This is a genomic window from Xanthomonas bromi, from assembly GCF_900092025.1.
GTDB classification, from domain to species: Bacteria; Pseudomonadota; Gammaproteobacteria; order Xanthomonadales; family Xanthomonadaceae; genus Xanthomonas; species Xanthomonas bromi.
The window spans coordinates 1-46,136 of the sequence record NZ_FLTX01000062.1; the positions used below are offsets into that span (position 1 = coordinate 1).

The 46,136-nt window shown below is 64.3% G+C and carries 38 protein-coding genes, 1 tRNA gene, 1 other RNA gene and 6 pseudogenes; 20 read left to right on the top strand and 26 right to left on the bottom strand.

Translation table 11 applies throughout. From position 1 onward, the window contains the following. Positions 1-204: 204 nt before the first annotated feature. Positions 205-1,092, bottom strand: a complete 888-nt coding sequence (locus XBLMG947_RS17610) for a helix-turn-helix domain-containing protein (protein ID WP_065469898.1) — start codon at positions 1,090-1,092, stop codon at positions 205-207. Between the two features lie 96 nt (positions 1,093-1,188). Here XBLMG947_RS17610 and pobA point away from each other — a divergent pair, with 96 nt between their 5' ends. Further along, on the top strand, positions 1,189-2,373 hold the full coding sequence (pobA, locus tag XBLMG947_RS17615; protein ID WP_065469899.1) for a 4-hydroxybenzoate 3-monooxygenase: 1,185 nt from the start codon (positions 1,189-1,191) through the stop codon (positions 2,371-2,373). A gap of 454 nt (positions 2,374-2,827) precedes the next feature. Beyond that, entirely contained in the window at positions 2,828-3,340 is a 513-nt protein-coding gene (locus tag XBLMG947_RS17620; RefSeq protein WP_065469900.1) for a nuclear transport factor 2 family protein, read from the top strand. Positions 3,341-3,450: 110 nt separating this feature from the next. On the opposite strand, the gene glpK is transcribed toward XBLMG947_RS17620, so the two are convergent. From glpK to XBLMG947_RS17650, 6 genes are all read right to left on the bottom strand, one after another. Beyond that, positions 3,451-4,950 (bottom strand): glycerol kinase GlpK, encoded by a 1,500-nt coding sequence (gene glpK, locus XBLMG947_RS17625; protein ID WP_065469901.1) that lies wholly within the window; start codon positions 4,948-4,950, stop codon positions 3,451-3,453. Positions 4,951-5,088: 138 nt separating this feature from the next. Then, entirely contained in the window at positions 5,089-5,910 is an 822-nt protein-coding gene (locus tag XBLMG947_RS17630) for an MIP/aquaporin family protein (RefSeq protein WP_065469902.1), read from the bottom strand. Positions 5,911-6,084: 174 nt separating this feature from the next. Then, complete coding sequence (glpD, locus tag XBLMG947_RS17635; RefSeq protein WP_065469903.1) at positions 6,085-7,599, bottom strand: glycerol-3-phosphate dehydrogenase; 1,515 nt, start codon at positions 7,597-7,599, stop codon at positions 6,085-6,087. A gap of 224 nt (positions 7,600-7,823) precedes the next feature. Further along, positions 7,824-8,651: a DeoR/GlpR family DNA-binding transcription regulator gene (locus XBLMG947_RS17640; protein WP_065469904.1), complete on the bottom strand. Its 828-nt coding sequence runs from the start codon at positions 8,649-8,651 to the stop codon at positions 7,824-7,826. A gap of 342 nt (positions 8,652-8,993) precedes the next feature. After that, positions 8,994-9,977: a PDR/VanB family oxidoreductase gene (locus XBLMG947_RS17645; protein WP_065469905.1), complete on the bottom strand. Its 984-nt coding sequence runs from the start codon at positions 9,975-9,977 to the stop codon at positions 8,994-8,996. Between the two features lie 100 nt (positions 9,978-10,077). Further along, positions 10,078-11,154, bottom strand: coding sequence for an aromatic ring-hydroxylating dioxygenase subunit alpha (locus XBLMG947_RS17650; protein ID WP_065469906.1), 1,077 nt, complete (start codon positions 11,152-11,154; stop codon positions 10,078-10,080). 252 nt (positions 11,155-11,406) lie between these two features. Here XBLMG947_RS17650 and XBLMG947_RS17655 point away from each other — a divergent pair, with 252 nt between their 5' ends. The 8 genes from XBLMG947_RS17655 (at position 11,407) to pcaC (ending at position 18,590) form a co-directional block, all read left to right on the top strand. Then, complete coding sequence (locus XBLMG947_RS17655; protein ID WP_065469907.1) at positions 11,407-12,270, top strand: CoA transferase subunit A; 864 nt, start codon at positions 11,407-11,409, stop codon at positions 12,268-12,270. Continuing rightward, complete coding sequence (locus XBLMG947_RS17660) at positions 12,267-13,055, top strand: CoA-transferase subunit beta (protein WP_065469908.1); 789 nt, start codon at positions 12,267-12,269, stop codon at positions 13,053-13,055. Before XBLMG947_RS17655 ends, XBLMG947_RS17660 begins: the two co-directional genes overlap by 4 nt. Further along, the gene (gene pcaF, locus XBLMG947_RS17665) at positions 13,052-14,260 is read left to right on the top strand and encodes a 3-oxoadipyl-CoA thiolase (RefSeq protein ID WP_065469909.1); all 1,209 of its coding nucleotides are present in this window, start codon (positions 13,052-13,054) and stop codon (positions 14,258-14,260) included. The genes XBLMG947_RS17660 and pcaF overlap by 4 nt, the downstream gene beginning before the upstream one ends. An 84-nt stretch (positions 14,261-14,344) precedes the next feature. Beyond that, positions 14,345-15,082 (top strand): protocatechuate 3,4-dioxygenase subunit beta, encoded by a 738-nt coding sequence (gene pcaH / locus XBLMG947_RS17670; RefSeq protein WP_065469910.1) that lies wholly within the window; start codon positions 14,345-14,347, stop codon positions 15,080-15,082. Between the two features lie 4 nt (positions 15,083-15,086). Continuing rightward, positions 15,087-15,650 (top strand): protocatechuate 3,4-dioxygenase subunit alpha, encoded by a 564-nt coding sequence (pcaG, locus tag XBLMG947_RS17675; protein WP_065469911.1) that lies wholly within the window; start codon positions 15,087-15,089, stop codon positions 15,648-15,650. Positions 15,651-16,004: 354 nt separating this feature from the next. Beyond that, a complete protein-coding gene (locus tag XBLMG947_RS17680; protein WP_065469912.1) occupies positions 16,005-17,357 on the top strand; it encodes a 3-carboxy-cis,cis-muconate cycloisomerase in 1,353 nt (450 codons plus the stop codon). Positions 17,358-17,367: 10 nt separating this feature from the next. Continuing rightward, on the top strand, positions 17,368-18,150 hold the full coding sequence (gene pcaD / locus XBLMG947_RS17685) for a 3-oxoadipate enol-lactonase (protein WP_065469913.1): 783 nt from the start codon (positions 17,368-17,370) through the stop codon (positions 18,148-18,150). 26 nt (positions 18,151-18,176) lie between these two features. Then, on the top strand, positions 18,177-18,590 hold the full coding sequence (gene pcaC, locus XBLMG947_RS17690; RefSeq protein ID WP_065469914.1) for a 4-carboxymuconolactone decarboxylase: 414 nt from the start codon (positions 18,177-18,179) through the stop codon (positions 18,588-18,590). A 364-nt stretch (positions 18,591-18,954) separates the two neighbouring features. Here the strand turns inward: pcaC and XBLMG947_RS17695 are convergent, their stop codons facing one another. Continuing rightward, complete coding sequence (locus XBLMG947_RS17695) at positions 18,955-19,815, bottom strand: IclR family transcriptional regulator domain-containing protein (RefSeq protein WP_065469915.1); 861 nt, start codon at positions 19,813-19,815, stop codon at positions 18,955-18,957. A gap of 147 nt (positions 19,816-19,962) precedes the next feature. On the opposite strand from XBLMG947_RS17695, the gene XBLMG947_RS17700 reads away from it, so the two are divergent. Continuing rightward, positions 19,963-20,823 carry a PA4780 family RIO1-like protein kinase gene (locus XBLMG947_RS17700; RefSeq protein WP_065469916.1) on the top strand — a complete coding sequence of 287 codons (861 nt, stop codon included), beginning with the start codon at positions 19,963-19,965 and terminating at the stop codon, positions 20,821-20,823. A gap of 4 nt (positions 20,824-20,827) precedes the next feature. Here XBLMG947_RS17700 and XBLMG947_RS17705 read toward each other — a convergent pair. Then, a non-coding RNA gene (locus XBLMG947_RS17705) (sX9 sRNA) lies at positions 20,828-20,903 on the bottom strand. 337 nt (positions 20,904-21,240) lie between these two features. On the opposite strand from XBLMG947_RS17705, the gene XBLMG947_RS17710 reads away from it, so the two are divergent. Next, positions 21,241-22,209, top strand: a complete 969-nt coding sequence (locus XBLMG947_RS17710; RefSeq protein ID WP_065469917.1) for an alpha/beta hydrolase — start codon at positions 21,241-21,243, stop codon at positions 22,207-22,209. A gap of 301 nt (positions 22,210-22,510) precedes the next feature. On the opposite strand, the gene XBLMG947_RS17715 is transcribed toward XBLMG947_RS17710, so the two are convergent. The 4 genes and pseudogenes from XBLMG947_RS17715 to XBLMG947_RS17725 all read right to left on the bottom strand — a co-directional run bounded on the left by XBLMG947_RS17715 (position 22,511) and on the right by XBLMG947_RS17725 (position 26,730). Beyond that, a complete protein-coding gene (locus XBLMG947_RS17715) occupies positions 22,511-23,221 on the bottom strand; it encodes a DUF2490 domain-containing protein (protein WP_065469918.1) in 711 nt (236 codons plus the stop codon). A gap of 395 nt (positions 23,222-23,616) precedes the next feature. Then, a pseudogene (locus XBLMG947_RS23805) lies at positions 23,617-23,724 on the bottom strand (nucleotidyltransferase domain-containing protein); the annotation flags it as partial. A gap of 70 nt (positions 23,725-23,794) precedes the next feature. Beyond that, on the bottom strand, positions 23,795-25,699 hold the full coding sequence (gene mnmG, locus XBLMG947_RS17720; protein WP_065469919.1) for a tRNA uridine-5-carboxymethylaminomethyl(34) synthesis enzyme MnmG: 1,905 nt from the start codon (positions 25,697-25,699) through the stop codon (positions 23,795-23,797). Between the two features lie 569 nt (positions 25,700-26,268). Continuing rightward, positions 26,269-26,730, bottom strand: a complete 462-nt coding sequence (locus tag XBLMG947_RS17725; protein ID WP_065469920.1) for a hypothetical protein — start codon at positions 26,728-26,730, stop codon at positions 26,269-26,271. 157 nt (positions 26,731-26,887) lie between these two features. Between XBLMG947_RS17725 and XBLMG947_RS17730 the strand changes: the two genes are divergently transcribed. The 3 genes from XBLMG947_RS17730 to XBLMG947_RS17740 are packed head-to-tail and all read left to right on the top strand — an operon-like array spanning position 26,888 to position 28,911. After that, positions 26,888-27,847, top strand: coding sequence for a pyridoxal-phosphate dependent enzyme (locus XBLMG947_RS17730; protein WP_065469921.1), 960 nt, complete (start codon positions 26,888-26,890; stop codon positions 27,845-27,847). Next, a complete protein-coding gene (locus XBLMG947_RS17735; RefSeq protein ID WP_065469922.1) occupies positions 27,832-28,449 on the top strand; it encodes a YdcF family protein in 618 nt (205 codons plus the stop codon). The genes XBLMG947_RS17730 and XBLMG947_RS17735 overlap by 16 nt, the downstream gene beginning before the upstream one ends. A 42-nt stretch (positions 28,450-28,491) precedes the next feature. Beyond that, on the top strand, positions 28,492-28,911 hold the full coding sequence (locus XBLMG947_RS17740) for a nuclear transport factor 2 family protein (RefSeq protein ID WP_065469923.1): 420 nt from the start codon (positions 28,492-28,494) through the stop codon (positions 28,909-28,911). Positions 28,912-29,086: 175 nt separating this feature from the next. Here XBLMG947_RS17740 and lpxO read toward each other — a convergent pair whose 3' ends face one another. The 7 genes and pseudogenes from lpxO to bioB form a co-directional block, all read right to left on the bottom strand. After that, on the bottom strand, positions 29,087-29,992 hold the full coding sequence (gene lpxO / locus XBLMG947_RS17745) for a lipid A hydroxylase LpxO (RefSeq protein WP_065469924.1): 906 nt from the start codon (positions 29,990-29,992) through the stop codon (positions 29,087-29,089). Positions 29,993-30,237: 245 nt separating this feature from the next. Beyond that, positions 30,238-31,122: a malonyl-ACP O-methyltransferase BioC gene (bioC, locus tag XBLMG947_RS17750; RefSeq protein ID WP_065469925.1), complete on the bottom strand. Its 885-nt coding sequence runs from the start codon at positions 31,120-31,122 to the stop codon at positions 30,238-30,240. A 63-nt stretch (positions 31,123-31,185) separates the two neighbouring features. After that, positions 31,186-31,967 (bottom strand): annotated as a pseudogene (locus XBLMG947_RS17755) (SDR family oxidoreductase). A gap of 44 nt (positions 31,968-32,011) precedes the next feature. Then, the gene (gene bioH, locus XBLMG947_RS17760; RefSeq protein ID WP_065469926.1) at positions 32,012-32,773 is read right to left on the bottom strand and encodes a pimeloyl-ACP methyl ester esterase BioH; all 762 of its coding nucleotides are present in this window, start codon (positions 32,771-32,773) and stop codon (positions 32,012-32,014) included. A gap of 160 nt (positions 32,774-32,933) precedes the next feature. Continuing rightward, positions 32,934-33,307 (bottom strand): annotated as a pseudogene (locus XBLMG947_RS17765) (DUF7079 family protein). 191 nt (positions 33,308-33,498) lie between these two features. After that, positions 33,499-34,704 carry an 8-amino-7-oxononanoate synthase gene (gene bioF, locus XBLMG947_RS17770; RefSeq protein ID WP_065469927.1) on the bottom strand — a complete coding sequence of 402 codons (1,206 nt, stop codon included), beginning with the start codon at positions 34,702-34,704 and terminating at the stop codon, positions 33,499-33,501. A gap of 223 nt (positions 34,705-34,927) precedes the next feature. After that, entirely contained in the window at positions 34,928-35,962 is a 1,035-nt protein-coding gene (gene bioB / locus XBLMG947_RS17775; RefSeq protein WP_065469928.1) for a biotin synthase BioB, read from the bottom strand. Positions 35,963-36,011: 49 nt separating this feature from the next. On the opposite strand from bioB, the gene XBLMG947_RS17780 reads away from it, so the two are divergent. Continuing rightward, on the top strand, positions 36,012-36,737 hold the full coding sequence (locus XBLMG947_RS17780; protein WP_065469929.1) for a ComF family protein: 726 nt from the start codon (positions 36,012-36,014) through the stop codon (positions 36,735-36,737). Positions 36,738-36,852: 115 nt separating this feature from the next. Here the strand turns inward: XBLMG947_RS17780 and ubiA are convergent, their stop codons facing one another. Next, positions 36,853-37,758 carry a 4-hydroxybenzoate octaprenyltransferase gene (ubiA, locus tag XBLMG947_RS17785; protein WP_065469930.1) on the bottom strand — a complete coding sequence of 302 codons (906 nt, stop codon included), beginning with the start codon at positions 37,756-37,758 and terminating at the stop codon, positions 36,853-36,855. A 253-nt stretch (positions 37,759-38,011) separates the two neighbouring features. Between ubiA and XBLMG947_RS17790 the strand changes: the two genes are divergently transcribed. Together XBLMG947_RS17790 and XBLMG947_RS17795 are read left to right on the top strand one after the other, a co-directional pair. Then, positions 38,012-38,088 (top strand) — tRNA-Arg (locus XBLMG947_RS17790). Positions 38,089-38,240: 152 nt separating this feature from the next. After that, positions 38,241-39,440: pseudogene (locus tag XBLMG947_RS17795) on the top strand (tyrosine-type recombinase/integrase). Positions 39,441-39,524: 84 nt separating this feature from the next. Here XBLMG947_RS17795 and XBLMG947_RS17800 read toward each other — a convergent pair. Both XBLMG947_RS17800 and XBLMG947_RS17805 read right to left on the bottom strand, forming a co-directional pair. Then, entirely contained in the window at positions 39,525-39,911 is a 387-nt protein-coding gene (locus tag XBLMG947_RS17800; RefSeq protein WP_258077782.1) for a DUF3471 domain-containing protein, read from the bottom strand. Positions 39,912-40,384: 473 nt separating this feature from the next. Continuing rightward, positions 40,385-41,479 carry a hypothetical protein gene (locus tag XBLMG947_RS17805; protein WP_065469932.1) on the bottom strand — a complete coding sequence of 365 codons (1,095 nt, stop codon included), beginning with the start codon at positions 41,477-41,479 and terminating at the stop codon, positions 40,385-40,387. Between the two features lie 161 nt (positions 41,480-41,640). Here XBLMG947_RS17805 and XBLMG947_RS17810 point away from each other — a divergent pair, with 161 nt between their 5' ends. After that, positions 41,641-44,274: a methyl-accepting chemotaxis protein gene (locus tag XBLMG947_RS17810; protein ID WP_065469933.1), complete on the top strand. Its 2,634-nt coding sequence runs from the start codon at positions 41,641-41,643 to the stop codon at positions 44,272-44,274. Between the two features lie 481 nt (positions 44,275-44,755). Here the strand turns inward: XBLMG947_RS17810 and XBLMG947_RS23810 are convergent. The 3 genes and pseudogenes from XBLMG947_RS23810 to XBLMG947_RS23980 all read right to left on the bottom strand — a co-directional run. Beyond that, positions 44,756-45,514: pseudogene (locus tag XBLMG947_RS23810) on the bottom strand (SDR family NAD(P)-dependent oxidoreductase). Between the two features lie 74 nt (positions 45,515-45,588). Beyond that, positions 45,589-45,753 (bottom strand): oxidoreductase, encoded by a 165-nt coding sequence (locus XBLMG947_RS23975; RefSeq protein WP_258077780.1) that lies wholly within the window; start codon positions 45,751-45,753, stop codon positions 45,589-45,591. Continuing rightward, a pseudogene (locus XBLMG947_RS23980) lies at positions 45,710-45,889 on the bottom strand (hypothetical protein); the annotation flags it as partial. The gene XBLMG947_RS23975 and the pseudogene XBLMG947_RS23980, both read right to left, overlap by 44 nt. A gap of 98 nt (positions 45,890-45,987) precedes the next feature. Between XBLMG947_RS23980 and XBLMG947_RS23395 the strand changes: the two are divergent. Next, positions 45,988-46,136 (top strand): transposase (locus XBLMG947_RS23395; protein ID WP_139074423.1); only part of this gene is annotated, 149 nt, incomplete at its 3' end.

Genomic DNA, 46,136 nt, shown 5'->3' on the forward strand with positions numbered 1-46,136 from the left:
AGATGTATGCGGAAGCCTGTTTAGTCGATGGTCCGGTTGCCTTGACCGTTTGCGGGACACGCCGTGAACCCTTCCACGGGTGCTCGGGCGGCATCCATGCCGCCAAGGGTCCTGCGACGGTGAGCGGGCCCCTGCAGCAAGTCTGCAGATCACCCTACCTACGACGCGCACAGCGAGTGAATGAAGTCGTTCTGTCGGTCGCTCCTACGAACCGGCGCGAAAACGCGTCGGCGAGCAGCCGGCGTGCCGCGCGAAGTACCGACTGAAATAGGCGGCGTCGAAAAATCCAAGGCTTGCGGCAATCTGTTGCACGCTCTGGCTGGTGTAACGCAGTGTGCGGCGTGCTTCCAGCATGATGCGGCGGTGCAGCAGCTGCAGTGCGGAGGCGCCAGCAAGGCGCTGGCACACCGCGTTGAGGTGACCGGGCGTTAATCCCAGTTGATCGGCATAGCGGGAAATCGGCCAATGGGTGCGGTAGTGCTGATCGATCAAACCTTGATAGGCGCGCAGATGGCGCAATGCGGGGTCTGCCTGTGGGCTGATCGCTGCGGCGTCCTGTGCGCGTTCCAGCGCGGTGCGGGCCATCCAGATCACCAGTTGCACCGCTGCGGCCTGCGCCGCTATGTCATGGCCGATCCGTCGGCGGGCGTGGTCCTCTGCAATGCCGCCGAACATCACATCCAGCCATCGACGCGCATGCTGCACCTGCACAACTGCCGGCGTGGTCAATACTTGGTGTAGTAACGGCGCCGCGTTCAGCGCAGTCCTGATCAGCGGCATGCACATGGTGATGACGTGCCCGCGCACTGCCGGGTCGAACGCAAAGCCATGCACGCAAAGCGGTGGAAGCCATGCCACGCTCGCGCCGCGCAGTCGTTGCGTGCGCCCATCCAGCTGCAGTGTCGCCGGACCGCGTTGTACGTAGACAAGTTGGGCCAAATCTTCGTGTCGATGCGGGACGATCTGCCAGTCGTGCAGCCGGCTGCGCGCGGCAATCGATTCCCAATGCAGCAACTCTGCGGCATCGGCATGTTGCTCGCCATACAGGCCGAAGGCAGGGACTGCAGCAGTGTCGGGGGCGGGTGTGGCCATCGTCGAAAAGTCCAAGGACTGCGCGCAATCATCCCTTCAATGCGCGGGCTTGGCTACCGACACTGCAGGCATCGCCATCCAGGCCAGGAGCAGTGCATGCGAACCCAGGTTGCGATCATCGGCGCCGGCCCATCGGGTTTGTTGCTGGGTGAACTGTTGCTGCGCGCCGACATCGACTGCGTCGTCGTCGAGCGGCAAACACCGCAGCATGTGCTGGCGCGTATCCGCGCCGGCGTGCTGGAGCAGGGCAGTGTGGAACTGCTCCAGCGTGCCGGCGTTGGCGAACGGCTGCAGCGCGAGGGTTTGTTGCATCACGGCTTCGAATTGTCGCTCGATGGCCAGCGCGAACGCATCGATCTGCTGCGCGGCTGTGGACGCGGCGTTACTGTCTATGGGCAGACCGAGGTCACCGCCGATCTGATGCAAGCGCGCCAGCGCAGCGGGGTACCCACCCACTACAACGCGCAGGACGTGGTCCTGTGCGATGTGGAAGGCGACGCGCCCGCTGTGGAGTTCACGCAGGACGGTCAACGCAAACGCATCGACTGCGACTACATCGTCGGCTGCGATGGCTATCACGGCATCAGCCGCGCCAGCATCCCCGCCGATCGCCTGTGTCTGTTCGAGCGCGTGTATCCGTTCGGTTGGCTGGGCGTGCTGGCCGACACGCCGCCGGTGCACGAAGAGCTGATCTACGCACGCCACCGGCGCGGGTTTGCGCTGTGTTCGATGCGTTCGCCCACCCGTACCCGCTATTACATCCAGGTGCCTGCGAGCGCGCAGGTGGATGCCTGGAGCGATCAGGCGTTCTGGGACGAGTTGCGTGCACGGCTTCCACCTGCGTTGGCGGCGCAGCTGGTGACTGGCGCATCGATCGAGAAGAGCATTGCACCGTTGCGCAGTTTCGTTGCCGAGCCGATGCAGTATGGCCGTCTGTTCCTGGCCGGTGATGCCGCGCATATCGTGCCGCCCACCGGTGCCAAGGGACTGAATCTGGCGCTGGGCGACGTCGGTCTGTTGGCGCAGCTGTTCGAACGTTGGAAGACAAGCGGCGATGCCGATGTATTGCAGCAGTATTCGGCGCTGGCCTTGCAGCGGGTGTGGAAGGCTGAACGTTTCTCGTGGTGGATGACCACGCTCCTGCACCGCTTCGACGACGAAGATGCATTCACTGCGCGGCTCCACGCAGCGGAGTTGGACTATCTGCTCGGGAGCGAGGCGGGTCGCGCGATGCTTGCGGAAAATTATGCCGGCCTCCCATTGGCCGTGCTGTCCGATTGAAATGCTGCGGATGCTTGCGTGATGGCTGACGCCGCGGAGACAATCCCCTTGAGTGTGGGCGGGTGATCCTACAGATGCGATGTCGCCCTCGCGCGATGCATACGATGAGAATGCGCTGCAGTGCTCCCACAAGACCGCTTGATCGCACGCGTCAGTCGTGCATCCGTTGCCGCCACTGCGGTCATCACACGATCGACGGCAACAGCCGGGCAATCTTGCGCACGGTGCAGCAGGACACTGGCTGCCCGCACGCAGGTGATGTTTTCCTCACCATTTGTTCGGCAAGTGCCCAGGTGCGCCTCCAGGCGGCTAGCGGGCGAGGGAACGCTACCGGTAGGGTGGCGATGACGCGTTGATGCAGCTGTGTGCAAGGACGCGTCCTTCCCCGCTCAACGGAGCACCGTGCTGGCACTCCCGCTTGAGCGCAATGCCATCCTCCACCCAGGAGTACCCCATGAAGAAGTTGCTCACCCGTGCCTTGCTATTGGTCGTGCTGGTAGCGCCAGCGGCTGCGTTCGCGCAGACCGCGGTGACTGCAAATCCCGATCATCAGAAGATGCTGCTCGGCTCCACGTCGTCTGAAACTGCCAACAAGCGACTGGTCTACGATTTCTGGCGCACCGTGTTCGAAGCTGGGCAAGTGCAGGACGCGCCGATGTACATGGACAAGAACTACATCCAGCACAATCCGAACGTGGCCAATGGGCGCGATGCGTTTATTGCCTTCCTGAGCGCGTTCGTGAAGCCAACGCCGGTGCAGCCGCGGGTGCAGTTGCCATTGGTGGCGATCACGGCCGACGGCGACCTGGTGACCCTGGTGTCGGTGCGCACCTTGTCCAATCCCAATAAGCCGGGCACCACCTACACCACCACCTGGTTCGATATGTTCCGGATCGAAAAAGGCCTGATCAAGGAACACTGGGACCCGGACACCATCGCCGGCCGTGCCAGCACCGGCGGCCAGTAACCACGGCTGCAGGCAGGGCTGCAATGCGCAGCCCTATCCTGCTTGGTAATGCAGTTGGTTGACCGATCTCGGTGCCCCCATGGCGGGCGCTGTCGTTTTGGCGACAGCTGTCAGCTGATGCGGAAACCCATTGTCGCTTCCACTGCCTGCTGCCAACCGGCGTACAACGCTTCGCGCCTGTCGTCGGCCATATCCGGTTCGAAGCGTCGACCCACTGCCCATTGCTTGGCGATCTCTTCGCGGCTGCTCCAGAACCCGGTGGCAAGCCCTGCGAGATAGGCCGCACCGAGCGCAGTGGTTTCGGCGACTTCCGGGCGTAGCACCGGCACGTTGAGAATGTCGCTTTGAAACTGCGCCATGAAGTCGTTGGCGATGGCGCCGCCGTCGGCACGCAGCTCCTTCAGTTCGATGCCGGAATCGCTCTGCATTGCGGTGAGCACGTCGCGGGTCTGGTAGGCCATCGATTCGACCGCCGCGCGCACGAAGTGTTCCTTGGTGGTGCCACGCGTCAGCCCGAACACCGCGCCGCGGATGTCGCTGCGCCAGTACGGCGCGCCCAGGCCGACGAAGGCCGGCACGATGTACACGCCGTCATTGTCGCCGGCACGCTCGGCGTAAGCCTGCGAATCGCTAGCCTTGCCCAACATGCGCAAGCCGTCGCGTAGCCACTGCACCACCGAGCCGGCAACGAAGATGGCGCCTTCCAGCGCGTATTCGACCTTGCCGTCGATGCCCCAGGCAATCGTGGTCAACAAACCGGCCTTGGAGGCCACCGCCTTGTCGCCGGTATTCATCAGCATGAAGCAGCCGGTGCCGTAGGTATTTTTCGCCATGCCCGGCTCGAAACACGCCTGGCCGAACAGCGCGGCTTGCTGGTCGCCGGCGATGCCGGCAATGGGCACCTGTTCGCCGTAGAAATACTGGGTCTGGGTCATGCCATAGACCTCGCTGGAGGAGCGCACTTCCGGCAGCATCTGCGCGGGCACGTCCAGCATGGCCAGCAGTTCGGCATCCCATTCCAGTGTGTGGATGTTGAACATCATGGTGCGCGAGGCATTGGTGTAATCGGTGACGTGCACCTTGCCGCCGCTGAGGTTCCAGATCAGCCAGCTGTCGATGGTGCCGAAAGCCAGCTCGCCGTTTTGCGCGCGTTCGCGTGCGCCTTCGACATGGTCCAGGATCCACTTGACCTTGGTGCCGGAAAAATACGCATCGATCAGCAGGCCGGTCTTGTCGCGCACCATTTGCTCATGCCCGGCTTCTTTCAGCTGGCTGCAGATGTCCTTGGTCTGTCGCGATTGCCACACGATGGCGTTGTAGATCGGCTGACCGGTGGCCTTGTCCCACACCACCGCGGTTTCGCGTTGATTGGTGATGCCGATGCCGGCGATCGCGCGCGCATCGATCTGCGCGTTGTTGAGCAGCTCGGTGATGGTGGTATAGACGCTGGTCATGATCTCGCGCGGATTGTGTTCCACCCAACCCGGCTGCGGAAAGATCTGGCCGAATTCGCGCTGCGCGACACCGGCTACCTTGCCCTGGCGATCGAACAACATCGCGCGCGAGCTGGTGGTGCCTTGATCGATCGCAAGGACGTACTGCTTTTCCATCGGAGATTCCTCGAACAATGCCGGCGTCGTCGCACGGCGAGAAAGGTCGGTGCAGGCGTGTGGCGACGCGTGGCCAATCATGATTCGGTCACTTACCCTGCGCGTTGTCAGAGTGATGCCTGGCTTAGCGCAACACCATCACGTCGGATCGAGCGGTTTCGCGCTGCCCTGCAGATGCCGCACGCGCGCCGGCAGGAACGGCAGGATCAGCCACTGATAGGCCAGCGCGCCGAGCGGTCCACCGATCAGCGGTCCAACGATCGGGATCCACCAATAGTTGTCCTTGGCAGGCAAGGCGGCCTCGCCCCAACCGGCAAAATAGGCGAACAGACGCGGGCCGAAGTCGCGCGCCGGGTTCATCGCCCAGGCTTCCAGATAGCCCATCGACGCGCCCAGCGTGGCGACCAGCAAGCCGATCATCAACGCGCCGGAATTTGCGGTCGGTGCGGCTTCGTTGAATTGCTCGGTGATGGCGAAGACGCCGAAGATCAAAAACGCCGTAATGATGATCTGATCGACCAGCGCATGCATCGGTGTGACCGCCAGCCCCGGTGCGGTGAAGAACACCCCGGCCGCGCCACCGGCTTCGCGGGTGAGTTGATGCAACTGGTTGAAGTGATCGATCACAGGCCCGTACAGCTGATAGACCAGGGCCGCGCCCAGGAAAGCGCCGATCACCTGCGCCACCCAGTACGGCAGCACTTTCTTCCAGGAAAAGTCGCGGAACAACGCAAGCGCCAGCGTCACCGCCGGATTGGCATGGGTACCGGACACCGAGCCGGTGACGTAGATGGCCAGCGTCACCGCCAGGCCCCAGGCAATGCACACGCCCCAATAAGCGTTTTGATACGGGCTGGGGTCGTACAGGATGTACATCGCCGCCACCGAATCACCGAGCGCGATGATGATGAACATCGCGACCGCTTCGGAGATCAACTCACCTACGAGTTGCCGGCTCATGCGCGCAGGCCTGCAGTGTCAATAACGCAAACAACAGGATGCGGCGCGCTTGCTGGCGCGCTGCGGTGGTTGGTGATGCTCATTTGGGGTGCCCTCCACGTGACTCGGGTGATGCTGGCTGATGCGCCGGACTGCGTTGCCGGACGACCCGTCCTCGCCGGCAATGCAGGGTGTTCAAGCAGACAAGACGTCTAGGTTCTGGACCGACTGCGTCTGAAGATAGTCTTCCAGGCGCTGCCGCCCGGCCGCATCGATCCGCAGGCCGAGCTTGCTGCGCCGCCACAGGATATCGTCGGCAGCCACCGCCCATTCGTGTTGGCGCAGGTAATCCACTTCGGCCTGATACAGATCCGCGCCGAAGTGCGTGCCCAGATCGGCCAGGCTCTGCGCATCGCCAAGCAATTGGTCGGCGCAGGTGCCGTAGTTGCGCACCAGCCGCTGTGCGGTCGCCGCCGGTAGCCAGGGGCGGGCGATGCTGACGCGTTCCAGCAGGCTGGCGATATCGCGCTGTTCGCCGCCGGGCAATGCCGCCCCACGCGCGGTCCACGCCGGCTTGCGGGTGCCCAGCGCGTGGGTGAGCCGGTCCACCGCTTCTTCGGCCAACTTGCGGTAGGTGGTCAGCTTGCCGCCGAACACGTTGAGCAGTGGCGCCCCCTCGGTGACCACCTCCAGGTGGTAATCGCGTGTCACTTCGGCCGCGTTGTCTTCGGCGTCGTCCAGCAACGGCCGGACGCCGCTATAGCTCCACACCACATCGGCGGGGGAGATCTGCTGTTGGAAATACAGGTTCACCGCATCGCACAGGTACTGCACCTCGGCCGCATCGATCTTTGGTTTGGCGGGGTCTGCTTCGTAATCCACATCGGTGGTGCCGATCAAGGTGAAGTCGTGCTCGTAAGGGATGGCGAACACGATGCGCCGGTCCGGTTGCTGGAAGATGTACGCGTGGTCGTGGTCGAACAGTTTGGGCACCACGAGATGGCTGCCCTTGACCAGCCGAAGTGCGTGCGCGTGCGGCACTGCGGCGACCTTGTCCAGGAACGACACTGCCCACGGGCCGGCGGCATTGGCCAGCGCGCGTGCCTGCACAGTGCGGCGGCGGCCATCGCGGTCTTCGAGCTCGGCGTACCAGAAGCCCGCATCGCGCCAGGCGCCGACACAGCGCGTGCGCGTGTGGATCTTGGCGCCGCGCTTGGCGGCGTCCATCGCATTGAGCACCACCAGCCGGGCGTCCTGCACCCACGCATCCGAATACACGAAGCCGGTGCGCAGCGACTCCTGCAGCGGTGCGCCGACCGGATGCGTACGCAGCGACAGCCGGCGCGAGCGCGGCAGGCTGCGCTTGCTGCCGCCCAGATGGTCGTACAGGAAGAGCCCGGCGCGGATCATCCACGCCGGGCGCAGATGCGGTTGGTGGGGCAGCAGGAAACGCAACGGCCAGATGATGTGCGGAGCCAGGCGCAACAGCACTTCGCGCTCGGCCAGCGCCTTGCCGACCAGCGCGAACTCGTACTGTTCCAGATAGCGCAGGCCGCCGTGGATGAGCTTGGTGCTGGCGCTGCTGGTATGCGCGGCCAAGTCGTCCTGCTCGCACAGGCACACCGACAGACCGCGCCCGGCCGCATCGCGGGCAATGCCGACCCCGTTGATGCCGCCGCCTACCACCAGAAGATCGTACATCTCGCCCATCGGTGCCTCCGTCCGGGCGCGCTACGTGAGCGAACCCAAGTTGTCATGTTCGAACATATTCGAACATCAAACCTTGCGGAGACGTGAAGATCCCTGCAGCCAACGCTACCGGCAAAAGACAGGTAATTTTCCCATCGATAATCTGATTCAGATCTAATTTATCTATGATTGAGCGACCATCTCGGGCATCCGCCTCGTCAAACGCTCAAAAACGAACATCGGGCTCAGTCGGTTCCGCCGACGTCCGCCAGATGCACCCGGGTGCCGGCCTCGGCCAGCACACTGGCCAGTTCCTTCGGCGGCGGCCGGTCGGTGAACCAGTCGTGCACCTGGGCGATCGCGCCCAGCCGCACCATGGCGTTGCGGCCGAACTTGCTGTGATCGGCAGCCAGCAGCACCTGCCGCGAGTGCTCGATGATGGCCTGCGCCACCCGTACTTCCTGATAATCGAAATCCAGCAGGGTGCCGTCCAGATCGATGCCGGAAATGCCGATCACCCCGAAGTCCACCTTGAACTGGCGGATCAACTCCACCGTCGCTTCACCGGTCACGCCCTGGTCGCGCCCACGCACCACGCCCCCGGCCACGATCACCTCGAAGCTGGGGTTGGCGCTGAGCATCACCGCCACGTTGAGGTTGTTGGTGATCACCCGCAGCCCGCGGTGCTGCAGCAACGCACGCGCGACTTCTTCGTTGGTGGTGCCGAGGTTGATGAACAGCGAGGCATCGTCGGGAATGAAACGCGCGACACGCGCGGCGATGTGCTGCTTTTCGCGGGCCTGGAGCGCCTTGCGCGCGGTGTAGGCTAGATTCTCCACGCTGGAGGGCATGCTGACGCCGCCGTGATAGCGACGCAGCACGCCGGCATCGCAGAGCAGGGTCAGATCGCGCCGGATGGTCTGTGGCGTCACCTCGAAGCGCGTCGCCAAGCCTTCCACCTCGGCAAAGCCCTGCTGCCGCACCAGCGCCACCAATTGTTCCTGGCGCGGGTTCAAGGCCGGCGCCGGGACAGTCCTGTAGTGAGTCGACTCCATGCGCAGATGATCGCGCATACGTGTGAGGATGCAAACACGGTTGCGCGCAAGCAATGGCGATCACGGCCTGGACCAACGCGCGCGCGTCGAACACGCGCTTGGCGAAAATGCCAACGTCGCCGCGATGCAGTCTTCGAGTGACCTTGCTACCGCGTTCTGTTACCCAGCAAATCGGCAAGGTCCCGGCAGGGATCACTGACGTCTGGCTGCACGGCATTGAAACGCCGGCGGCCAGCGGCCAGCGACGCGCAGCGATACGTCATCCGCTGGCCGACGATGGCGGCCAGGAACTGCAGCGCGGGTCGTCTCTAACGTCAGCCGCGCCAGCCAGGCGGTAAGCGCAGCCGACCTACTGTCTGCTCAGCCCAGATCGCGGCGATAGCCGGTATCGATGCTGATGCTGCCGCCCACCGCACGCGACACGCAGGCACAGAGCTTGCGATTTTCGCGGCGCTGTTCGTCGCTGAAGAACACGTCGCGGTGATCGATGTCGGCCGAGCTGTCCAGCACTTCCACCGCACACAGGCCGCATTCGCCGCGGCGGCACTCGGCGATCAACTCCACTCCGGCAACGGCCAGCGCGTCCAGCATCGATTCGTTTTCAGCCACCGGCACTTCCAGACCCAGCCCCGGTAACTTCACCACGAATGCCTGCGCCGGTACCCGCCCGCTATTGCCGAAGGTTTCGAAGTGCAGGCGCGCACGCGGCCGGCCGGCGGCGTGCCAGTGCTGGCGTACCGCTTCGAGCATGCCCAGCGGCCCGCAGACATACACCTCGGCATTGGGCGAGAGCCGCGCCAGTTCGGCAGCCAGATCGGGCCGGCCTGCGCTGTCGTCGCATTGCAGTTGCAGGCGCTCGCCCAGCAGCGCTTCCAGCGTGTCGACGTAGGCCATCGCGCTGCGCGAGCGGCCGGCGTACAGCAGACGAAACGCCGGGTGGCGGCGCGCCAGCCGCTGGGCCATGCCGATGATCGGCGTGATGCCGATACCGCCGGCGATCAGCAGGATTTCCTCGCCGCTTTCATCCAACGGGAAGTTGTTGTTGGGCGGCGACATCTCCACCACATCGCCCGGCGCGAGCGTCCACATATGCAGCGAGCCGCCGCGGCTGTCCGGCATCTGCCGCACCGCAATCTGGAAGTACCCATCGGCGCGCGGTTCGCCGACCAACGAATACGAGCGCACATCGTCGCGACCATGCAACTGCAGGCGAAAATCCACATGACTACCGACCTCGAAGCTGCGCGCGGCGGTGCCGGGATCGAGCACGATTTCGCGCACGCCAGGGCAGGCATCGGTAGTGCTGACGACGCGGGCGCGGTGCCACTGGGTGTCTTTACGCATGAAGGGCTCCAGGCAATGAGGCATGCCGGCCTGTGCCGGCAGTCGTGGCGCTGCAATGAGTCGCTGTGATCGATGGCAGGGTTGTCCGCATCCGACGTGCTCAGCCGACCATGCGCAGCGACAGGTCCTGCGCGCGTTGCTCCTGCGCGATCAGGCGGTCGATCACGCGCCGCGCCCACATCCCGCCGGCATCGACGTTGAGGTTGTAGAAGGCGTGATCCGGATGCGCGTCGATCGCGCGCTGCTGCGCTTCCAGCACCGCTTCGTCTTCACCGAACACGCCCGTCACGCCTTCGCGCGTAAGCGTGGTCAGCGACTGGTCGTGCAGCGCGTAGTTGCGCATGAACGCCCAGAAGTAATGGCAGGTGGTGTCGGTTTCGGGGGTGATGGTGTTGAGCACGTACCCATTGACCCCCTGGCTGCGGTCCCCCTCCGGTGCGCCGGTGCCGGCAATGGCCACGCCCACGTCGATGGCGATGGTGCCGGGCGCCTCGAAATGGATGATCTGCCAGCGATCGACCTTGCCGCGATAGTCCAGATGGCGGGCGATCTGCCCGGCCCAGAACGGCGGTGCGTCGATATTGCGCATCCAGCGCGAGACGGTGACGCCGCGATCGCCGTGCACCACATCGAATGGCGCTTCGGCCACTTCGTCCTGGCCGATGCTGGAGCCGTGCACGAAGGTCTCGTGGGTCAGGTCCATCAGGTTGTCCAGCACCAGCCGGTAGTCGCACTTGGCGTAGATGGTGCGGCCGTCGCCGGCCCAGGCCGGGTCGTGCGACCAGTGCAGATCGGGAATCAGGCGGGTATCGGCCTTGGCCGGGTCGCCTGGCCAGATCCACACATAGCGGTGCTTTTCGGCAACCGGAAAGCTACGCACGCATGCCGACGGGTTGATGGTTTCCTGCGAGGGCATGTGCACGCAGCGCCCCTGCGTGTTGTAGACCAGCCCGTGATAGCCACACACCACGTCGTCGCCACGCAGCTTGCCCATCGATAAGGGCACCAGCCGGTGCCAGCACGCGTCTTCGAGCGCGACCAACGCACCGGCGGTAGTGCGGTAGACCACCACGTCGAGGTTGCAGATCTTGCGCGGGCTCAGCGCGTGCTTGATCTCATGGTCCCAGGCGACGGCATACCACGCGTTGAGAGGGAAGAGCGGCTTGGACTGCGACATGACCGTGACTCCTGGATGTGTAGGCAACCTGGATGCGACGCGGCATGCGCCGGTCGGCAGCGAGTTGACGCGCATGGCAACGCTGGCGTCTGCTTGCGAGCGAGGTTATGTATACACCGGAAACAATATGTGAAGAATTACTGCCCTGTCGAAATTGTGCGAATATCGATTTAATCAGCCGATTATCGGATTGACCGGCCCGTCGGCTGCGCCTACCGTGACCGCACGCTCGCTGTGCTGGAAGGTAACCCAATGGCCGAAATCGTCACTCTCGCGGACGCGGTGTCGCAGCTGGTCGCCGATGGCGATTGCGTGGCGATGGAAGGCTTCACCCACCTGATTCCGCATGCGGCCGGGCACGAGGTCATTCGCCAACGCAAGCGCGACCTGCGCCTGGTGCGCATGACCCCCGACCTGATCTACGACCAGTTGATCGGCGCCGGTTGCGCAGCGGCGTTGCGCTTTTCCTGGGGCGGCAATCCGGGGGTTGGGTCGTTGCACCGTCTGCGCGATGCGGTGGAACACGCCTGGCCGCAGCCGTTGCAGATTCGCGAACACAGCCATGCCGACATGGCCAATGCCTACGTGGCGGGTGCATCGGGTCTGCCGTTTGCGGTGCTGCGCGGGTATGTCGGTTCGGATCTGCCACGCGTCAACGACAGCATCAAGTTCCTGCAGTGCCCGTACACCGGCGAAACGCTGGCCACCTCGCCGGCAGTCAATCCCGATGTCACCGTGATCCACGCCCAGCGGGCCGACCGCCGCGGCAACGTGTTGCTGTGGGGCATTCTGGGCGTGCAGAAGGAAGCGGCGCTGGCAGCGCGCAAGGTGATCGTGACGGTCGAAGAGATCGTCGACACCCTCGACGCGCCGCCCAATGCCTGCATCCTGCCACGCTGGGTGGTCGATGCGGTCTGCCTTGTTCCCGGTGGCGCTGCGCCGTCTTACGCGCACGGCTACTACGCGCGAGACAACCGCTTCTATCTGGCCTGGGATGCGATCGCGCGCGATCGCGCGCGCTTTCAGGCATGGATCCAGACGCATATTCTCGATACCGACGATTTCGCCGGTTTTCAGCGTGTTTATGCACAGTCGCAGCAGCAGGTGGCCGCATGAGCGCCTACAGCACCAACGAGATGATGACGGTGGCCGCCGCACGCCGCCTGCCCGATGGCGCGGTGTGTTTCGTCGGCATCGGGTTGCCGTCCACTGCCGCGAATCTGGCCCGGCTCACGCATGCGCCCGATGTCACCTTGATCTATGAATCCGGCCCCATCGGTGCGCGCCCGCAGGTGCTGCCGTTATCGATCGGCGACGGCGAGCTGGCCGAGACCGCCGACACCGTGGTGTCGACGCCGGAGATCTTCCGCTACTGGCTGCAGGGCGGGCGCGTGGATGTGGGCTTTCTGGGCGCGGCGCAGATCGATCGCCACGCCAACCTCAACACCACCGTGATTGGCTCCTACGATGCGCCCAAGACACGCCTGCCGGGCGCCGGCGGCGCGCCGGAGATTGCGGCCAGCGCCAAACAGGTCTTCATCATCATTCGCCAATCCAAACGCAGTTTCGTTCCGACGCTCGACTTCATCACCACGGTCGGGCATCTGGACGGTGGCGATGCGCGCGCGCGCGCCGGCCTGCCCGGCGCCGGCCCCACCGTGGTCGTTACCGATTTGTGCGTGATGGAGCCTGACCCCGTGACCCGCGAACTCACCGTGACGTCGCTGCACCCCGGAACGACACGCGAGCAGGTCAGCGCGGCGACCAGTTGGCCGATCCGGTTCGCCGCCGACCTCGCGCAGACAACGCCGCCCAGCCCCAGCGAGCTGGACGCATTGCGCGCGCTGCAGGCACGCACCGATGCAGCGCATGGTGCCCAGGCAGCGGGAGCGGAGGCATGAGCGAGGTGTATCTGATCGATGGCATCCGCACGCCGATCGGCCGTTACGGTGGTGCCTTGTCCAGCGTGCGCGCCGATGACCTGGGTGCGGTGCCGATCGCCGCGCTGCTGGCGCGGCAGCCGCAGCTGGAGCCGGCCGCAATCGACGAGGTCTACCTGGGCTGCGCCAACCAGGCCGGTGAAGACAATCGCAATGTCGCGCGCATGAGTCTGTTGCTGGCCGGCTTACCCTCTTCGGTGCCGGGCAGTACGCTCAACCGTCTGTGCGGTTCGGGGCTGGACGCGATCGGCACGGTGGCGCGCGGCATCCGCGCCGACGAACTGGGTCTTGCGATTGCCGGTGGTGTCGAATCGATGTCGCGCGCGCCGTGGGTGATGGGCAAGGCCGACAGCGCTTTCGCCCGCACCCAGCAACTGGAAGACACCACCATGGGCTGGCGCTTCATCAATCCCCGCCTGCAGGCCGCCTATGGCACCGAATTGATGGGCGAGACCGCCGAAAATGTCGCGCAGCGATATGCCATCGCGCGCGAAGATCAGGATGCATTTGCACTGCGCAGCCAGCAGCGCGTGGCGGCAGCGCAAGCGTCCGGTTTTTTCGATGGAGAAATTACCTCGGTGGCAGTGGCCGCGCGCAAGGGCGGCGATGCCAGCACTGTCGAATACGATGAGGCGCCGCGGCCCAACACCACGGCCGAGATGTTGGCCAAGCTCAAACCGGTGTTTCGTCAACCCGGCACCGTGACGGCAGGCAATGCCTCCGGTCTCAACGATGGCGCCGCCGCCTTGCTGTTGGCCTCTGCGCAGGCCGTGCAGGCGCATCGCTTGACGCCGCGCGCGCGGGTGCTCGGGTTCGCATCGGCGGGTGTGGAGCCGGCGTTCATGGGCATCGGCCCGGTGCCGGCCATCCAGCGCCTGCTGACGCGCTTGAACGTGCGCATCGAGCAGTTCGATGCAATCGAGCTCAATGAGGCCTTTGCTGCGCAGGCGCTGGCCTGCACGCGCGCATTCGGGCTGGCCGACGATGCCGAACACGTCAATGCCAACGGTGGTGCCATCGCACTGGGGCATCCGCTCGGCATGAGCGGTGCGCGGCTGGTGCTGACCCTGCTGCGGCAGCTGGAAGCCGGCAACGGGCGGCTCGGGCTGGCCAGTATGTGCATCGGGGTGGGGCAGGGCGTGGCACTGGCGATCGAGCGCCTGTGAGCCAGCGAGTGCAACCAACCCTCTCACCGCAAAACACTCACGTCCTTCTCGCTGTAGTCGCCTTGCGGCCCACGGAGATTCAAAATGCGCGATCCCACCTCTGAAGAAACGGCCATCGCCGCCGATCCGCTGCTCGGCTACCGCCGCAGCCGGCCCGGTACGCAGCCGGCGTACCTGCATGCGGCATACGCCTCCACCACGCTGCGCGGGCCGACGCGTGCGCCGATCGACCTGCCGGTCACGTTGTCGGAGGTCACCGGCCCGCGACTGGATCGGCTCACGTTGGGCGAGCACGCGGCCGATCTCACTGCAGGTTTCCGCGGCGCGCCGCTGGGCGAGCGCATCATCGTGTCCGGCCGCGTGCTCGACGAAAACGGCAAGCCGGTACGCAACAGCGTGGTGGAAGTGTGGCAATGCAACGCGGCAGGTCGCTACCAGCATGCATGCGATCAGCACGACGCACCGCTGGACCCGAACTTCCGCGGTACCGGCCAGGTACTGACCGACGACCATGGCCGCTACAGGTTCAAGACCATCAAGCCGGGCGCCTATCCGTGGCGCAACCACTACAACGCCTGGCGGCCGGCGCACATCCATTTTTCGTTGCATGGCGATGGCATCGGGCAACGGCTGGTCACCCAGATGTATTTCCCCGGCGACCCGCTGCTGGCGCACGATCCCATCTACAACTGCGTCGACGATGCGCTGGCGCGCGAACGCATGGTGTCCAGTCCCGATTGGGAAAATGCGGTCAGCGAATACGCGCTGGCCTACCGCTTCGACATCGTCTTGCGCGGTCGCAAACAAACGGTCTGGGAGTGACTCGATGAGCCTGCATGCAACGCCGTCGCAAACCGTCGGCCCATATTACCGGCTTGGGTTGGAGCCGCTGTATCGCCAACAGATCGCACCCGCGCAGGCCGCAGGCACGCCCGTGCAGATCGGCGGCTGCATCTTCGATGGCGCCGGCGCGCCGGTGGCCGATGCGGTGCTGGAAGTGTGGCAAGCCGATGCGGCGGGCATCTATGCGCATGTGGCCGATGCCCGCTGCGAGGCGCACGACCCCAGCTTCGATGGTTGGGGCCGTGTGCCGACCGATGCGCACGGGCGTTTTTCCTTCAGCACCATCAAGCCGGGCAGGGTGGCTGGCCCGGACGGCACGCTGCAGGCTGCGCATCTGACCGTGCTGGTGTTCATGCGCGGCCTGTTGCGCGGCGCCTCGACGCGGCTGTATTTCGCCGACGACCCGCAGCTGGGCAGCGACCCGATCCTGGCGCTGGTGCCGGCCGAGCGGCGCGCCACGTTGTTGGCCCAGCCGCAGGCAGGTGGCGCCTACACCTGGGACATCCACATGCAGGGCGACGCGGAAACGGTGTTCTTCCGCTATTGATCCGTATGCCGATGCTGAAACAGCGTGCGCGTGCCGGGGCAGTGCGTCATCCTGCCTGTACGCTGTTGCGTAAACAGTGGCAGTCGCTCTCCTGCAGGCGCACCGGCTGTCGCAAAATCGGCTGGGGGTGTCCGCAGGCGCTGCACCATGGCGTCTCACGCACATGCACCGATGACAGTGGCTCCTCGTGGCAAATCTGCGGACTTACTCCATCGTGTGCATGCTGACCGAGCGCACTCGGCATCTGCCGCATTACCCCGGCAGCGGCAGGCCCGCACGACACCTCGCCCTTTCGTCTGGTTGGCACCTTGGCACATCGGTGCGATGCTGCAGACTCGCTTAGAGATGCAATGCATGAGTGCGACATCTTCGCTGTTGGGATCCTTGTTCGGCGAGCCTGCGTGCGACGCCTTGTTCGACGATGCCGCGCGCGTGCAGGCGATGCTGCAGTTCGAATCCGCGCTGGCACGTGCGCAGGCGCAGTGCGGGGTGATTCCGGCCGAGGCCGCACAAGCCATTGCCGCTGCCTGCGATGTGCGGCACTACGATCTGGCTGCCTTGGCGCAGGCCACGGCGCTGGCCGGTAATCCCGCCATTCCGCTGGTCAAGGCACTCACCGCCCATGTAGCCGCGCACGACAGCGCCGCCGCGCGCCGGGTGCACTGGGGCGCCACCAGCCAGGACGTCATCGATACCGGCACGGTGCTGCAGTTGCGTGCTGCGCTCGATCTGTTGCTGCCACGTCTGCACGCCCTGTGCGCCGAGTTGGCCGCGCTGGCCGAACGCGAACGCAACACCGGCCTGCCAGGACGCACCTTGTTGCAGCAGGCCGTGCCGGTCACCTTCGGGCTCAAGGTCGCCGGCTGGCTGGACGCACTGCAACGCGCGCAGCAGCGCCTACAGGGCTTGCAGCGCGATGCGTTGGTGCTGCAATTCGGCGGCGCGGCCGGCACCCTGGCTTCGTTACAAGCGCGCGGCCTGGAGGTGGCGCAGGCACTGGCACGTAACTTGGAGCTCCCGCTGCCCGCGTTGCCCTGGCACACCGCGCGCGACCGCATCGTCGAGGTTGGCTGCGCCTTCGGCCTGCTGGCCGGCACGCTGGGCAAGATTGGTGGCGATGTGGTGTTGCTGATGCAGTCGGAGGTGGGCGAAGCATTCGAGCCTGCCGCTGCCGGCAAGGGCGGCTCGTCGGCGATGCCGCACAAGCGCAATCCGGTGTCCAGCGTGGCCGCGGTCGCTGCGGCCACCCGCGTGCCGGGCCTGGTCGCCACGTTGTTCAGTGCCATGGCGCAGCCGCACGAGCGCGCGGCCGGGCAGTGGCATGCCGAATGGGACACCTTGCCGCAGATCGTCTGCCTCACCGCCGGCAGCCTGGCGCAGATGCAGCTGTGTCTGTCCGGCCTGGAACTGGATCGCGCGCGCATGCGTGCGCATCTGGACAGTCACGGCGGGCTGCTCTATGCCGAGGCGGCGGTGTTCGCGCTCGCGCCGCAACTGGGCAAGCCGCAGGCGCATGCCTTGGTGGAACAGGCAGCGCTACGCGCGCAGGCGCAGCAGCGGCATTTGCGCGAGGTGCTTGGCGAGGACCCGCAGGTCAGCGCCGTGCTTACGCACGCGCAACTGCAGGCAGTGTTCGATGGCGATAGTTGGCGCGGCATGTCCTCGGTCTGGATCGACCGCGTGCTGGCTGGATCTTCTTCCTGTTGACGGTGCTTCGATGGCTTATCTCCAGTTGCCCACCCATCGCCTGCATTACCGCCTGGACGGCACCGAAGGACGCCCCTGGCTGACCTTCTGCAATTCGCTCGGCACCGACCTGCACATGTGGGACGTGCAGATCGAAGCCTTCGCCCCGCACTACCGCATCCTGCGCTACGACCGCCGCGGCCACGGGTATTCGGAGACGCCGCCCGGTCCGTACAGCGTCGCCGACCTGGGCAAGGACGTGCTGGCGTTGTGGGACACGTTGGAGATTGCGCAAAGCGATTTCTGCGGCCTGTCGATTGGCGGACTCACCGGCCAGTGGTTGGGTCTGCATGCACCGCAGCGCCTGCGCCGGCTGGTGGTGTGCGCCACCGCTCAAAAAATCGGCAGCGCCGCCACCTGGGAAACCCGCATCGAACAGGTGCGTAGCGAAGGCCTGCCGGTGCTGATCGATGCCACGCTGCAACGCTGGTTTACGCCGGAATTCGCCATCAGCCACGCGCAGCGCCTGGACATGATCGCCGCCGCCTTCGTTTCCACCTCGCCGCCCGGCTATATCGCCTGCTGCCAGGCGGTGGCCGACGCGGATTTTCGCGGTGCACTGGACGGGCTGAGCCTGCCGCTGCTGGCGCTGGCCGGCGATGACGACCCGGTGTGCCCGCCATCTGATTTGCGCGAGATCGCCTATGCCGCGCCGGATGGTCATTTCGCTCAGGTGCCCGGCCGCCACATCTGTAACCTGGAATCGCCGGCCGCGTTCAACGACGCGGTGCTCGGCTTTCTTCGGGCCGCCTGAGCTTCCCCACCTTGCAAGGACACACCATGCACGAAGACGAACGTTATCAGGCCGGCATGCGTGAGCGCCGGCGCGTCCTTGGCGATGCGCATGTCGACCGTGCGCTGGCCGCGCGTAGCGAATTCACCGACGAATTTCAGGACCTGATCACCCGCTACGCCTGGGGCAGCATCTGGACCCGCGACGGCCTGCCGGCGCACACCCGTTCGCTGGTCACCCTGTCGATGATGGTGGCGCTGGGCCACGACGAAGAATTCAAACTGCACGTGCGTGCAGCGCGCAACAACGGCGTGACGCCCGCGCAGATCAAGGAAGTGCTGTTGCAAGCAGCGATCTACTGTGGCGTGCCGGCCGCCAACCATGCCTTTGCGCTGGCCAGGCCGATCCTGGAAGAGCAGGCCGCCGATGCCGGCACCGCATCAGCGACGCAACCCGGGTAAGGTCGTTCCTGGAGCGGCGAACAGAACGGGTGCGCCGCCGCCAAGCCCGCTCGGTCGTGCTCGGCATTGTCAGTCACGTCGGACACGCGGTTCCTGCGCGCCGTCCACGTCCACCTGCGCGTGCTCGCTACGTTTTTGTTGTCTGCTCCCAGCCGATATGCGCGTATCGACGAGTGACGATCAATTCGAACGTCTCGTGGGCAGCGCGTTGCGACGTGTCGCCCCAACGTGCGCGTGGCCCGCGGGGAATGCGCGGCTGCAATCCTTTCGACCTGTGCAACCCACCGCGCCGCAGCTGACGTAACGCGAACGCAGTAAGGTCACACGCTCTGCAAGCACCGCCTTTCCACCACAGGACGCCGCGTTAGCTCAGCAAGGTTCCCAGCCGCTGCGCCGCCTGCTTCAGCGGTTCCAGCAACTGCGTCTGCATGGTCTGCAAGTTCACCCGTCCGGCCTGGGCACCGATATTGAGCGCGGCGATCACCTCGCCGCGAAGGTTGCGCACTGGCACGGCGATCGAGCGTAGGCCGATTTCCAGTTCCTGGTCGGTGAGACACATGCCTTCGCGCCGCGTGCGCGCCAGCACCTCCAGCAGTGCCGAGGCCTGGGTCACCGTGCGATCGGTGCGCGGACGCAGCGTGGTGCGCTCCAGATACGCCTGCAAGGTGTCGCCGGGCAGGGCGGCCAGCAACACCCGGCCCATCGAGGTGCAATAGGCCGGCAGCCGGGTGCCGGGGCGCAGCCCGATCGACATGATGCGCACCGTTTCCGAACGCGCCACATACAGCAGATCGTCGCCATCCAGCACGCCCAGCGAGCACGATTCGTGCAACTGGTCGCGTAGCCCGTCCAGCACCGGCTGCGCCGCTGCGGTCATCGACGAAGACGCCGCATAGGCGCCGCCGATGCCCAGCACGCGCGGCAGCAACACATAGCCACGCCCTTGCTCGCCCACATAGCCCAGCTTGGCCAGCGTGTGCAGCACCCGCCGCACGGCTGCGCGCGAGATGCCGGTTTCCAGACTGATCTGCGACATCGTCACTTCGCGCGCGTGCTGGGCGAACACGCTCAGCACCACCAGCCCGCGTCCCAGCGAGGTCATGAAGTCCGGGTCGCCCTGGGCGGCGGCGATCTGCTGCATCAGCTCATGCGGCAGGCCGCGATCGCTACCGGCCGCAACCACGGCGGTGGGACGTTTACGACGGCTGGAGGCGGGCTCGGGCATAGGAGTGCGGTACGGACAGGTCCTCGCATGGTAAGCGCTCGCGCCACTGCATGCCCTCGCTCACAGTCCGCGCGCGGGCATGTAAGCGCTTCACCCTGCTTGCCGCATAATCGTTGCTGGTTTGTTCCGGATTGGTGCGCTTAGTCCATGAAAACCCCCAAGGGCTTGCAACCGCTGATCGACGACGGCGTCATCGACGAAGTGTTGCGACCACTGAAGAGCGGCAAGGAAGCATCCGTCTACGTGGTCAGCGCAGGCGCCGACGTCCTGTGCGCCAAGGTCTACAAGGACATGGCGCAACGCAGTTTCCAGGCGCGCGTGCAATACCAGGAAGGCCGCAAGGTGCGTGGCAGCCGTCAGGCCCGCGCGATGGGCAAGGCCACCAAGTTCGGCCGCAAGGAAGCCGAAACCGCCTGGAAAAACACTGAGGCCGACGCGCTCTACCAACTGGTGGATGCCGGCGTGCATGTGCCCAAACCGCGCGGTTACTTCCACGGCGTGCTGCTGATGGACCTGGTCACCGACGAAGCGGGCCACAGTGCGCCGCGCTTGGGTGAGGTGGAACTGGAACCGGAACAGGCGCGCGCATTCCACATCAGCCTGATCGGCGACGTGGTCAAGATGCTCTCGCTGGGCCTGGTGCATGGCGATCTGTCCGAATACAACGTGCTGGTCTCCCCTGACGGCCCGGTGGTGATCGACTTCCCGCAGGTGGTCAGCGCCGCCGGCAACAATGCCGCGCGCGACATGCTGCTGCGCGACGTGCATAACCTGCGCGACTGCCTCGGCCGCTTCGCACCGGAGCTGCTGGACACCCATTACGGCGAAGAGATGTGGGCACTGTTCGAAAAGGGCGAGCTGCGCCCAGACAGCGTGCTCACCGGGCGCTTCAGGTTCGACACCCGTCGCGCCGACGTACGCGCCATCCGCGCCTCGATCGAGGATGCGCGCCAGGAAAATCTCATTCGCCAGCAAGGCCGCGAAGCGGCTGCCGAAGACGAGGACTAAGAGCGGCTAACAAAACGTAGCGAGCAGTCGTCAGGCGGGTGTGGACGGCGCGCAGGAGCCGCAGTGTACAAGTGGTACATGAGGATTCCGAGCACCGGCCGCGCCCGCCTGGCGGCTGCGTAGTAGTTTTGTTAGCCGCTCTAAGCATGGCCACGCCGACTGCGCCTGGCGACAGGCGCGCAGTCGGCAGCGCATTCATCGCGGTGCAGCGCAGCAATATCCAGCCCGCGCGCCGTCGTGCATCCACTGTTGCTGACCGACCAATCCGCGTCGTCTTGGGCGCATTTGCCGGAAATTCGGGGTTTTGCAGTCATACGCAGCCATACACTCAAGTCCGGCGGCACTAGTGCACGATTTAAATAGTGATGGTTCATAACAGTCTGGCAAGCTCGACCATCGTTCTCCGGAGAGTTCGTCATGTCGTTTGATCCTGATGTCGTGCGCTTGTTCGCCCAGCTTCAAGAGGCGGCGCAACCGCCCATGGAAACCCTGCCGATCGAAGGCGCGCGCGCGATGATGCGTGCGGTGGGTGCGCAGTTCGGTTTCCCGTCCATAGAGATGGCCGAGGTACGCGATCTGCAGGCCGAGACCGCCGCCGGTGCAGTGCCGCTGCGCCTGTATCGCCCCACAGGGCTGGTGGCCGGCCCGGCGCCGACCTGCCTGTTCGTGCACGGCGGCGGCGGTCTGGTGGGCGATCTCGAGTCGCATGACGATGTGTGCCGGCAACTGGCGGCGCGTGCGGGCTGTCAGGTGCTGGCGATTCACTACCGTCTCGCCCCCGAGCACCCGGCGCCGGCCGGCGTGGAAGATGTCATCGCGACGTTGCATTGGCTGGTTGCCCACCCCGACACGGTCGGCGCAGATGTGCAGCGGCTTGCCATCATCGGCGACAGCATCGGCGGCGCCATGGCCGCGGTAGCCGCGATTGTCGCGCGCGATGCCGGAATCGCCCTGCGTTGCCAGCTGTTGGTCTATCCGCTGACCGATGCACGTGAGGACAGCGGCGTGTATCCCTCGCGCTCGCTCAACGCCGGTCTGCCGCCGCTGACTGCGGCGGCGGTGGAATTCTTCAACCGCCATCTGCTGCCGGACATGGCGGTTGCCAACGACTGGCGCGTCTCGCCGATGCTGGCGCCGGATGTCGCCGGCGTTGCGCCGGCGTTGGTCGTGGTCTGCGACCGCGACATGCTCTACGACGAAGGTTGCGCCTATGCCGATCGCCTGCGCGCTGCGGGTGTGGAAGTCACCCTGCATAGCTTCCCCGGCATGATCCACGGCTTCATCAACATGGGCAGCGTCTTGCGTGCTGCCGGCGAAACGCTGGACCTGGCGGCCTTGACGCTACGCCAACGCCTGCTGCCTGCGATCGAACGCAGGGCCGCCTGACGACCTGCGGCAGCCGTGCCGGGGCACGCGCTGCCGCAGCAGTGGCGGGTTGATCGCCTGTTCGGTGCGTTTGCCGCAGCGCGGACAGGCTTACTGGGCACTTGGATGCATCACGAGGGCGGCCGGTCTGTCGGCGCCGACCCCGGCGCTCTGCACCACGCCAGCTGTCACGGCTGTGTTGTCGGCTGCTGGTGGCCACTGCCGTCACTGCCGGCAGATCGGCCGGCCCCATGCGTTTCAGCCTTGAATGAACGCACTGCGTTCAACATGCCCGTACAACGCCACTCACGCGCACCAATGATCAGAAGTTGAAGCGGCATGTCGTCATCAAGACGTGGTTTTCCCGATCCACTGCACGCGTGTTGACGAACTGATTCATATAGCCGACATCGGCGTTGGCGACGGCATTGAACTTCCAGTTGATGCCGACAAAGACGCGATTCTGATCGAGCCCGCGTCTTGCGCCCCATCGGGTCTGATCCAGATTGACGAACACTTCGTTGAACGCCACCCACGACAGCTGCGGGCTCGAGCCGCTCGGGCGCACCGCGCGGATCATCTGCCGCACGCGGTAACCTTCATCGCTGAAGTCTTCGCGGTGGCGCTGTTCCAGGCGCGTGCGGCTGGTAATGGTGATATTGGCGATCGGATCGAATTGGTATTGAAATTGCCCCCACCAGCGATTTTCGCGATTGGAGGGCTGCCCGGCCGGGTGGCTGATGATGGTGTCGTAGCCCATCCAGACGCTGGCCTTGGGATTGAGCCGGTAGAACACCGCCGGGCGCAGGATCAGTTGATCGAACTGCTCACCTTCTTCGCGCCAGCGTGGATGCACATCCATGCTCCAGTAAAGGTTTTCGACCGGCAACTTGCCCTGTGCGTAGACACTCAACCAATAGCGGCCGTCCTCTTCGGTCGCGGCGTGTGCGGTGGACATGGTTGCCAGTGTCAAAAATAAAACCGGGCAGGCGATGCGAAGCGTTGTGCCCAATAACGTGCTCAGTGCGTTCATTTATTTTTTTGTGTCGTCGTTGACAAATCATAGCAACAGGATTTGTGCTCATTTCGACCGTTTAGTCGACGAATTCCGCCGTTTGTTGCATATCTTTTCGTAGTCCGGACATAAAATCGCTTCAGCGCCTTTGGCCGTGCCGTGCGCAGACATCAGGTCCGAAAAGTGCGGGTTTGCGTGTGCCTCCTGCCTGGCCAGGCAGGAGGCGATAGCGATCTGCATCCGCTGGTCGTCTCCCGGCAGACGGGCAGCCCAGCGCGCTGGGTCAGATCGATGCGGCGTCGGGCGCGAGCATCTGCCGAAACAGGGTATCCAGGGTGTCCGCGCGTCCGCTGCCGGCCGACAGGCGCGGCTGCGTCGTTCCCATGCGGTCTAGCTCTGGTTCGAGAAAATCGCTGATCTCCCGATTCGCATGCCCGCAGGATGCGCACGTCATGCTGCTGTTCGATATCGCGCAGGGCCGACAGCACCGCCTCGCGCTTGTCCGCTGCGAAGGGATGGATGTCTGTCCTTGCACATGACGTGCCCCATGATCACCAGCCCACGCAAAGGCGTCCGGGCGCATGGCGGCAGCTACGCCACCTGGCTGCGGCGCGCGCGCTCCAGATGCACCAGCAGCAGCGAGATGGCCGCAGGCGTCATGCCGGCAATGCGCTGGGCCTGGCCGATGTGTTGCGGACGCACGCGTTCGAGTTTTTGTTGCACTTCGATCGACAGGCCGCGCACGCTGGCGTAGTCGAAGCCTTCGGGGATCGGCGTGGTTTCGTGACGCTGCTGACGCGCGATATCGTCGCGCTGGCGATCCAGATAGCCGGCGTACTTGACGCTGATCTCGACCTGCTCGGCCACCTGCGCATCGTCCACGCCCGGGCCCAGCGTCGGTACCCGCATCAACGTAGCGTAGGTGAGTTCGGGGCGCTTGATCAGGTCCAGCACATTGGTTTCGCGGCTGACTGCCACGCCCAGCGCGTCGGCCACCTCGCGGCCCAGCGCATTGCCCGGTGTTGCCCATAGCGCGGACAGCCGCGCGGTTTCGCGCTGCACCGCCTCCTGCTTGGCCGAGAACCGCGCCCAGCGCGCGTCGTCGACCAGGCCCATCTCACGCCCGACGCCAGTCAGCCGTGCATCGGCATTGTCCTCGCGCAGCTGCAACCGGTATTCGGCGCGGCTGGTGAACATGCGATACGGCTCGGTGGTGCCGTGGGTGATCAGATCGTCGACCAGCACGCCCAGGTAGGCTTCGTCGCGGCGCGGCGACCACGCCGGCAGTCCCTGCACATGGCGCGCGGCGTTGAGACCGGCCAGTAGACCCTGTGCGGCGGCTTCCTCGTAACCGGTGGTGCCGTTGATCTGCCCGGCGAAGAACAGCCCGCCCACCGCCTTGGTTTCCAGCGAGGCCTTGAGCCCGCGCGGGTCGAAGAAGTCGTATTCGATCGCGTAGCCGGGGCGGGTGATGTGCGCCTGCGCAAAGCCATGAATCGAGCGCACCAGCGCCAGCTGCACATCGAATGGCAGCGAGGTGGAAATGCCGTTGGGATAGATCTCGGTCACCTCCAGGCCTTCGGGTTCGACGAAGATCTGGTGGCTGGTCTTGTCGGCGAAACGCACCACCTTGTCTTCGATCGACGGGCAGTAGCGCGGGCCGATGCCTTCGATCTGCCCCGAATACAGGGGCGAACGATGCAGCGCGCTGCGAATGATCTCGTGGGTCTGCTCGGTGGTTTGGGTGATCCAGCAGCTGACCTGGCGCGGATGATCGCTGCGCTGGCCCATGAACGACATCACCGGCAGCGGATCGTCGCCGGGTTGTTCGGCCATTACGCCGTAGTCGAGCGTGCGCCCATCGATGCGCGGCGGGGTGCCGGTCTTGAGCCGGTCGATCGCAAACGGGCGCTCGCGCAGGCGCGCGGCCAGGGTGGTGGCCGGCGGGTCGCCCATGCGCCCGGCTGCGTACTGGGTTTCGCCCACATGGATCTTGCCGGCCAGGAAGGTACCGGCGGTGAGCACGACCGCCTGTGCTTCGAAGCGCAGCCCGGTCTGGATGATGACCCCGCGCACGCTGTCGGCCTCGCTTGCACCGTTGTGGATGATCAGATCGTCCACCGCCGCCTGGAACACGATCAGGTTGGGCTGGGCCTCGACAATGCGGCGGATGGCGTTGCGATAAAGATTGCGGTCGGCCTGGCAACGGGTGGCGCGCACCGCCGGCCCCTTGGAGGCGTTAAGCGTGCGCCACTGGATGCCGGCCAGATCCGCCGCGCATGCCATCGCCCCGCCCAGCGCGTCGATCTCCTTGACCAGGTGCCCCTTGCCAATCCCGCCAATAGCCGGGTTGCAGCTCATCGCGCCCACCGTCTCGATGTTATGGGTCATCAGCAAGGTGCGTGCCCCCGCGCGGGCAGACGCCAGGGCGGCCTCGGTGCCGGCATGGCCGCCGCCGATCACGATGACGTCGTAGCGATAGAAAGAGTCGGACATGGGCCTGGACTAAGAGCGGAAAGGGGAAAACGGCCGCAGAAGTATCGGCTGAAGGGCGGTCGAGGTCACTCATTCAGTAAAAATGTGACTTATGTCACACTTTTGAAGTGTGGCCCTCAAGTTGGCAGGTTTCGTGCGGATATCCCTACTGCACCTGTCGTGGCATTGCGACATGGGCGCAAAGGCTGGAATTGGAACAGGGGCCAGCCGCGCGCGCGATGGGGTAGCGTAAGGGTCGGTAGTCGGGGGACTGCCGACCCTTACTTTTTGTGTTTCTCCGGGTCGACGCCTGCGCCTTGTTCCGCTGCAGCGCTTGTACAGCAACACCGAAACAAAACAAAAAGCCCCGGCATGCCGGGGCTTTTTGTTTATAGGCGCCGATATCCGACAGGGCCGGAACAGGGGGGATCCAGATTTCCCTGTCGGACATCGACATAAGTCGGTCAGTGGGGCGGACCGGGTCAAAACATGACGCGGCGGGTCACACAGAGTGCCTAGCTTGCGGCCAATCGCTGGCTGAACGCAAGCCCCCAATGTCTTCAATTGTGGGCCCTGTCGCAGTCAGCGACTCAAGGAATCTGCTGGCCTGTGTTGCGCGGTGCAGTTTGCCGTTGAATCTCGCGGATCACCCGTGGCGGTGCCCCGATACGCGGCGGCTGTGCACCGGTTGCCGGCGGCCGGTTGGGTTGTTGCGGGCGCGAGCCACCGGGGCGTGCGCCGTTATTGAACGAGCCGTTCGGACGCGGTGGCCGGTACTGCGGACGGCGATCGTACTGCCGGTAGTAATAGCCGCCGCCATCGCGGTAGACCGGGTACGCCGGGTAGTCGTACAGACCGATCGAATCGGCGCCATAACCGTACGGCATGCCGTATGGGTTGCCGTAGTAGTACGGGGAGTACCCGGGCGGATAGCGATATTGCACGGCAGGTGCACCACGGTAATAGCCGCCCGACCCACCGCCGGCGTAGTCGTACGTTGCGCAGCCGCCCAAGGCCAACAGCCCGGCGGCGAAGATCAGACGGAATTTCATGAATGGTGCCCTCCTGCAACCATGGTGTCACTGTCGAACCGATGCATTGAATCGGTCCTTAATTGTGCGGCAATAAGGCGCTTTGTCATCGATCCAGCATGCGCGGCGGCCGTGCGTGCGACCCGTGAAGAGGAGGGGATACGTTAATCTTGCAGGCATGATCGAGCCGGTTTCTCTTGCCCATTCCGACGTCCTGCAGGCCGCTGCGCGGCTCGCGCCGCACTGCGCGCCGACACCGTTGCTGACATCGCACAGCCTGGACGCGCTCAGCGGTGCGCAACTGCTGTTCAAGGCCGAACATCTGCAGCGCAGTGGCGCATTCAAGTTCCGCGGTGCCTGCAATGCAGTGTGGTCGCTGCCGGATGAGCTGGCTGCGCGCGGTGTCGTCACGCATTCGTCCGGTAACCACGGCGCGGCGTTGGCGCTTGCCGCACGCACGCGCGGCATCGGCTGCCATGTGGTGGTGCCCGAAGGCGCGGTGGCCGCCAAACTGGCCAATATCTCCCGGCATGGCGCCACGTTGTGGCGTTGCGCGCCGACCATTGCCGCGCGTGAGCAGCTCTGCGCCGAGGTGCAGGCCAGCAGTGGCGCCACACTGGTGCATCCGTATACCGATAGTGCAGTGATCGCTGGGCAGGGCACCGCCACGCTGGAACTGCTGCATCAAAGCGGTGGGCTGGACGTACTGATAGCGCCGGTTGGCGGCGGCGGGCTGGCGGCGGGCGCCGCGCTGGCGCTGCGTGCGGCACCGGATTGCGCGCTGGTGCTGGCCGAGCCGGCCGGCGCAGCCGATACCGCGCGGTCGTTGGCGGCAGGGCAGCGCCTGGTCGATTTCGTGCCGGACACTGTGTGCGATGGCCTGCGCGGCACCTTGGGCGCGCCCAATTTCGCGCTGCTGCAGCATGCCGGCGCGCAGGTGATCACGGTCGACGATGCCGCGGTGGTGCGGGCGATGCGGCTGGTCTGGCAACTGCTCAAACAAGTGGTCGAGCCGTCTTCGGCGATCACCCTGGCCGCGGTGCTGGCCGAGCCGGCACGGTTTGCCGGGCGCCGGGTGGGGCTGATCCTGTCCGGCGGCAATGTCGATCTGGATGCCTTGCCATGGGCCGCGGCGTGAGCAGGCGCTCGCGTGGGCGCGGTCTGTGGGGCTGGGGCTGGCGGTTGTGCATGCTGGCGCTGATCTGGCTGGTGGGCGTGGCGGGCTGGATCGTGTGGATCGGCGACCGCGATCAGGCCGCACCGGCTGATGTGATCATCGTGCTCGGCGCGGCCGCCTACGATGCGCGCCCTTCGCCGGTGTTCGAAGAACGCATCCGGCATGCGCTGGACCTATACGCGCAGGGCTATGCGCCGCAGCTGTTGTTCACCGGCGGCTTCGGCAACGGCGCGCGTTTTGCCGAATCGCAGGTGGCCCGACGCTATGCGCTGCGCCACGGCATCCCGTCGGAGGCCATCGTGATCGAAACCGCATCGCGCACCACCCGGCAGAACCTGCAACAGGCGCGCGCGCTGATGGAGCGGCACGGCATGCATCGGGCGATCATCGTCAGCGACCCGCTGCATATGGCGCGGGCGCTGCGGCTGAGCCAGGAGTTGGGCATCGACGCGCTGGCCTCCTCCACGCCGAGCACGCGCTTTCGCAGCTTCCACACCAGTTGGCGCTTCCTGTTGCAGGAGGTGTATTACTTCCACCGCGATCTGGTGGTGCAAGGGCCGTGACCACGGGCCTATGATGCGGCTTTCCCAGCGGCAGGTTCGAGCATGAGCGAGACCCATCGGCAACACGCCATCGGCCTGGTCCAGGCCTACTACGCAGCATTCAACCGTGGCGACTGGGACGGCATGTTGGCGTGTCTGGCCGACAACGTCGCCCATGACCTCAACCAGGGCCCGCGCGAAATCGGCCGCGCCGAATTTGCCGCGTTCCTGCATCGTATGAACGACAGCTACCGCGAGCAGTTGCGCGATGTCATGGTCATCGCCAACGACGATGGCACCCGGGTCGGTGCCGAGTACGTGGTGCATGGCGTCTATCACACCACCGACGAAGGCCTGCCGGAGGCCACCGGGCAGACCTATGTGCTGCCGGGCGGTGCATTCTTCGACGTGCAGGGCGGCAAGATCACCCGTGTCACCAACTACTACAACCTGCAGGAATGGATCGCGCAGATATCGCGCTGAGTGCACGGCCTGCGTAGGGTGTTCGGCAGTGCGGCTTCATCCGTGTGCAACAGCAACTAGGCGCGCGATGCGGCGTGACCCGTCACGCCGCATCGCGCCTTCGCGCTTCTACGGGCGTGCCGGTCTTCTCGGTGGACGCCATCGGGTCGGCGCGCGTGCCTGATCGCCGCAGGCGTTACAGCAACACCACCCCGATCACCACCAGCACGAAGATGCTCCACTTGAGCACCTGGTACAGCGGGTTGTTGCGTTCCTTCAGCGCCTTGGCCTTCAGCCGTGCGGCATAGAAATAGCGGAACACGCGATTGATGCCGCCGGTCTTGTCGCCTTCCTGATTGGGCGAGGCACCGGCCGACAGCAGGCTGCGGCCGACGAAGCGATTCACTGCCCCGGCCCAGCGCCAGCGCATCGGGCGTTCGATATCGCAGAACAGGATGATGCGGTCCTGATCGGTGTCGTTGCGCGCGTAGTGGATGTAGGTCTCGTCGAACATGGTCCACTCGCCGTCGCGCCAGCTGTGGCGCTGGCCGTCGACGTCGATGAAGCAGCGGTCGTCGTTGGGCGTGGCCAGGCCCAGGTGCAGGCGCATGGACCCGGCGAACGGGTCGCGGTGCGGGCGCAGTTCGCTGCCCGGCGGCAGTTCGGCGAACATCGCCGCCTTCACCGTGGGAATGGATTTCAGCAATGCAGTGGTCTGCGGGCACAACTCGGCCGCCGACGGGTGCGCGGTGCCGTACCACTTCAGATAAAAGCGCTTCCAGCCGCGGCGGAAAAACGAGTTGAAGCCGATGTCGGTATAGCCGTCGGCGGCGCGGATCTTCTGCATCTGCTGCAGCGCCACCGCTTCGTCGCGGATCAGCGGCCAATTGGCGCGTAGCGGCGCCAGCTCCGGAAATTCCTTGCCCGGGTCGATGAACGGCGTGGTCGGCACCCGCGAACACAGGTACATCAGCGTGTTGATCGGGGCCATGAAGGTGGAATGGTCCAGCAGCTGCCGGCTGAGCCGGTGGCGTACGCGACCGCGGTAATGGATATAGAGCGCCGATGCGATGAACAGCGCAATGAGAAGCCACTTCAACATGGGGGAGGCCGATTGGGGGCGGGGGGCCGCAAACGTAAGAAGCGGCTGCCAACAAGCGCGCGTGCACTGCTGCCGTGTCGGTAGCCACCATCGAACAGGTGAGCCGCAACAGGGAAGTGCGGCCGGTAACTTCAGAATTCTAGCAAGTGTGTCCGCCGAGCCTGACCGGTAGGCATTGGCGTGGACGCAATACGCTGTGTCTCACCGGCAATGGCAGCGCGACGTCTGACGTTCTCTACCGCCGCTCAGTCGATGCGGCGGCGGATCGGGATTGCGCTGACCGGCATGCTGGCGACGTCGTGCCCGTGTTCGCGGATGGGCGCGCCCGGTGCCGGTGCCCAGGCATGGGCGTAGATCACTTCCCAGGAGCTCGGCAGGGTACCGTCCTGTCGCCGCAGCGGTTCGTAGGCAGCGCTGGCGGCGGCGAACCGGCCGCGTCCGGTGAGGGTGGCGCGGCGGTTGCTGAGCGCATTGGTCGCGCCCATCGCACGCAGTTCGCGCATCAGTGCGGGCAGGTCGTTATAGGTCAGGGTGAACAGGTCGCGGTCCAACACGGGGTCGCGGAAGCCGGACATCAGCAGGGCATCGCCGAATTGCGCGATTGGCGGAAAGCGGCTGACATGCGGGGCCGGGTCGGTCTGCGCGAAGGCCTCGCGCAATTCGATCAGCGTTTCCGGTCCGAAGCTGGAGCACAGCAACAGCCCGCCCGGGCGCAGCGCGCGCCGGAACCCGGCGAACACCGCCGGCAGGTCTTCCACCCACTGCAGGCACAGATTGCTGAAGATCACATCCACGCTGCCGTCGGCAATGGGCAACGCGCGCGCATCGGCGCACACCTGTGCGAATGGCTTCCACCAGCCGGCGGCCTTGCGCGCCTGGCGCAACATCGGCATGGCCTGATCCAGCGCGATGACCTGCGCCTTGGGCCAGCGCTTCTTGATCGCGCCGCTGGCATGGCCGGGGCCGGCGCCGACATCCAGCACCACGCTGGGCACCTGCTCGCCCAGGTAGTCGAGCGATTCGAACAGGCGCGTTTCCGCTTCGCGCTGTAGCGCGGCGGCGGCGGTGTAGGTGCTGGCGGCACGCGCGAATGCGCGGCGGACGTGGCGGGGGTCGAAAGTACTGTTCATGGCGCCGCTATTGTCGCCCCTGGCCCGGGCGGAGGGAATCGATGCGTGGTGCGCGGTGCCACGCTAGAACGTGCCGGGATAGCTGCCGCCGTCGATCAACAGGTTCTGCCCGGTGATATAGCCGGCCTGCGCGCTGCACAGGAAGGCGCAGGCTGCGCCGAACTCGTCTGGTTCGCCGAAGCGCGCTGCCGGAATGCCCGCACGCTTGCGCTCTGCGACCTCTTCGGCGGTGCTGCCCTGTGCTGTGCGATGGCGGCGAAATTGCCGCGCAGGCGGTCGGTGGCGAACTGGCCGGGCAACAGGTTGTTGATGGTGACGTTCTCGGCCACCGTGCCGCGTGCCAGTCCGGTGACGAAGCCGGTGAGGCCGGCGCGCGCGCCGTTGGAGAAGCCAAGGATGTCGATCGGCGCCTTCACCGCGCTGGAGGTGATGTTGACGATGCGACCGAAGCGGCGTGCCCGCATGCCATCGACGGTGGCGCGAATCAGTTCGATCGGCGCGAGCATGTTGGCGTCCAGCGCGCGCAACCAGTCCTCGCGTTCCCATTGACGGAAATCGCCCGGCGGCGGGCCGCCCGCGTTGTTGACCAAGATGTCGACCTGCGGGCAGGCCGCGAGCGCGGCGCTGCGTCCTTCCGGCGTTGCGATATCGGCGACCACGCTGCGCACCTCGCCAGCACCGGGCAGCGCGCGCACTACGTCGGCGGCGTGTTCCAGTGCATCGCGGCCGCGCGCGGCGATCACCACATGGACGCTTTCGCTGACCAGCGCACGGGCGCAGCCCAGGCCCAACCCTTTGCTGGCGGCGCAGACCAGCGCCCAGCGGCCGGCGATTCCCAGATCCATGCGATGTCTCCTCGATCAGCGATGTCGCATGATCGACGATCCGCTCACGGCACGGACGCAACGAAGCGTTGCAGCACCTCGGCCACCTGATCGGCGTGGCCGAGAAACGGTGCGTGGCCACCGCCGGCAATGGTGAGCGCCTGCGCGTGCGGGCTGAGCGCGGCGGCGGCATGCATGCCGGCGGCCGGCACCAGGCGATCACGTTGCCCGGCGATCCACAGGCTGGGGCGTGCGAGCTGCGGCAAGGCGCGGCGCAGATCGGTGCGTTCGAGCAGGGTGAGCCCTTGCTGCAAAGCCTCCGGTGCCGGTTCGCCGCGTGCGGTGAGCGTCTCGCGCAGGCTGCGCAGTTCGCTGCGTGCATGCACCGAGCCGAGCGTGTCCAGCGCAAGAAAATGCTCCAGGGTGCCGCGATAGTCACGCGACAACTCGGCACCGAATTGCACGAATACCTCGCGCTGGACGGCATCGGGCCAATCGTTGCCACGCACGAAGCGCGGCGTTGCGGCAATCATCGCCAGCCCGCGCACCTGCGGCAGCGTGGCGGCCGCATGCAGCGCAAACACCCCACCCAGCGACCAGCCGAGCCACACCGCCGGCGGTGTGGCGGCCGCAATCTCGGCGACCACGTACGGCAACGCCAGCGGTGTGCTGTCGTCGCGACTGAAGCCGTGACCGGGCAGGTCGACCAGATGCAATTGATAGTGCGGTGCCAGGCGGTCTACCAGCGGTGCGAACACGCCGCCGTGCAGTGCCCAACCGTGCAGAAGAACCAGCGCCGGCCCGTGGCCGATGACCTCGATATGCATGCGTGCATTGTGGCCGATTGTTGCTTGCCGGTACGCGTTGATCGATGCGCGTTGGTGCTGCGACAGGGTCCAGAAATACTGGAGAGTGTTGGCGCTGTCGCCGCGTGCCGTTTGCAGCTTGGGAGGTGTTTAGGTGCGGCGTCACTGCGGCGCGTTGGCGTCAGTGCGTCGCGGCTGCACGCAGCGCGACGATCTTTGGGGCCAGCAAGGCCCACTGCGTGTGTGCGTAACCGCGCCAGTGCAGCGCGCCGACCAGAACCCGCCACCTGCCTGCCGCGCCTGAATCCTGGCCGCCAGCCAGTCGGGATCGAATTCGTCCCAGACGCCTGCCACGCTGCGCAGATTGCCGATCAGCACCGGATGCACCTCGTGCAACAACATCGTGCGTAGCTGTTCCAGGGTGAATGGCGAGCCGGCTAGAACGTGCGCAATGTTGTCGTCGTCGCGACTGTCGTTGTCCAGATACAAGCGCGATAGCGCCTCCCACACGCGGCATTGCGCCGCTGTGGCTGTCCCTGGCATCGCTGCCGACATGTCAGTGCACGAAGGCGATTGGATGCCGGCGCGCACCCGCGGGACAGGCGGTGCAATGCAGGGGACCCATGTGGGAACGAAACATCAACACACGGTTGCGGCCTGACACGCGTGCGCCTCGTGCAGTCAATGCATGGCTTGCGTGGCCCACGCTGGTTTCAGCGCAGGCAACGCACGCACTGCAGCCCGCCTCAGGCAGACGCACGCAGCGGTTGCCGGCTGACCACATCGCGCGCCTGCACGATGGCCTCGATCAGCGCCTGCACCTGCTGCGGGGTATGCAGCGCAGACAGGGTCACACGCAAGCGCGCCTTGCCTTCGGGCACGGTGGGCGGACGAATGGCGCCCACCATGAAACCCGCCTGTTCGAGTGTGGCCGACATCGCCATCACGGTCGCTTCTTCGCCGCATAGCAACGGCTGGATCGGCGTGTCGGAGGCCATCAGTTCGAAACCATGCTTGCGCGCGCCATCGCGGAACGCACCGACCAAGTCGACCAGGCGCGTGCGACGCCAATCGTCGCGACGCGCCAGGCGCACGGCGGCTAGCGTGGCGGCGACCTGCGCCGGCGGCAGGGCGGTGGTGTAGATGTACGGACGGGCGGTTTCTGCCAGATGGCGGATCAGCGCTTCTTCGCCAACCACGACCGCGCCGTAGCCACCGAGCGCCTTACCCAGTGTCACCAACTGCAGCGGCACTTCGGCCACGCTTAGCCCTGCATCGGCCACGCAGCCGCGCCCTTGCGGGCCCAGCACGCCCACGCCGTGCGCATCGTCGACATAGAACAAGGCGTCCTGCATGCGTGCCACCAGGCTCAAGGCGCGCAGCGGCGCCACGTCGCCATCCATGCTGAAGACGCCGTCGCTGGCCAGCATCGCCGCACCCTCGGGCGCGCCCTTGAGCTGACGCATCGCGCCTTCCACATCCAGATGCGGGTAGCGCCGCAGCCGGCAACCGGCCAGTCGCGTGGCATCGAGCAGGCTGGCGTGATTGAGCCGGTCCTGCACGCAGACATCGTCTTCTTCGCTGAGCAAGGCCTGCTGCACCGCGAGATTCGCAATGAAGCCGCTTCCGAACAGCAATGCCGACGGATATCCCAGCCATTCGGCGATTTCACGTTCGAGCGTTTCGTGTGCCGTGTGGTGGCCGCAGATCAGATGCGAGGCGGTGGCGCCGGCACCATCGCGGGCAGCGGCATCCTGCAGCGCGGCGACCACTTCGAACTGTTGCGACAGACCTAGATAGTCGTTGGAACAGAAACCGGTCAGCCAGCGGCCATCGATCTCCAGCCGCACGCCATCGCGGCGACCGACCTGACGCCGCACCCGTACCCGTTCCTGGGCGACGCGCAACTTGCGCAGCGACGAAATCCGTTCGTGCAGATCGGGGCGAGCCATGAGGACGTTCGACAACGGGAGAAGGGCCGCTAGCGTAGCGTGCCGCGGTCACATCGCCCAGCTGACACCGACGGCCGGTGGGAGCGGGGTGGCTTTGCGATGCGCTCGGGTTGCCAGCGATGCCTGTTTGCTGCTGCGGCTCGCCCTTCTCGACTCAGAAGGGCTGGACCGCAGTGCTGGGAGGCATCCCGAAGGGCTTATCCCGGAACGCGGTGCGCCGTCATCACGCGGCGTGTTCGCACGCCGCGCCGCGGGTGATCTCCGCATGCACCGTGCCGGGGTGATCGTGCTCGGCCGCATCGACGGTGATCTGCATCGGGCGCAGGCCCAGGCGCTGAAACAGGGCCTGGTCGCGCTCGGTGTCCGGGTTGCCGGTGGTGAGCAGTTTTTCGCCGTAGAAAATGGAGTTGGCGCCGGCCAGGAAGCACAGCGCCTGCAACTCGTCGCTCATCGCTTCACGGCCGGCGGACAGGCGCACCATCGACTTGGGCATGGCGATGCGCGCCACCGCGATCATGCGCACGAACTCGAACGGATCCAGCTGCTGGGTGCCATGCAACGGAGTACCGGGCACCTGCACCAGCTGGTTGATCGGTACCGAATCCGGGTGCGCCGGCAGCGTGGCCAGCGCCAGCAGCAGACCGATGCGGTGTTCGCGGGTTTCTCCCATCCCGACGATGCCGCCGCAGCAGGTCTTCAGACCGACATCGCGCACGTGCTCCAGCGTGTTCAGGCGGTCCTGGTACTGGCGGGTGTGGATGATCGAGTCGTAGTAATCGGGCGCGGTGTCCAGATTGTGGTTGTAGTAGTCCAGTCCGGCATCCTTGAGCGCACGCGCCTGGCCGGCGTCGAGCATGCCGAGCGTGGCGCAGGTTTCCAGGCCCATGGCCTTTACCTCGCGGATCATCGCGGCCACCTTGGGGATGTCGCGTTCCTTGGGCGAGCGCCAGGCTGCGCCCATGCAGAAGCGCGAGGCGCCGGCGGCTTTGGCTTGGCGCGCCTTGGCCACGACCTCTTCGGTCTCCATCAGCTTCTGCGCGGTCACGCCGGTGTCGTAACGCTGCGCCTGCGGGCAGTACGCGCAATCTTCCGGGCAGCCGCCGGTCTTGACCGACAACAGCGTCGACACCTGCACCTGCGCCGGGTCGAAATGTGCGCGGTGCACGCTGGCTGCGTGATGGAGCAACTCGGGGAACGGCAGATCGAACAGCGCCTGCAGCTCTTTGCGATCCCAGTCATGGCGGACGACAACAGACATCGGAGTTTCCTGACAGTCAGCGGCTTGGAAGCCAGGCAGTCTGGTGAGCATGGAAGATGCTGTCAACTTCAATCAGGTGCGGTCGGTTTACAGATGGCCACAACGGGTGCTGCGGCTGCTGTTGCCGAGCGTGTGTCTGGTCTGCACGGAAGCCGGTACGCCCGACAGCGATCTATGCCCGGCATGTCGCGCTGCCTTGCCCGAGCACGGCCATGCCTGCCTATGCTGCGCCACCCAGCTGTTCGCCTCCGATGGGGTGGCGCTGTGCGGGCAGTGCCTGCAGGAACCCCCACCGCTGCAGCGGGTGCATGCCTGCTTTACCTATCGCTGGCCCGTGGATGGGCTGTTGCGGCGGTTCAAATTTCATCAAGACCTGGCGGCTGGCCGCCTGCTCAGCGACCTGATGGCCCGGCGCTGTGTGGAGCTGCCGCGTCCGCAGGCGTTGGTACCGGTGAGTCTGCACCGGCAGCGCCTGCGCCAGCGCGGTTACGACCAGGCGCTGGAGTTGGCCAGGCCGCTTGGCCGCGCGCTGCAGTTGCCTTGCCTGCCGTTGCTGCGACGCGTTCGCGCGACCGCGCCGCAATCCGAACTGGACGCGATCGAGCGGCGGCGCAATGTGCGCGATGCGTTTGTGGCCGGCGGCGCGTTGCCGGCGCATGTCGCGCTGGTGGACGACGTGATGACGACCGGCGCAACGCTGCACGCCGCAGCAAAGGCATTACGCAAGGCGGGTGTTCAACGGGTGGATGCGTGGGTCTGCGCGCGGGTGCCGTGATCGAAAGTGCTGCGGCCCGGTAGAGTTGCCAACGATGCCCATGCGCTTTGAATCCTCGTGCGCAATCTCTGCGTCTGATCTGTCATCGACCGATTCCCGATTCCTGATCCGCGAGCTAACGCCCCGCCACCGCCACTGCGATCCCGGCGAAGACCGCCAGGCCGACCCAGTTGTTGTGCAGGAAGGCGCGAAAGCAGGCGCCGCGTTCGCGGTGGCGGGCGATGCGAAATTCGTAGGCCACCAGCAGCGCCGCAACGCCCAGACCGGCCCAGTACGCAGCACCCAGATCAGCGCGCAGGCCGACCAATGCCAACGTCGCGACCATCAGCGCATACAAGATGCCTTGAGCGACCAGATCGAATTTGCCGAACAGGATGGCGGTGGATTTGCTGCCCATGCGGATGTCGTCGTCGCGGTCGACCATGGCGTACCAGGTGTCGTATGCGGTCGCCCACAGGATGTTGGCGGCATACAGCAGCCAGCCCAGCAACGGCACGCCGCCCTGCACCGCAGCGAAGGCCATCGGGATGCCCCAGCCGAACGCCATGCCCAGATAGACCTGGGGCAGGTGGGTGTGGCGCTTGAGATAGGGGTAGCTGGCGGCCAGGAACACGCCGGGCACGCTCAGCGCCACGGTCAGCCAGTTGAGCGTGAGCACCAGCGCGAACGCCACCAGCATCAGCACCACGAACACCCACAACGCCTCGCGCCCGGAGACCGCCCCGGTGGCCAGCGGGCGCGACTTGGTGCGCTCCACGTGCGGGTCCAGCCAGCGGTCGGCATAGTCGTTGATCACGCAGCCGGCCGAGCGGGTCAGCCACACCCCGGCGGTGAACACGAACAGCGTCCACAGCGGCGGCATGCCGTCGGCGGCCAGCCACAGCGCCCACCATGTGGGCCAGAGCAGCAACAGGCTGCCGATCGGGCGGTCGCCACGGACCAGCTTCCAGTACTGCCCCAGTCGCTGCGGCCCCGTCAGCGCGCGTGCTGCGGGCAGGTGTTGGACATCATGCTTGCTCATGCTGCAAAGGGTAGCAGTGCGGCTTGGCTATGGTCATGTGGGCGTGGGAGGCGTGCTGCGCTGACGGCGACCTTGTGAATCCCATGCCGATGCGCGGCCCGTCTGCTGGTCGGTCTGAACGTGCGCGTCCGACGCCCCTTTCCATGCTGGCAACCGACCGGCCCGGAGAGATGGGATTCGCAACGCGCCGAGTGACGCCGCTCGCCAGGCCCCGCCACGCGCGGGCGGCTGTTCTGGCATAATACGCGTCCAGGCGCTCGTAGCTCAGCCGGATAGAGTAGTGGCTTCCGAAGCCATTGGTCGGGGGTTCGAATCCCTCCGGGCGCACCAGATGAACCCTCCGGGGACGTCCAAGAAAGTCCAAGACCCCCGAGAAATCGGGGGTTTTTGTTGCCTCCAGGTCCTCCCAGATCCACTTCGACCCATTGAAATCCAGGCTGATCGGGGGGATAGATGGGACACTAGCCCCAGTACGAATACGCATGCCCCCGCCCCTAAAGTGACGCTGTAGTGCGTAACGCAAAGCCCGCTGCCCGCCCGCGAGGCTGTTCGACGGCGGCGTCTTGTAGGTCAAGAGCTCGCCGAAAGTCGCCAAAGCTATGGCGATGGAAGTACCGCTTCGGCGGTAAGGAAAAGCGTTTGGCACTGGGGATCTACCCAGAGGTCGGCCTGGCAGATGCGCGGGCGCAGCATCTTGAGGCGCGCAAGGTTCTTCGGTCAGGTGTCGATCCAGGAGACAAGAGAAGGATCGACAAGCTGGTCCACGCTGATCGGTCCCAGCTCAGCTTTGCGGTTGTCGCTGCAGAGCTTCTGGAGCTGCATACCAAAAAAACTCCGCCCTTACGATGAAGCGCAATGCCAGGATCGTTGAAAAAGACCTCAATCCCTATCTGGGCCATAGGCCTATCGCAGAGGTATCTGCGCCGGAACTTCTTGCTGTCCTGCGCAAGATAGAGGCGCGTGGTGCCATCGAGACAGCACATCGAGCTCGGGGTATCGCCAGCATGGTGTTTCGATACGCCATCACCGTGGGCAAGGCCGAGCGCGACCCGGCTTCCGATCTTTTTGGAGCGCTAGAGACTCCAAAAGTGCGTAATTTCGCCAGCTTGACCGAACCGACTGACGTTGCACCTTTGCTGCGAGCGTTATGGGGATACGAAGGAAGCCCGGTTGTACGCGCCGCCCTTAAGCTCGCGCCACTGGTCTTCGCGCGGCCAGGTGAGCTAAGGACCGCGAAATGGAAAGATATTGATCTTGCGGCTGGGGAGTGGCGGTACGTTGCTTCTAAGACAGGGACCGCACACATAGTCCCGCTTGCCTCACAGGCAGTTGAAGTTCTTCGCGAGCTTGAACCCATGACCAGGGCCAGTGAGTTTGTCTTTCCTAGCCTGCATGGGAAGGGGAGGCCGATGAGCGATAGCACCATCAATGCCGCGCTGAGGAGGATGGGGTTTGACTCCAAGACCATGACTGGACATGGCTTTCGCGCAATGGCTCGTACGATCCTCGATGAGGTGCTCGGCTTCCGCCCTGACTACATCGAACACCAGCTAGCGCATGCCGTGCGTGATCCAAACGGCCGGGCATATAACCGCACGGCTCATATCGCCGAGCGCCGAAAGATGATGCAGGCTTGGGCTGATTATCTTGACTGTCTGCGGATACAGCAGCATACGAGCTGAAACTTGCTGGCGTCTATCGCTTCTGGCAGAAGGCGCGTGTCAGATCCGGTTTGCTCGTGTCGCCATGCCGTCAACGCGCCTGTATCAACGCTGCGCCGGCGCCTCCTTCGGCACTGGCGTCAAAACCAGATCTTGGAAATCGAAGCTGAAATCGGGCAATGGCGAGATGGCCTCCATGCGCATCTCAAGCCCGGCACCGTCGGGTGTCAGTGCGAAGTTGACGAAGGCATCGGCATTCAAGGAGCGGTCGTCCCAGCGCACGATGAAGCTGTCGTGCTGCCAGTGCTCGAGCGTCCCGACCAATTGCGCCGTCTTAGAGAACTGCAGGCGTAGCCACTTGCGATCCTGGCGGATCACTATGTCGCCGTGCCATGGTGGCGACGGTACAGTGTGCGTTCCGGTAGAAGTGTTCTTCGGCGACCCCCTACCGTTGCGTTCTACGTCTGCGTTAAGTGGGTCTAGATTGGGCATCTACTTGCTTCCAGGAAGCGCCAGCATTCTTCGTAACGCAGTATTGCCCCTCTACGTCGCCAGTGGCGATTGGCAAGGCGCACGGCTACCATGAGACCAACCACCTGCACCGACTCGTGGCCGCCCGATTTTTTGCAATCACAAGCGAAAAGAGCCGCCCAGCATCATTATGTGTTGTAAACCAACCAGAACCGGCCAATTAACAGGCCGGCCATACGTCTGCCTGTCGGGCAACAATGCTCAAGAGTATTGGCGATCTGCAATTCCTGCACCGCTAAAAGCGCGCTGTTACACCGCCAATCGAAAAAATAGGCACTCGCGACCGCGGGACCAGGAAAACTTGGCACCCAGGAGTGCGACTACAAACGATGGTCACCAATGAGTACGTGGAGAAAACATTGAGATTGCTGCATAGGGCCGCCCAAGTGTGCGCTGTCCAGCTGGCTTGATCGCCAAGCGGTTCGGCAGACGGGCTAAAAATAGAATCCGATGTTGAGATTGAAGCGCGAATGCCAGCGCGATCGATCACCATCGTCGATAGCAATGCCGTTGCCGCCTGCAAACCACATATTCTTGCCTGCGATCCAATCAAGATAGGTCAGCATTATTCCTTTTTTTACGCTGCAGCCCGTAACGTTCTGCGTGGACGTACGCACCCCCGGAATGTCGCCATATGGAACCGTTTGACTAAGATTGTTGTAGCACGTTATATCGTCAAGCCACCTGTTCTTTCCGAAGGAATAGGCGATGTTGGCTGTAGGCACATCTGCTTTTGCAGCGACCTCGAAAGGGAACATGAAAGCGGATATCGCAATCCGTTCGCCTGGCACATCATAACGATAGCGTGCCCATTGCAGCTGGCTAGTCCAACGTCCGCTGCTCCATTGTGCGTGGACGGCTGCACTGCCATACGTGTGTCGGTTTCGGCTGTCGACATTGAGAACGTGACCAGAAAAGGCGGAAGCCCCGAACAGGAGTACGCCATTACTTGCTTCATAGCGGCGCTCGTATCTGGCAATGATGCGATGGCGTTCGCGGTAGGGATACATTTTTGTTTCGGCGACATCGAACGAATAACGATCGTAACGGGCCCCGTCGCCATATTCGTCGCCCATGAACCACCCGACATGCCACGTGTTGGCACCATCGGTGCGAGTCAGCACAACCCCAGGGTCATAGTCGTCTTCTATGCCGAGGTAATAGCCTGAGCCAAACCAAAAGCTGTTGGAGGCAGTGGGCAACAGCCCGAAGGGTACCTGCTGGATGCCAGCCTTCACCACCGTTTTGTCGTTGATGTTCCAACCTACGAACGCGTGATGAACTGCATCAAATCCGTCGTACCAGCGATGTTGAATCGATACAAAAACCGGGCCAGCCCCTGCATTCAGATCCACTCGTAATAGCTCCAGGTCGAGCCCGCGGGTTGGGCCGTAGTCCAACCAGCCATAATTCAGACGGATCGAACCTCCGAGCTTGGCATAAGGATCGGTGCCCTGATCTTGGGCGTGCACGCAGCCACTTACGGCGAGGGCCACGAGCAGGAGTAGAAGCCTGAATTTAACTTGCATGGGTGAGACCGCTTTTTCGAATGATATGGCCAAATGTATATCGGCACATGCCGACGCAGCCTTAGGGCCAACATGGTTCAAGTTTTTCTCGTTTGCGTCGATACATCACCGGAGAGCAAGCGTGTCCAGCAGGGCATGTCATAGTCATTCCGGGGAAGTTGATGAGCAGGTCCTTGATTCATGGTAACAGCGTTGCCGGTCGCCTCATGATCGGTACCGGCATTCTCGCCCTGGTGTGTTTTGGCATGACTGCGGCTATCAGCTATTGGCGCAGTAGTGAGGCGTTGCTTGGGTCCTCGCACAGCATGCTGCGTGAAGTGGCACATCACGAGGCCAGTTCGATCTCTTCGGACATCGGCTCCGCCTTCAACACCGGTTCCACGTTGGCTAATACGTTTCGGATAGAGCGCGAGTCGGGCGGCACAAGTCGCGCTTCGGCAGCCGCTGTTCTCCATGAGCAGTTGCGACTGCAGAAGAATTGGCTCGGCATCAGTACGCTCTGGGAACCAGATGCGTTTGATGGGCACGATACCGCCAACATCAACGCGCCGTTCCACGACGCTACCGGCCGCTTCATGGTGTATTGGTCGTATCAAAAAGGCGAGCTGGTACGGGAAGCCCTCCACAGCTACGACAAGCCAGGTGACGGCGACTGGTATCTTGCGGCTCGCAAAAGCCATGCGCCAGTAGTTATCGAGCCCTATTACTACCCGGTCGCGGGCGTCGATACGCTGATGACGACGTTGAGCACACCCATCATGGACGGTGATCGCTTCCTCGGGACGGTCAACATCACCATGTCGCTGGATGCGCTGCAAAAGCGCGTCGCCACGCTTCGTCCACTCGATGTTGGGGAAGCAGTATTGTTGTCGCCGACCGGCGCTGTGATGGCGAGTGCCGATGCCACGCAGGTCGGCAAAACGCTGAATGACGCGACCACCCAGGCCATGCTGGCCAAGGTGCGCGCCGGTCAGGTGAGCAGTGACGAGGCCGCGGTGGCGGGGGTTGATTGGCTACGCGTCTTCGTGCCGATGCGTCTGGGCAATGCTCCAGAAGTGTTTGCGCTCGGGATCATGGTTCCCAAACACCATGTCATGGCGCAAGCGCGTGCATTGTTGTGGGTGATCATCGTGGTAGGCCTGCTGTCGGCCGCGCTGCTCAGCGTCTCGCTGTACTTGCTGTTGCGCCGCGAGGTGCTGGCGCCTCTGGCTGAGGCAGTGAAGGTGTCAGCAGCAGTGTCTTTAGGTCAATTAAATAGCCGCATTGAGCCTCGTCGAAAAGATGAAATGGGCCAACTTCTATTGTCGATGGGCAGCATGCAGGCGCAGCTGCGGGCGGTGATCGAGGCGCAGGACCATATGGCGAGTCGCCACGATGCTGGCGAAATGAGTTATCGCATGGATGCAGAACGCTTTCCTGGTGAATACGGGCGCATGGTTGCCGGTACCAACGATCTGGTCGGTGCGCATGTGCAGGTCCAGCGTCAGCTGGTGGCAGTCATGTCTAGCTATGCAGTGGGTGATATGCAGGCCGACATGCCAGCTTTACCTGGCGAGAAGGCAGCCCTCAGCGATGCGATGGCGGCAACCAAACGCAATCTTCAGGCGATCAATCAGCAGATCCTGACATTGGCGCAGGCAGCGGCGAACGGGGATTTCTCGACCCGCGGCGACGCGAATGCATTCGATCATGACTTTCGCGGAATGGTCGAGGGTTTGAACAACTTGATGCAGACCACGGATACGAATCTGGCAGAGGTGTCTCGTCTGTTGCAGTCGATCTCTGCCGGCGATCTTACCGTTCGAATGTCAGGAGACTTCCGTGGTGTGTTTGCCCAGATGCGCGACGATGCCAACGCTACTGCAAGCCAACTGGCGCTGATCGTTAGCAGCATTCAGACGTCCTCGATCTCGATCAAGGGCGCAGCCAGCGAGATCGCGGCCGGTAATCAAGATCTGTCGCAGCGCACAGAACAGCAGGCTGCGAATTTGGAAGAGACCGCCGCTTCGATGGAAGAGCTGACCTCTACGGTCAAACAAAACGCGGAAGGTGCGCGCCAAGCTAACCAGCTCGCCATCAGCGCAGCCAATGTGGCTGTGCAAGGCGGTCAGGTCGTGGGGCAGGTCGTTGAGACGATGAGCGGCATCGAGGCATCGTCAAGGAAGATCGCAGATATCATTTCTGTCATCGACGGCATTGCCTTTCAAACCAATATCCTGGCCTTGAACGCTGCGGTTGAAGCCGCACGCGCGGGCGAGCAGGGCCGCGGCTTTGCAGTTGTCGCCTCGGAAGTGCGTACCCTCGCGCAGCGCTCCTCTGGTGCCGCCAAGGAGATCAAAGATCTTATCGAGGATTCGGTGCAGCGTGTCGCGGAGGGCTCAGTGCTGGTCCACAGTGCGGGCAACACTATGAGCGAAGTTGTCGCCAGCGTGCAACGCGTAACCGATATCATGGGCGAAATTTCTGCCGCATCGCAAGAACAGTCTGCAGGGATCGAGCAGGTCAATCAGACGGTTACCCAGATGGACGAGACGACTCAGCAGAATGCGGCGCTTGTGGAAGAAGCGACGGCTGCGGCTCGCTCGCTCGAAGATCAAGCCGTTCAGCTGACTGAGGCCGTGGCAGTGTTCAAGATAGACCCTTCGCACAAAGCGGTAGCCAAGGTGGGTGCACCGGTCCATTCAACAAAGCCCGCGATCAGCAAACGGCCGATGGCGGTCACGCCGAAAGCCGTCGCCAAGCCGCGTCTGGTCAAACCAAGCGCCAGCAACGAGGGCAACTGGCAAGAGTTCTGACATGCCAGCGTGGTGTATGGCAGTCTTGCCGGCAGTAGTGTGAGGCTGCTGCATCCCTCTTCTGACCCCGTTTGACACTGGGCAGACACGGTGGCGGCGCCCAGCCTTTTTGCACCGCTTTCCTAATCTGCAAGCATAATAAGCGGTTTTCTACAGCATTTATTGGTCACATCGGAGTCGCCATTGCCTATGGGACTTCCTGAGTCAAGATGGATCTGTACACAAAAAACCGCAGGCCTCTGCAGGTGAGGCCGCCGGTCCACCTGTTTCTACATTTTACGACTCGGTGTGCTCTGCTATCTCCAATGCGTCCTCACTCGATTCCCAAATACCTTACGGTGCTCGCAAGCTTGGCGTGGCCCAGCAGGGTTCGCACCGCGCAGGTTCTTAATCCGCCGGTATATCAGCGATGCCTCCGGGCGGCTAGCCGCGACATCGTATTGGCACCTTATGCCATGCGCACATGGAGCGAGGTCAACATTCAGGCCATAGCGGATGGCCCACTGTAGATGATCTCCGTGTCGTTGAAAGCGCCTTCGTGCAGCTTCACGAAGTCGGCCGCGATCACGTCGGGATCAAGGACGCTGCCCTGCGCTGTTGGGCCGTCCACTGTGAGGAGACCGACCCTCACGCCGCTCCCGGCGAGGTCCTCGGCCAAAGTCAGGGCCACCGACCGCATAGCGGACTTGCCCGCGCTTAATGTGCCGAAGCCGCCGCCCATCGGATGGAGCGGCATCGAATTGCTGATAAAGAGCAGCGAGCCTTCGCCTGCCGCCACCAGAGCAGGTGCGAAGTGATAGGCAAGATGCTGCGCCGCAGCAGCGTTAACCAGGAGACTCCGCGCAAATCCGGCGGGGGAGACTTCGTGTGTCAGGCCCGCGGGCTAAGACGTGAACGCATTGAACAACACGACACTCGGGTCGCCCTCCGCCCACTTGCAGATCTCGGGTACGACGGCGTCGATCGACTCGCCGTCTCCGCCATCGGCCGCAAACCCCTTCGCGGTCGTCCCGGCAGCCTCGAATTGCGCGACGAGCCGCTCAAGCGTTGACTTGGTACGCGCGAGGAGGGCGAGCCGGTAGCCTAGTGCTGCGAACTCACGCGAGGCCGCTATGCCGATGCCGGGGCCCACGCCGAAGATGACGGGGGTTTTGCTAAGTGACATAAGAACTCCTTTGGATTCAATGATGGAGCGCACTCCAACACCCGGAAAACAGGCGGAGGAGCGGCCGTTTCGCATGGCTGTCTAAGTGCGCGGCGGTGGCCTTGGGACGCACGGCCGATGGAGCAACCGGCAGTTCGCCGTTGTGAAAATTAAGGGTGCAATACTGCGCCCTCGTGCCAGAGCTGGATGAAGATGCGGCCACCGGCAGCGTGTGCGGCCTCAGTGAGCAGTTTCCAGCCCGCTACCTGCTCGGCAGAGTGGATGCCGGGCCTATCGATGAACCCACGGCTTGAGGTAAATCTGGGAGCCCTCATTGATGATGAGGCCTGCGGTAGCCCGCTGCGCGTAGTAAATCACGGTGGAAGTGGTGAGTACGTTGCCGGCATTCTGCGCGCGGCTGCGCTTCATCGGGGCCATCACCAAACGGGTAGGCCGCGTAAGGGCGCCGACCTGGAGCGGCGTAAGAGAAGGGAATCACTCATCACGATGTCCTGCAGTTAGTAAGAGCGGCTAACAAAACCCTTGAATTCTGTTGAGTCGGCGGCAACATTGGCAGCACGAAACGTCGCAACGAGATCCCAACTGCGCTGTGGAAGCGCATCGAACCACTGATTCCGCAGGTCAAGCCATCCCCCAAAGGGGGACGGCCTCGTCTCAGCGATCAGCAGGCCCTCAACGGCATCGTCTATGTGCTGCA

Bases quoted from the DNA above. Each gene is read 5' to 3' on its own strand.
- XBLMG947_RS17740 (WP_065469923.1), top strand. From the start codon at position 28,492: ATGAGCGAGACCCATCGGCAACACGCCATCGGCCTGGTCCAGGCCTAC.
- XBLMG947_RS17610 (WP_065469898.1), bottom strand. From the start codon at position 1,092: ATGGCCACACCCGCCCCCGACACTGCTGCAGTCCCTGCCTTCGGCCTG.
- pcaG (WP_065469911.1), top strand. From the start codon at position 15,087: ATGAGCCTGCATGCAACGCCGTCGCAAACCGTCGGCCCATATTACCGG.
- XBLMG947_RS17640 (WP_065469904.1), bottom strand. From the start codon at position 8,651: ATGCGCGATCATCTGCGCATGGAGTCGACTCACTACAGGACTGTCCCG.
- XBLMG947_RS17680 (WP_065469912.1), top strand. From the start codon at position 16,005: ATGAGTGCGACATCTTCGCTGTTGGGATCCTTGTTCGGCGAGCCTGCG.
- XBLMG947_RS17800 (WP_258077782.1), bottom strand. From the start codon at position 39,911: ATGCCCAATCTAGACCCACTTAACGCAGACGTAGAACGCAACGGTAGG.
- pcaD (WP_065469913.1), top strand. From the start codon at position 17,368: ATGGCTTATCTCCAGTTGCCCACCCATCGCCTGCATTACCGCCTGGAC.
- XBLMG947_RS17730 (WP_065469921.1), top strand. From the start codon at position 26,888: ATGATCGAGCCGGTTTCTCTTGCCCATTCCGACGTCCTGCAGGCCGCT.
- XBLMG947_RS17655 (WP_065469907.1), top strand. From the start codon at position 11,407: ATGGCCGAAATCGTCACTCTCGCGGACGCGGTGTCGCAGCTGGTCGCC.
- pcaC (WP_065469914.1), top strand. From the start codon at position 18,177: ATGCACGAAGACGAACGTTATCAGGCCGGCATGCGTGAGCGCCGGCGC.
- XBLMG947_RS17810 (WP_065469933.1), top strand. From the start codon at position 41,641: ATGAGCAGGTCCTTGATTCATGGTAACAGCGTTGCCGGTCGCCTCATG.
- XBLMG947_RS17710 (WP_065469917.1), top strand. From the start codon at position 21,241: ATGTCGTTTGATCCTGATGTCGTGCGCTTGTTCGCCCAGCTTCAAGAG.
- glpD (WP_065469903.1), bottom strand. From the start codon at position 7,599: ATGGGCGAGATGTACGATCTTCTGGTGGTAGGCGGCGGCATCAACGGG.
- XBLMG947_RS17805 (WP_065469932.1), bottom strand. From the start codon at position 41,479: ATGCAAGTTAAATTCAGGCTTCTACTCCTGCTCGTGGCCCTCGCCGTA.
- XBLMG947_RS17630 (WP_065469902.1), bottom strand. From the start codon at position 5,910: ATGAGCCGGCAACTCGTAGGTGAGTTGATCTCCGAAGCGGTCGCGATG.
- bioH (WP_065469926.1), bottom strand. From the start codon at position 32,773: ATGCATATCGAGGTCATCGGCCACGGGCCGGCGCTGGTTCTTCTGCAC.
- bioB (WP_065469928.1), bottom strand. From the start codon at position 35,962: ATGTCTGTTGTCGTCCGCCATGACTGGGATCGCAAAGAGCTGCAGGCG.
- XBLMG947_RS17725 (WP_065469920.1), bottom strand. From the start codon at position 26,730: ATGAAATTCCGTCTGATCTTCGCCGCCGGGCTGTTGGCCTTGGGCGGC.
- pcaF (WP_065469909.1), top strand. From the start codon at position 13,052: ATGAGCGAGGTGTATCTGATCGATGGCATCCGCACGCCGATCGGCCGT.
- XBLMG947_RS17620 (WP_065469900.1), top strand. From the start codon at position 2,828: ATGAAGAAGTTGCTCACCCGTGCCTTGCTATTGGTCGTGCTGGTAGCG.
- XBLMG947_RS23975 (WP_258077780.1), bottom strand. From the start codon at position 45,753: ATGAGGGCTCCCAGATTTACCTCAAGCCGTGGGTTCATCGATAGGCCC.
- XBLMG947_RS17780 (WP_065469929.1), top strand. From the start codon at position 36,012: ATGGAAGATGCTGTCAACTTCAATCAGGTGCGGTCGGTTTACAGATGG.
- pobA (WP_065469899.1), top strand. From the start codon at position 1,189: ATGCGAACCCAGGTTGCGATCATCGGCGCCGGCCCATCGGGTTTGTTG.
- glpK (WP_065469901.1), bottom strand. From the start codon at position 4,950: ATGGAAAAGCAGTACGTCCTTGCGATCGATCAAGGCACCACCAGCTCG.
- XBLMG947_RS17695 (WP_065469915.1), bottom strand. From the start codon at position 19,815: ATGCCCGAGCCCGCCTCCAGCCGTCGTAAACGTCCCACCGCCGTGGTT.
- XBLMG947_RS17650 (WP_065469906.1), bottom strand. From the start codon at position 11,154: ATGTCGCAGTCCAAGCCGCTCTTCCCTCTCAACGCGTGGTATGCCGTC.
- bioF (WP_065469927.1), bottom strand. From the start codon at position 34,704: ATGGCTCGCCCCGATCTGCACGAACGGATTTCGTCGCTGCGCAAGTTG.
- XBLMG947_RS17700 (WP_065469916.1), top strand. From the start codon at position 19,963: ATGAAAACCCCCAAGGGCTTGCAACCGCTGATCGACGACGGCGTCATC.
- XBLMG947_RS17645 (WP_065469905.1), bottom strand. From the start codon at position 9,977: ATGCGTAAAGACACCCAGTGGCACCGCGCCCGCGTCGTCAGCACTACC.
- XBLMG947_RS17735 (WP_065469922.1), top strand. From the start codon at position 27,832: ATGGGCCGCGGCGTGAGCAGGCGCTCGCGTGGGCGCGGTCTGTGGGGC.
- XBLMG947_RS17715 (WP_065469918.1), bottom strand. From the start codon at position 23,221: ATGAACGCACTGAGCACGTTATTGGGCACAACGCTTCGCATCGCCTGC.
- mnmG (WP_065469919.1), bottom strand. From the start codon at position 25,699: ATGTCCGACTCTTTCTATCGCTACGACGTCATCGTGATCGGCGGCGGC.
- lpxO (WP_065469924.1), bottom strand. From the start codon at position 29,992: ATGTTGAAGTGGCTTCTCATTGCGCTGTTCATCGCATCGGCGCTCTAT.
- XBLMG947_RS17660 (WP_065469908.1), top strand. From the start codon at position 12,267: ATGAGCGCCTACAGCACCAACGAGATGATGACGGTGGCCGCCGCACGC.
- pcaH (WP_065469910.1), top strand. From the start codon at position 14,345: ATGCGCGATCCCACCTCTGAAGAAACGGCCATCGCCGCCGATCCGCTG.
- ubiA (WP_065469930.1), bottom strand. From the start codon at position 37,758: ATGAGCAAGCATGATGTCCAACACCTGCCCGCAGCACGCGCGCTGACG.
- bioC (WP_065469925.1), bottom strand. From the start codon at position 31,122: ATGAACAGTACTTTCGACCCCCGCCACGTCCGCCGCGCATTCGCGCGT.